General features: G+C 55.6%; 43 protein-coding genes, 1 tRNA gene and 1 pseudogene (1 of these 45 running past the window's edge). 27 read left to right on the top strand and 18 right to left on the bottom strand.

The genetic code is table 11. From position 1 onward, the window contains the following. Window positions 1-828, bottom strand: partial view of an SDR family oxidoreductase gene (locus IQ254_RS03155; RefSeq protein WP_193964275.1) — the 5' portion only. Its footprint begins 63 nt before the window's first position; 828 of the gene's 891 nt are visible here — the first part of the coding sequence; it begins with the start codon at window positions 826-828; its stop codon lies beyond the left edge, outside the window. A gap of 80 nt (window positions 829-908) precedes the next feature. Then, entirely contained in the window at window positions 909-1,658 is a 750-nt protein-coding gene (locus tag IQ254_RS03150) for an SDR family NAD(P)-dependent oxidoreductase (protein ID WP_193964272.1), read from the bottom strand. A 139-nt stretch (window positions 1,659-1,797) separates the two neighbouring features. Here IQ254_RS03150 and IQ254_RS03145 point away from each other — a divergent pair, with 139 nt between their 5' ends. Beyond that, entirely contained in the window at window positions 1,798-2,430 is a 633-nt protein-coding gene (locus tag IQ254_RS03145) for a TetR/AcrR family transcriptional regulator (protein ID WP_193964270.1), read from the top strand. Between the two features lie 300 nt (window positions 2,431-2,730). Here IQ254_RS03145 and IQ254_RS03140 read toward each other — a convergent pair whose 3' ends face one another. Further along, window positions 2,731-3,741 (bottom strand): NADP-dependent oxidoreductase, encoded by a 1,011-nt coding sequence (locus IQ254_RS03140; RefSeq protein ID WP_193964268.1) that lies wholly within the window; start codon window positions 3,739-3,741, stop codon window positions 2,731-2,733. Between the two features lie 440 nt (window positions 3,742-4,181). Here IQ254_RS03140 and IQ254_RS03135 point away from each other — a divergent pair, with 440 nt between their 5' ends. After that, window positions 4,182-5,234: an aromatic ring-hydroxylating dioxygenase subunit alpha gene (locus IQ254_RS03135; RefSeq protein ID WP_313887354.1), complete on the top strand. Its 1,053-nt coding sequence runs from the start codon at window positions 4,182-4,184 to the stop codon at window positions 5,232-5,234. Here IQ254_RS03135 and IQ254_RS33430 read toward each other — a convergent pair. After that, window positions 5,231-5,557 (bottom strand): annotated as a pseudogene (locus tag IQ254_RS33430) (septal ring lytic transglycosylase RlpA family protein); the annotation flags it as partial. The gene IQ254_RS03135 and the pseudogene IQ254_RS33430 sit on opposite strands and share 4 nt — an antisense overlap. A 1,720-nt stretch (window positions 5,558-7,277) precedes the next feature. On the opposite strand from IQ254_RS33430, the gene IQ254_RS03125 reads away from it, so the two are divergent. From IQ254_RS03125 to IQ254_RS03050, 16 genes are all read left to right on the top strand, one after another. Continuing rightward, window positions 7,278-7,484, top strand: a complete 207-nt coding sequence (locus IQ254_RS03125; protein ID WP_193964264.1) for a hypothetical protein — start codon at window positions 7,278-7,280, stop codon at window positions 7,482-7,484. Window positions 7,485-7,655: 171 nt separating this feature from the next. Beyond that, the gene (locus IQ254_RS03120) at window positions 7,656-10,205 is read left to right on the top strand and encodes a bifunctional diguanylate cyclase/phosphodiesterase (RefSeq protein ID WP_193964262.1); all 2,550 of its coding nucleotides are present in this window, start codon (window positions 7,656-7,658) and stop codon (window positions 10,203-10,205) included. 354 nt (window positions 10,206-10,559) lie between these two features. Next, window positions 10,560-11,951 (top strand): NAD-dependent succinate-semialdehyde dehydrogenase, encoded by a 1,392-nt coding sequence (locus IQ254_RS03115; protein WP_193964260.1) that lies wholly within the window; start codon window positions 10,560-10,562, stop codon window positions 11,949-11,951. A gap of 85 nt (window positions 11,952-12,036) precedes the next feature. Further along, window positions 12,037-13,674 (top strand): acetolactate synthase large subunit, encoded by a 1,638-nt coding sequence (locus tag IQ254_RS03110; protein WP_193964258.1) that lies wholly within the window; start codon window positions 12,037-12,039, stop codon window positions 13,672-13,674. Window positions 13,675-13,908: 234 nt separating this feature from the next. Next, window positions 13,909-14,721 carry a carbon-nitrogen hydrolase family protein gene (locus tag IQ254_RS03105; protein WP_193964256.1) on the top strand — a complete coding sequence of 271 codons (813 nt, stop codon included), beginning with the start codon at window positions 13,909-13,911 and terminating at the stop codon, window positions 14,719-14,721. A gap of 115 nt (window positions 14,722-14,836) precedes the next feature. After that, window positions 14,837-16,285, top strand: a complete 1,449-nt coding sequence (locus IQ254_RS03100; protein ID WP_193964254.1) for a cation:proton antiporter — start codon at window positions 14,837-14,839, stop codon at window positions 16,283-16,285. A gap of 45 nt (window positions 16,286-16,330) precedes the next feature. After that, window positions 16,331-16,403 (top strand) — tRNA-Thr (locus IQ254_RS03095). A 173-nt stretch (window positions 16,404-16,576) separates the two neighbouring features. Next, window positions 16,577-17,752 carry a site-specific integrase gene (locus IQ254_RS03090; RefSeq protein ID WP_193964252.1) on the top strand — a complete coding sequence of 392 codons (1,176 nt, stop codon included), beginning with the start codon at window positions 16,577-16,579 and terminating at the stop codon, window positions 17,750-17,752. Window positions 17,753-18,138: 386 nt separating this feature from the next. Beyond that, window positions 18,139-21,495 carry a MobF family relaxase gene (gene mobF, locus IQ254_RS03085; protein WP_193964250.1) on the top strand — a complete coding sequence of 1,119 codons (3,357 nt, stop codon included), beginning with the start codon at window positions 18,139-18,141 and terminating at the stop codon, window positions 21,493-21,495. Window positions 21,496-21,557: 62 nt separating this feature from the next. Next, complete coding sequence (locus IQ254_RS03080; protein WP_193964242.1) at window positions 21,558-22,445, top strand: alpha/beta fold hydrolase; 888 nt, start codon at window positions 21,558-21,560, stop codon at window positions 22,443-22,445. Between the two features lie 122 nt (window positions 22,446-22,567). Continuing rightward, on the top strand, window positions 22,568-24,427 hold the full coding sequence (locus tag IQ254_RS03075; protein WP_193964240.1) for an ABC transporter ATP-binding protein: 1,860 nt from the start codon (window positions 22,568-22,570) through the stop codon (window positions 24,425-24,427). A 185-nt stretch (window positions 24,428-24,612) separates the two neighbouring features. Continuing rightward, window positions 24,613-25,554 (top strand): AraC family transcriptional regulator, encoded by a 942-nt coding sequence (locus IQ254_RS03070; RefSeq protein WP_193964238.1) that lies wholly within the window; start codon window positions 24,613-24,615, stop codon window positions 25,552-25,554. 256 nt (window positions 25,555-25,810) lie between these two features. After that, a complete protein-coding gene (locus tag IQ254_RS03065) occupies window positions 25,811-28,297 on the top strand; it encodes a TonB-dependent siderophore receptor (RefSeq protein ID WP_228040046.1) in 2,487 nt (828 codons plus the stop codon). Window positions 28,298-28,498: 201 nt separating this feature from the next. After that, entirely contained in the window at window positions 28,499-29,329 is an 831-nt protein-coding gene (locus IQ254_RS03060) for an iron-siderophore ABC transporter substrate-binding protein (protein ID WP_313887353.1), read from the top strand. A gap of 2 nt (window positions 29,330-29,331) precedes the next feature. Next, complete coding sequence (locus IQ254_RS03055; protein ID WP_193964236.1) at window positions 29,332-29,703, top strand: DUF1636 domain-containing protein; 372 nt, start codon at window positions 29,332-29,334, stop codon at window positions 29,701-29,703. Window positions 29,704-29,873: 170 nt separating this feature from the next. Then, window positions 29,874-30,083, top strand: a complete 210-nt coding sequence (locus IQ254_RS03050; RefSeq protein WP_193964235.1) for a hypothetical protein — start codon at window positions 29,874-29,876, stop codon at window positions 30,081-30,083. Window positions 30,084-30,202: 119 nt separating this feature from the next. On the opposite strand, the gene IQ254_RS03045 is transcribed toward IQ254_RS03050, so the two are convergent. The 3 genes from IQ254_RS03045 to IQ254_RS03035 all read right to left on the bottom strand — a co-directional run bounded on the left by IQ254_RS03045 (window position 30,203) and on the right by IQ254_RS03035 (window position 33,243). Continuing rightward, on the bottom strand, window positions 30,203-31,087 hold the full coding sequence (locus tag IQ254_RS03045) for a hypothetical protein (RefSeq protein ID WP_193964233.1): 885 nt from the start codon (window positions 31,085-31,087) through the stop codon (window positions 30,203-30,205). Between the two features lie 241 nt (window positions 31,088-31,328). Continuing rightward, window positions 31,329-31,949: an SLATT domain-containing protein gene (locus IQ254_RS03040; protein ID WP_193964231.1), complete on the bottom strand. Its 621-nt coding sequence runs from the start codon at window positions 31,947-31,949 to the stop codon at window positions 31,329-31,331. Between the two features lie 4 nt (window positions 31,950-31,953). Then, complete coding sequence (locus IQ254_RS03035) at window positions 31,954-33,243, bottom strand: nucleotidyltransferase (protein ID WP_193964229.1); 1,290 nt, start codon at window positions 33,241-33,243, stop codon at window positions 31,954-31,956. Window positions 33,244-33,727: 484 nt separating this feature from the next. Here IQ254_RS03035 and IQ254_RS03030 point away from each other — a divergent pair, with 484 nt between their 5' ends. The 6 genes from IQ254_RS03030 (at window position 33,728) to IQ254_RS03010 (ending at window position 40,542) form a co-directional block, all read left to right on the top strand. Further along, entirely contained in the window at window positions 33,728-34,009 is a 282-nt protein-coding gene (locus IQ254_RS03030; RefSeq protein WP_193964227.1) for a hypothetical protein, read from the top strand. A 19-nt stretch (window positions 34,010-34,028) separates the two neighbouring features. Beyond that, the gene (locus tag IQ254_RS31975) at window positions 34,029-34,151 is read left to right on the top strand and encodes a hypothetical protein (protein WP_255526950.1); all 123 of its coding nucleotides are present in this window, start codon (window positions 34,029-34,031) and stop codon (window positions 34,149-34,151) included. A 276-nt stretch (window positions 34,152-34,427) separates the two neighbouring features. Further along, the gene (locus tag IQ254_RS03025; protein ID WP_193964225.1) at window positions 34,428-36,296 is read left to right on the top strand and encodes an ABC transporter ATP-binding protein; all 1,869 of its coding nucleotides are present in this window, start codon (window positions 34,428-34,430) and stop codon (window positions 36,294-36,296) included. 24 nt (window positions 36,297-36,320) lie between these two features. Next, window positions 36,321-36,749 carry an EamA family transporter gene (locus IQ254_RS03020; RefSeq protein WP_193964223.1) on the top strand — a complete coding sequence of 143 codons (429 nt, stop codon included), beginning with the start codon at window positions 36,321-36,323 and terminating at the stop codon, window positions 36,747-36,749. Between the two features lie 108 nt (window positions 36,750-36,857). After that, entirely contained in the window at window positions 36,858-37,862 is a 1,005-nt protein-coding gene (locus IQ254_RS03015; RefSeq protein ID WP_193964221.1) for an AraC family transcriptional regulator, read from the top strand. Between the two features lie 142 nt (window positions 37,863-38,004). Then, on the top strand, window positions 38,005-40,542 hold the full coding sequence (locus IQ254_RS03010; protein ID WP_228040044.1) for a TonB-dependent receptor: 2,538 nt from the start codon (window positions 38,005-38,007) through the stop codon (window positions 40,540-40,542). 46 nt (window positions 40,543-40,588) lie between these two features. Here the strand turns inward: IQ254_RS03010 and IQ254_RS03005 are convergent, their stop codons facing one another. Further along, window positions 40,589-41,548, bottom strand: a complete 960-nt coding sequence (locus tag IQ254_RS03005; RefSeq protein ID WP_228040042.1) for an ABC transporter substrate-binding protein — start codon at window positions 41,546-41,548, stop codon at window positions 40,589-40,591. 170 nt (window positions 41,549-41,718) lie between these two features. Between IQ254_RS03005 and IQ254_RS03000 the strand changes: the two genes are divergently transcribed. The 3 genes from IQ254_RS03000 to IQ254_RS02990 all read left to right on the top strand — a co-directional run bounded on the left by IQ254_RS03000 (window position 41,719) and on the right by IQ254_RS02990 (window position 46,471). Continuing rightward, on the top strand, window positions 41,719-42,726 hold the full coding sequence (locus IQ254_RS03000; RefSeq protein WP_193964217.1) for an AraC family transcriptional regulator: 1,008 nt from the start codon (window positions 41,719-41,721) through the stop codon (window positions 42,724-42,726). A gap of 111 nt (window positions 42,727-42,837) precedes the next feature. Then, a complete protein-coding gene (locus tag IQ254_RS02995) occupies window positions 42,838-45,387 on the top strand; it encodes a TonB-dependent receptor (RefSeq protein WP_193964215.1) in 2,550 nt (849 codons plus the stop codon). 121 nt (window positions 45,388-45,508) lie between these two features. Further along, on the top strand, window positions 45,509-46,471 hold the full coding sequence (locus IQ254_RS02990) for an iron-siderophore ABC transporter substrate-binding protein (protein WP_193964213.1): 963 nt from the start codon (window positions 45,509-45,511) through the stop codon (window positions 46,469-46,471). A gap of 58 nt (window positions 46,472-46,529) precedes the next feature. Here the strand turns inward: IQ254_RS02990 and IQ254_RS02985 are convergent, their stop codons facing one another. The 10 genes from IQ254_RS02985 to IQ254_RS02940 all read right to left on the bottom strand — a co-directional run bounded on the left by IQ254_RS02985 (window position 46,530) and on the right by IQ254_RS02940 (window position 57,650). Then, a complete protein-coding gene (locus IQ254_RS02985) occupies window positions 46,530-47,804 on the bottom strand; it encodes an MFS transporter (protein WP_193964211.1) in 1,275 nt (424 codons plus the stop codon). A 45-nt stretch (window positions 47,805-47,849) separates the two neighbouring features. After that, window positions 47,850-48,233: a DUF1636 family protein gene (locus IQ254_RS02980; protein WP_193964209.1), complete on the bottom strand. Its 384-nt coding sequence runs from the start codon at window positions 48,231-48,233 to the stop codon at window positions 47,850-47,852. A 19-nt stretch (window positions 48,234-48,252) separates the two neighbouring features. Then, entirely contained in the window at window positions 48,253-49,221 is a 969-nt protein-coding gene (locus tag IQ254_RS02975) for an ABC transporter substrate-binding protein (protein WP_228040041.1), read from the bottom strand. A gap of 120 nt (window positions 49,222-49,341) precedes the next feature. Next, the gene (locus IQ254_RS02970) at window positions 49,342-50,322 is read right to left on the bottom strand and encodes an ABC transporter substrate-binding protein (RefSeq protein ID WP_228040039.1); all 981 of its coding nucleotides are present in this window, start codon (window positions 50,320-50,322) and stop codon (window positions 49,342-49,344) included. Between the two features lie 35 nt (window positions 50,323-50,357). Continuing rightward, entirely contained in the window at window positions 50,358-52,865 is a 2,508-nt protein-coding gene (locus IQ254_RS02965; protein WP_193964207.1) for a TonB-dependent siderophore receptor, read from the bottom strand. 230 nt (window positions 52,866-53,095) lie between these two features. Continuing rightward, on the bottom strand, window positions 53,096-54,082 hold the full coding sequence (locus IQ254_RS33020) for an AraC family transcriptional regulator (protein ID WP_193964205.1): 987 nt from the start codon (window positions 54,080-54,082) through the stop codon (window positions 53,096-53,098). A 38-nt stretch (window positions 54,083-54,120) separates the two neighbouring features. Next, window positions 54,121-54,933 carry an ABC transporter ATP-binding protein gene (locus tag IQ254_RS02955; RefSeq protein WP_193964203.1) on the bottom strand — a complete coding sequence of 271 codons (813 nt, stop codon included), beginning with the start codon at window positions 54,931-54,933 and terminating at the stop codon, window positions 54,121-54,123. Window positions 54,934-54,979: 46 nt separating this feature from the next. Next, entirely contained in the window at window positions 54,980-56,029 is a 1,050-nt protein-coding gene (locus tag IQ254_RS02950) for an iron ABC transporter permease (RefSeq protein ID WP_193964202.1), read from the bottom strand. 155 nt (window positions 56,030-56,184) lie between these two features. Beyond that, on the bottom strand, window positions 56,185-57,213 hold the full coding sequence (locus IQ254_RS02945) for an iron ABC transporter permease (RefSeq protein WP_193964200.1): 1,029 nt from the start codon (window positions 57,211-57,213) through the stop codon (window positions 56,185-56,187). A gap of 32 nt (window positions 57,214-57,245) precedes the next feature. Continuing rightward, window positions 57,246-57,650, bottom strand: coding sequence for a biopolymer transporter ExbD (locus IQ254_RS02940; RefSeq protein ID WP_193964198.1), 405 nt, complete (start codon window positions 57,648-57,650; stop codon window positions 57,246-57,248). Between the last annotated feature and the right edge of the window lie 21 nt (window positions 57,651-57,671).

The following is a 57,671-nucleotide window of genomic DNA, read 5'->3' as shown; positions in this document are numbered from 1 at the left end:
CCATCCCAGCCGTTGCTGCGTCAGTGCGCTTGACGCCGGAGCGTCCATGCTGACAGGGAATCCGAGCCAGCCGAAATGACTTGCAGCCTCTTCGGGTGACAAGGCCACGACCGGTATCTTCAAACCCCGACCGATTGCCTCTGCAATCTCTCGAACCGGCACACCCTCTTCTGCGATCGCGTGATACCTCGCCCCGGCAGATCCCTGCTCAAGCGCCAGCCTATAAAGAGGTGCCACATCGAGCCGGTGCACCGCAGACCAGCGGTTGAGCCCGGTGCCGACATAGGCCGAGATTCCTTTCTCGCGAGCGATCTCAATCATATAGGTGGCGAGACCTTGTTTATCCCGGTTATGGGCTTGCGACATTCGCACCACCGACGCACGCACGCCGCGCGCCACCATCGAGATCGCCATCTGCTCTGACACCCTGGGAGTTTCGCCTAAGCCGGAAGGCGGCACATCGTCCTCTGTAGTGAGGCGATCAGGGGTGAGGGGTAGCCCGGAGGTAACGATCAAAGGCCGATCAGAACCTTCAAGCACCTCACCAATGACCTCGATGGCACGCCGGTCTACCTCAGCGTTCTCCGCAAACTTCGAGAAGTCGTGGTTAAAAGCGGCGTGAATGACGCCATCCGACATAGCTGCTCCATGGCGCAGGCTCTCCAGGTCTTTGAGATCTCCCCGGTGCGCCTCAGCGCCAGCCGCGATCAGGGACTTGGCTCCCTGATCGGATCGGGCGAGACCCAGCACCTGATGTCCGGCATTGAGCAATTCTGGGACGATGGCGGAGCCGACAAAGCCGGTAGCGCCGGTGATAAAAACACGCATGATGGTTTCTCCTGATGACTTTTTGTCAAAGTGGGTTAATAAGTATTTTGCTGAACGGAGCGGTGTTGCTAGAAGCTAGATCACCAAGCGACTGGGCCGTCCTCACCCGAAAATGTACCGGTTGAACCGTTCTCATTGAGGAGTGCGAGCTGCACGGCGCGGCGTGCGCCCTGCTCGACGGTGCGCGCGCCCGAGAAGTTGTTGAGCGCCGTCGCGGTGTGACCAGGATCGGCGATGTTCACCTTGATGTTTGTCTCTTCTAGGGCGAAGGCAAAGGCCAGCGTGACGGCGTGCGCCGCCGCTTTTGACGTGGAGTAGGTGCCAAACATTTTGCGATGTGGGTTCTCCGGCTCGGAATTCCACGTCAGCGATCCGCCTTGGCTCCCCATATTGACGATGCGGGCCGCAGGAGCCTCGCGCAGGAGCGGCAGCATCGCCTGGGTCACCGCAATCACGCCGAACACGTTCGTGGCCCACACGGCTTGCACATTCTCAAGCGGAGCGGAGATCAGCGAATCAGTCTTGATGTTGTCTGCGAATGTGCTGCCCGGCTTGCCAGCATGTGAGATGCCCGCGTTGTTCACGAGCACGTCAAGATGACCAAACTCGCTGCGGATACGCTCTGCTGCGGCAGCAATAGAGGACTGATCTGTGACGTCAAGCTGAAGGGCGTGGGCATTCGCGCCGATGCTCTTTGCGACTGTCGTCCCATGCTCAAGATTGCGCGACCCGACGAGCACCGTGAGGCCCTGTGCTGCGAGATCCTTTGCAATCTGAAGACCGATCCCTTTGTTGGCCCCGGTAATGAGAGCGATACGTTTGTTCTGCATAGTGGTTTCCTGTGAAAGTAGAGTTTGTAATCGTTGCTGAAACCACTTACTAAGGGTAAAGTGGAGTCATGTTCCGTCTTTCTGTATTATGTGGAACGATGTTCCGTTTGTCAGGTGAAAAGTAAAGTGGAGATCAAAAATGAGTCAGGAAGCGATCGCTCAAGGCGATAACGCTGGACGCGAGGCTTCAAATTCCCGGCCTTTGCGTGCAGACGCGCAGCGTAGCGAGGACGCACTGCTGGAGGCAGCCTTGGCGGTGTTCGCGACTTCTGGGGTAGACGCGCCGGTGCGAGAGATTGCAGAGAAGGCTGGCGTTGGCATCGGCACCCTGTATCGCCGCTTTCCGCAACGCTCTGACCTCATAGTGGCCGTTTTTCGTCAGCAAGTGGATGCCTGCGCAGACGCCGCCCCCATTTTGGCGGCTGAGTACGAGCCGTCTGAGGCGCTGGCTCGATGGATGCAGCGCTATGCGGATTTCATCGTGACTAAACGCGGGCTGGCAAAATCCCTGCATTCTGGAGACCCGGCGTTCAGCACTTTGCCCGACTACTTCAACCAACGGCTTCAGCCCGCGCTTCGAGGACTGCTCGAAACAGCGGCTGAAGCGGGCGAGGTGCGCACCGATATCGAGCCATACGACTTGTTGCGAGCGATCGCAAATCTGTGCATGTCGGCCAAAGACGACCGCACCGACTATGCGCGGCGCATGATTTCGCTGCTCGTTGACGGGTTGCGCTACGGCGCGAGCCCACAGGTGAACACGCCTTCCTAGAACGAGCCAGTTGTCTCGGAGCGGGACGGCACCGAGCAACGGGACAGATCGGCTGCAAGCCGCGTTTTGAATCATCCCCTTTCTCTAGTATTTTTCTTGGCGTAAAGGATTTAGTCCGTCACAGCCTCATCAACCGGGGGCTTCAGCTGCACCCAGTTCTAGCGCGTCAGCGAGCTTTTTCTCGGCCTTGATCATCCAAGCCATAGCCAGATCCCGCCAGCATTAGCCGCATTGATTGATGTTCTGCAAGTTTGATTTCAACGCTGTCTATTTACAGGCTTGAGCCGCCAATTATCGCGCTCACGTGGCCGTGAGTACGATCTTGCCTTGAATGTGTCCACGAGCAGCGCGTTCGTGCGCCTCACGGGCCTCCGCCAGCAGAAATGTACTGTCGATGGCGACGCAAACCGTACCCACATCCAGCAATCGGCCCAGCTCTGCCAGCTGCGAACCGTTCGAGCGCACTTGGGTTATCGAGACCGTGACGCCCAGCTTGGCGGCCTCCTCAGCGTCGGAGAAGCCTGGGAACACCGGGAACAAGGTGCCGCCACGCTTTAGCGTGCGCAAGAAACGACCGGTGGTAGAACCGCCGATGGTATCGAGGACAAGATCTACGTCATGCACAGTGTCCTCGGGAAGGCGCTTAGTGTAGTCGATGAATTCGTCGGCACCAAGCTCGCGGAGGAACCGCTCATGCGCACCCGATGCCACCGCGATCACGTGCGCACCTTTCCATTTCGCCAACTGCACCGCAAAATGCCCCACGCCGCCCGCAGCACCATTGACGAGCACCGTCTTGCCGCCGAGGGGCACGGGGCGATGTAGATCCGGTTGAAGCGGGTTCGGTTCGTCATGCCCCAACTCGATCAGAAACTGCCACGCAGTGAGCCCCGACATCGGTGCGCCCGCAGCATGCAAGTGATCGATGCCGGGCGGCTTGTGCGCCAGATCCGAGGCAGGCGCAGCGACGTACTCGGCATAAGCATCGCTCTTTCCGTAACTCGGAAAGCGGATCAGGCCGAAGACTTCATCGCCGACGGAGAGGCCACGCACGTTCTCGGCGATCGCCTCGACAATGCCCGACAAGTCCGACCCCGGAATGACCGGCAGCGGCACCGGCGGTCTCATCTCGGCGGGAAGCTGTTTATACCCGTCGCGCAGGTACCAGTCTGGGGGATTGACGCCGACCGCGTGAACGCGGACGAGCACTTCACCCGGCTTCAGCTCGGGCATTGGCGCATCTTCGTAATGCAGCACCTTTGGATCACCGAACTCGTGCAGCCGGATCGCCTTCATCGTATTTGTCGGCATCGCTTTCTCCTATGGGGCTTGCTGTATCATGGCGAGCAGCACGGATGGAGGCATCGGCACCGGCCTCCGTAATCATATGCCAGCAACACATAGGGCTGATCCCAAAATGGAAGTTTTTGCACAAACACTCAAAAAGGTGCAGTCCCCTTTTAACTCTCACTCTCCAACCGCTTTAGTGGTGCAGAAAAGAAGACTTTGTGAACACCTAAAATAGACTCTCATCGTCCCCACGCTCCGTGTGGAGACGAGTCCTTGGCGCTCCAGCGCCCTAGGGTAGAGGACGCTGGAGCGTCTGGAGATAGGCCTCGACGCTCCACCGTCGGGGCGATAACAAAGGCACCCTCTATAACTATAGGAACTGGCCCACAGGTGATCCGCTGGGCCAACTGGCCTCTGCTAAAGTATTGATTGCTCAATATATTGTGACATCTTAGAAATCCGTGGTTGCCGTTAACGACATCTACCTGCTGCGCAACATTTGGTACCACGCTATGCCCAGCCACGAGCTGAAGGCGGGCAAAATGGTGGCCAAAACCCTGCTCAACGAGCCGATTCTCTTTGGCCGTACCCGTCAGGGCAAAGCCTTTGCCCTGCGCGATATTTGCCCCCATCGGGCGGTGCCCCTCAGCTGTGGCCGCTTTGACGGGACCGAGGTCGAGTGCTGCTACCATGGCTGGCGCTTCGACGAAAACGGCAAGTGCACCGAGATTCCGTCACTCATGCCCGACCAGCAGATGGACCTGAGCCGCTTCGACGTCAATAGCTACGAGGTCAAGGAGGTGCAGGGCAATGTATGGGTTTATGTGAGCGATCGCGCCAACCCCCAGCCCCCCAGCTTCGACGTGCCCCGGGTGCCTGGCTTTGGCGACGAGGTACAACCCCAAATTACCTACACCATGCGGTTTCCCTGCTACATCGACCACGCCGTGGTCGGGCTCATGGACCCAGCCCACTCGCCCTTTGTGCATCGCTCCTGGTGGTGGCGGGGGGCTACCCTCCACGACGAGATTAAATGGTTTGATCCTTCCCCATACGGCTTTACCATGCGCAAGCATCACATGGGCGAGTCCATGGGCTACGGCTACTGGTTGATTGGGGGTATACCCGACAACGAAATTATCTTCTACCTGCCCGGCGTGCGCACCGAAGAAACCACAACGGCCAAGCACCGGGTGGTGAACTTAACCACGGTAACGCCCCTCACCGATGACCAAACCGACGTCACCTTTGAGCTGTACTGGGATCTGCCCTGGGGCGGGCTGCTCAAACCCATTATGCCGACGTTGATTCGCTCATTTCTGGGGCAAGATCGCGATGTCGTGATCAAGCAGCAAGCAGGACTCAAGCACGAGACCGTGCTGCGGTTGATCAAAGACTCAGACACCCTGGCCCGCTGGTACTATCAGCTCAAAAAAGAGTACCAGCGAGCCCAGGACGAAGCACGAGAATTTGTCACCCCAGTCAAAACCCAGCTGCTGAAGTGGCGAGCCTAGGGCAGTGCCGCCACCACGTTAGCCCGCCAGGCCTGGGGCACCCCCGGCGCTAAAATCGTCGCCTGATAGGGAATTACCCCGGTCTGAGTGCTACCCAGGCACTGGGCCGCAGCGTAGGAGAGATCGAGCGATCGCTCCCCGATGTAAGGGCCGCGATCGTTGATGCGCACAACCACGCTCTTGCCGTTGAGTTGGTTGCTCACCTTGAGGTGGGTGCCGAAGGGCAAGGTCTTGTGGGCTGCTGTCAGCTCATTTTGGTTGAAGGTTTCGCCTGTAGCGGTTTGCCGACCGTGGAAGTAGGGGCCATACCACGAGGCTATGCCGCTAAAGGTTTGGTGGGTTTCGCCCAGCCCCTGGGAGAGCATCTGGACTTTGCTGGGGTCGAGGGGGTTGCCGTCAAAGGCCAACCGCAGGTTATTCACCCATAGGGTGGCGGTCTGATGACTGCGGGCCGCAGCCGCTGCGGCTGACTGCCCAGCCTGTCCAGGGGATAGATCCGGCAATACAAACACGGTTTTGTCGTGTAAATGGCCAGCCACCTGGGTTGTGCTCAGACTGGGGGTCAGGTCATTGGGCTTAGCCTTGAGCAGCGGTACCGCCTGACGAATCTGGCTCGCCACTTGATCCGCAGCCTGACGCGAGGGCACCTGGCCAATGGTGATCTGGTTGACTTGAATGGCATACCCTTCTGATGGGCTCTCAGAAATATGCAGGTGGCTACCGCACAGGCCTTGGGCAGGTTGAATATCGGCTACCCCGTTGGGTACGGGAGCCGAGGCGGTTTGAGCGACGACGGCTACAACAGCCGTGTCATTCCAGCGGTGCCAGTCTACGGCTGCGATCGCAGGCCAGCGCAGCTGAGACTCAAACTCAAGGGGCTCTGACGCCAAAGCCCAGTTGGGCAGAGACGGCCCCTCTCGGGGGGGCGAGGCTACCGAGTCCTGAGCAGAACTATGCAGCGCTGGTTGAGCGTCAGCGCCTGATTGGTCAGGCAGCGTGAGTTGAGGGACGAAAACAGGATGAGGTAGAAAAGCAGCCCAAAAAAGACCAAGTAACGTCATTTACGCGTGTGCTGAAAGCGACACCCACTGTGCCAGCCGATTTTTCCTGGAGGTAAAACCGGGCTACAAGCTATGGCTGTGGGCAATGGAGAGCCGCTCCCCCAACAGCGGTGCTTATTCAGCAGTTGGGGCTAAAAACGCAGTTCTCCCGAAGAATCCGCAAATTGCGAATAGCCTCTCAGATTAACATCAAAAATTTGTATATGCAATCACAATCTTCAAGGGTTCTTTATAGTATGCCCACAGAGACTCAACTTTTTATAGTAAGCGGAAAAGACGTTGGGCCTTGCCCTATCAAGCAGTCTCAGTTGCTGCGTCCGACTGGTGCCTTCCAGTGCTTGAGTTACCCATGCACTGCAATCACCAGAATAGACAGCGACATCAGCTGAATGATCATTACCCACCACCATACCCACCGCCGTAAAGCAACGCCGCCTGCAATGGTGGCTTAACGTTTGCGGGCGGCAAGAGAATAGTCTTGCCGCCCGCAAGGTGAATAGGATAAATCCCAGGCTAGCCGTAGGCACCAACCCCTTGTTTGTAGCGATGCTGCTGCAAAAGTAGCAGCCCCATCTGGATGACACCAACAGAGGGGTCAGACGGGGCTGGAGACGCAGTTAGGAGGTATCTTGCGTTCAAGCATATCCGGGGAATTGGGAACTGGGGTGTTCCCTTAATAAGTTTTTAATGACTTGGGGGCGATCGCGGCGGCGTCCCCATAGATATCTCGCAACTATCTCGCAACCCCATAGATATCTCACAACCACGACCGGTCGCTGCCGATTTGAAGCCAGAGCGAAGGGGAGACCCCTGGGCTTTATGGCCGCATAAAGCTTCAGTGAAAGCCCAGAGTGCCAGGTATCGAATGAAACCTCAATTGTGAAGGATCATACTATGCCTCCAGTACTGTAAGCACTGCGCTGATGCGCCTGCTCGCTGGAGATTTAGGAGTTCTGTTACCTTCTCGGGTTTAGTTCTAGCTATGAAAGCAACGCTGATTCGACTCTTTATCTGGCCCAGTAGTGTGGCGATACTCGTGGGTATGAGCGTGTTAAGTTTGCTACTACTGCATTGGCCCGGTCTCGATGGCGATCGCCAGGTCAAAGGGCAGCGCGACGAGTTTCCTGGACAGCGGCGTGGGGGTGGCACCCACTGGGCCAATGGTCCACAAAATGACACTATGGTTTAGGTTTGAGGCACTAGCCAGTCTAATGATGCGGCGAGGCGGTCGAAGGTCATCGGGCCTCTGGGTACTCTGGGTACTTCCGGATAGCGGCGATAGCGTTTTGTAGATCTCTGTATTCAGGGATACGAGCTAATCCTTGTCGTTGCCACTTCTACCGCTGTCGATCTAATACCTATGGTGCATTCTCGGGCATTGCTCTGCGGACAACGAATCCAGCAGTGGATCTGCCGTTCTGCTAAGCCGATAAATTTTGGTAGTCGAGCGGTGTTAGTCGCCAGTCTGCTGGCGTTAACGATTGTGTCTGCTGGCAAGCGATTCAGGCTGTTTGAGCCCTTAGAAACCTCAAGCTTTGATCTGCTGACCCAGCTGTTAATTCAGCCAGCACCTGACCCCCGACTGCTGGTGGTTGAAGTGACCGAGGCCGATCTAGAAGCCTACGGTTGGCCGCTGAGTGATCAAATCGTGGCAGATATTATTGCGGCAGTACAGCGCTACGAACCGGCTGTGGTAGGGCTCGATTTGTACCGCAATACCCCCCAGGATGAGCCTGGCAAGGCGGCTCTGGCCGAAACGTTTGCAGCGTCGCCAAATGTCATCGGTATTTTTAATGTCGGTAAGCAAAAAGATAGGATTGAGGTACCCGCCCCCGCGGCCTGGCCCGCGGCCCAGGTCGGCTTTAACGATTTGGCCATCGACCCGGATGGGGTACTACGCCGTAATTTGCTATACGTTGCGGTACCCAACCATCCTTTCTACTCATTTCCGCTGCGGGTAGCGCTGGCCTATCACTCTGATTTGGCCCTCGAGGTAGATCTTGCCAACGATCGGTTGCGCATTGGCGAGACTAGCCTCCCGGCATTAAACACTGGGGATGGCGGCTATGCCAAGATCGATGACCGGGGGTATCAGGTGCTCTTGAAGTACCGAACTCCCTCGGCCCCAGCACCTACGTTGACTATTACCCAAGTCCTGGCCGGGGCCATACCGCCTGAATGGGTGCGGGGCAAAATTGTGCTGATTGGCTCCACGGCCTCTAGCCTCAAAGATGAATTCTTTACCCCGTTTAGCCAAGATCAGGCATCCGAGTTCTTGATGGCCGGGGTAGAGGTGCATGCCCAGAGCATTAGCCAACTGCTAGATGCGATCGCAGGCAAACCCGCCCTCTATCGATTTTTACCCCAGTGGGGTGAGTTTCTCTGGCTGTTCTCTTGGGCTCTGTTAGCCGCCGTGATCGGATGGCGAGTGCGGCGGCCCCCGACGCTGCTGCTATGGAGCGGAATGATGGTGGTCAGCATTTGGGCCTGTAGCAGTTTGGCCTTAGGCGCGCTGGTCTGGGTGCCGACAGTCGAGCCAGTCACCGGTGTTTTGCTGGCCTTGGGGCTGGTGGTTACTCAAAAAGCACTGTATCGCAGCAGCTACGATCAGCTCACGCTGCTGCCAGGGCGCGATATTTTTTTGCTCCAGGTGCAGCGGGCACTCCATCATCGGCCTGCTGGGCCGGTAACGGTGGTGTTTTTAGATATCGATCGCTTTAAGCTGATTAACCAGTCCTTCGGTCATGGCATGGGCGATCGCGTGCTGCAAACCATTGGCGAGCGGCTGCGGCAGTTTTTACCCCCCTCGGCTCATCTGGCCCGGGTCGGGGGGGATGAGTTTGCCTTTTTGCTGCCGGTGCATGGGCAGCCTACTGTCGATCAATGGCTGAACCGTCTGCAAGCTCAGCTATCGGAGCCTTTTGTGGTGGCGCGGCAACGACTGGCAGTGACCAGTTCGATGGGGGTAGCTATGGCCCACGGCGACTATCCGCCTACGCCCGAAGATCTGCTGCGCGATGCGCACACGGCCATGTATCGCGCCAAGGCCCTAAACGAGTACCGCTACGAGGTTTTTGCTAGCACCATGCACGAAGAAGCCGTGCAGCGGCTAGAGCTAGAAAGCCACCTGTTAAGTGCCTTTGAAAACAACGAATTTTTGCTCCATTACCAGCCGATTGTGAGCTTAAAAACTGGCTTGATCTCAGGATTTGAAGCGCTGGTGCGCTGGTATCGCCCGGGGGAAGGCTTTGTGTCACCGGGACAGTTTATCCAGGTGACCGAAGAAACTGGATTGATCGTGCATTTAGGGCAATGGATTTTCCGTACCGCCTGCGCCCAGTTGAGGGTTTGGCAGCAGCAGTTTCCCGAGCATCGGTTGACTATGAGCATCAACCTATCGCGCCGTCAGTTTCATCAGACTGATTTAGTCGACCAGTTTGGAGCGGCCCTCCAGGAACTCGATCTCGGCGGCAATCTCATTCAGCTCGAAATTACTGAGAGCATGATCATGCACGACGTGGATGGCGCCATTGACATCATGCATCGCCTTAAGCAGCTGGGGCTGAAGCTGGCCATTGACGACTTTGGCACTGGCTACTCTTCTCTCAGCTACCTGCATCGCTTTCCCACCGATACCCTCAAGATCGATCAGTCCTTTGTGGGCCGTATGGATCAGAGTGACGACGATCGCGAGATTGTGCAAACCATTATTGCCCTCGGTCAAAAACTCAAGATGGATTTGGTCGCCGAGGGCATTGAGTCTGAGAAACAGCTACAACGACTACGGGCGATGGGTTGTCACCGGGGGCAGGGCTACCTGTTTTCTCAACCTTTGGGACGCGATGCCGCCACGGCAATTCTGGCTAACCCTTGGCCCTGGGAGAGTTTTGATACCTCTGAAAGCGCCTGAGGAGATGCTACCAAAGCTGAAAAGTAAGGTTTTAGGTCATCGTTACATAACACTATGTTTTGTGCAGAAGTAATAGGATAAAAGAGTGGGTTTTGTGCTTCAAGGCACAGTTAAAGAAGATTCAATTTAGGGGTTAACGGCTAACGCTTCATTTGTTCCAAGGGCTATACGCTCCATCGCTAACTGGCCCAGGGTTGTCGAGATCTTGACCCAGGGCCGTTAGTTAATCGGTGATTCCCGAGAGAGTCGCTACTTAAGTCGCCTTCTCCGGGCGCAGGCTGGAGTCGTTTACAGTAATTAGGAATCTTTGAGCAAATGGCCTCTTACCCCAGTTGACCAACAGGAGGTCAAATCATGTCGATTGCTAGTATTAACCCTGCAACCGGGGCAGAAATTAAAACCTTTACCCCCCTAACCGATGCCGAGATAGACCAAAAGCTTACGGTAGCCGCCGCCACCTTTGCGACCTACCGGCATACGTCCTTCGACCAGCGGGCGACCTGGTTGCGCCAGGCCGCCCAAGTGCTTGAGGACAACAAAGCCGCCTATGCCAAAATCATGACCCTAGAAATGGGCAAGCCCCTGGCTGCAGCGGTGGCGGAGGTGGAAAAGAGTGCCCTGGTTTGCCGCTACTACGCTGACCATGGAGCCGATTTTTTGGCTGACGAACCCGCTACTACCGACGCCAGCAGAAGCTTTGTGCGATATCAGCCCCTGGGCCTAATTCTGGCGGTAATGCCGTGGAATTTTCCGTTTTGGCAGGTGTTTCGCTTTGCGGCTCCGGCCCTGATGGCGGGTAATGTAGGGCTGCTCAAGCATGCCTCCAACGTGCCCCAGTGTGCGCTGGTCATTGAAGAAATTTTTCACAAGGCGGGGCTGCCCCCTGGGGCCTTTCAGACCTTGCTGATCGGTGGTGCGCGGGCGTCGGCTTTGGTTGCTGACACGCGCATCGCCGCGGCTACCCTGACCGGCAGCGAACCCGCTGGCGCTAGCCTGGCCGCAGCCTGCGGGCAGCAAATCAAAAAAACGGTGCTAGAACTGGGCGGCAGCGATCCGTTTATCGTCATGCCCAGCGCCGATTTAGAGAGTGCGATCGCCACCGCCGCCGCCGCCCGCATGCTCAACAACGGTCAGTCCTGCATTGCCGCTAAGCGGTTTATTGTCCACGAGTCCATAGCTGAGCGCTTCGAGCAGGGGCTGACCGAACAATTCGCCACCTTGGTGGTAGGCAACCCACTGGATGAGGGCGTTACCGTTGGCCCCTTGGCCACTCCCGATATTGCCGCCGAGCTAGAGCAGCAGGTTCAGGCTTGTCTAGACCAGGGGGGTAACGCCCTGATTGGCGGCAGTGTGGCGGCACTCAAGGCTCAGTTGCCGGCTGGCCTCCAGGGGGGTAACTGGTTTCCGCCGACGATTTTGGCCGCCCTGCCCCCGGGTACCCCCGCCGACCAGGAGGAGTTCTTTGGCCCAGTGGCTCTGGTGTTTCGCGTGGCCAGCCTGGATGATGCGATCGCGCGGGCCAACGACATTCCCTTTGGTCTGGGGGCCAGCGGCTGGAGCCAAGACCCCACCGAGCAAGAACGTCTGATTGCCGAATTAGAGGCCGGAGCCGTCTTTATTAATGGCCTGGTCAAATCTGACCCCCGCCTGCCCTTTGGCGGTATCAAACGCTCGGGCTATGGAAGAGAGCTGGGGCGTCAGGGCATGCTTGAGTTTGTCAATACCAAAACCGTGTGGGTTAAGTAGCGCCCGACCTAACGCCAGGGTTAACCCCTCTTCCTAAGTTTTCCTCTCCTTTTTTACTGACCATCCACACCCCCAAATCGATCCTATGAATACCGCCGAATTGCTTGTCCAGTGCCTTGAAAACGAAGGCGTCGAATATATCTTTGGTCTGCCGGGGGAGGAAAACCTCCAGCTCCTCCAGGCCCTAAAGCGATCTTCCATTCAGTTCATTACCACCCGCCACGAGCAGGGGGCCGCTTTTATGGCCGATGTCTACGGTCGGCTGACGGGTAAGGCTGGCGTCTGCCTGTCTACCCTGGGGCCGGGGGCCACCAACCTGATGACCGGCGTCGCCGATGCCACCCTCGATCGCGCTCCATTGGTGGCGATCACAGGTCAGGTGGGCACCGATCGCATGCACATTGAGTCACACCAATACCTCGACCTGGTGGCGATGTTTGCCCCAGTCACCAAGTGGAATGCCCAGATTGTGCGGCCCAGCAACACCCCCGAAATTGTGCGCAAAGCCTTTAAGCTGGCCCAGTCTGAGAAGCCCGGTGCCGTCCATATTGACCTCCCCGAAAACATTGCCGAAATGGAGGTTGACGGCACATCCCTACGCAAAGACAGTCAGGAAAAAACCTATGCCTCTCTGCAAAGCATTCAGCAGGCAGCCGTGGCTATTTCCCAGGCTAGCAACCCAATGATCTTGGTGGGTAACGGCGCAATTCGCGCCCGGGCCAGCGAATCCCTCACTGAGTTTGCTACCCAGCTCAATATTCCGGTGACTAATACCTTTATGGGCAAGGGGGTGATTCCCTACACCCACCCTCTGGCGCTATGGACTCTGGGTCTACAGCAGCGCGACTACATTAGCTGCGCGATGGAGCAGGCCGATCTGATCATCGCCGTAGGCTACGACCTGATCGAGTATTCACCCAAGCGCTGGAACCCCGACGGCAAGCTGCCCATCTTGCACATCAACCTCACCCAGGCCGAAATTGACAGCAGCTATATTCCTAAAGTAGAGGTCATTGGCGACATCTCTGACTCGCTGGAAGAAATTCTTAAGCGAGCCAAACGCCAAGGCTACCCCGAATCGGCCATTACCAAAGTGCGAGACGACATTCGGGCCGACTATGAGCAATATGCCGACGACTACGGCTTCCCCATTAAGCCCCAAAAGCTGATCTACGACCTGCGCCAGGTTCTAGACGCTGAAGACATTGTGATTTCTGATGTCGGGGCCCACAAAATGTGGATGGCGCGCAATTACCATTGCCTGCGCCCAAACACCTGTCTGATTTCTAACGGATTTGCGGCCATGGGCATTGCCCTACCGGGGGCGCTAGCCGCCAAACTCGTCAGCCCCAACCGCAAGGTGGTCGCCGTCACTGGCGACGGTGGCTTTATGATGAATTGCCAGGAGTTGGAAACTGCGCTGCGGGTGGGTACGCCCTTTGTCACCATCATCTTTAACGACGGTGGCTACGGGCTGATCGAGTGGAAGCAGATGAGCTACTACGGTGAGTCAACCTACATCCACTTCAGCAACCCAGATTTTGTCAAGCTGGCTGAGGCAATGGGCCTCAAAGGCTACCGCATTGAGTCAACCGAAGACTTTATCCCCACCCTAAAAACCGCCCTGGAAGACAACGTGCCAGCGGTGATCGACTGCCCGGTTGACTATCGCGAAAACCTGCTGTTTAGCCAAAAAACCGGCGATCTGTCCTGCCTCATGTAAGCCGAAGCTGATGATTACCCCAAGGGTGATGGGCATGCCTAGATGGTATTTGCCCATCACCCCAACCCTGGCACCCGACCTAACCGTTGCCAACCCTGGCGCTAGAGGTTTTAGCGGCAATCCCTAGCTGATTTTAAGGAATGACGCGGTAAACCGTTCCCCTGAGCGAATAAAATTGAGGTTCGTGGAACGCCGTTGTTCCAGGTTCCTTTAATCTCCCAGTCAGGATAAGTTATGAGAGCGTATCGGGCCGCCGCCGTACAGATGACCAGTGTGCCAGATCTGACCAAAAATTTGGCCCATGCCGAAGAATTGATCGATTTAGCGGTGCGTCAGGGGGCAGAGCTGGTGAGTCTGCCAGAAAACTTCTCGTTTTTGGGAGATGAGGAGGCTAAAATCGCCCAGGCTGATGCGATTAGCCTAGCCAGCGAAGCTTTTCTCAAGACCATGGCTCAGCGCTATCAGGTTACCCTCATCGGTGGGGGCTATCCGGTGCCAGCCAAAGAAGGCAAGGTGTTTAACACGGCTCTGCTGGTCTCCCCTGAAGGGCAAGAACTGCTGCGCTATGAAAAGGTGCACCTGTTCGACGTTAATCTGCCCGACGGGAATACCTACCGAGAGTCAAACACAGTGATCTCGGGGCACCTGCTGCCCGACGTGTTTCCCTCCAAACAGTTTGGTATTTTGGGCTTGTCAGTCTGTTACGACGTGCGGTTCCCAGAGCTGTACCGTCATCTCTCGCAGCAGGGGGCGGAGGTGCTGATCGTGCCCGCTGCCTTCACCGAGTTCACCGGCAAAGACCATTGGCAAGTGCTGCTGCAAGCCCGCGCGATCGAAAACACTTGCTATATGATTGCCCCGGCTCAAACTGGGTTCCACAATGCTCGCCGTCAGTCCCACGGACACGCCATGATTATCGACCCCTGGGGTATGGTGCTGGCCGATGCTGGGGTGGAACCGGGTATTGCGATCGCAGAAATCGTTCCCGACCGTATCGCCCAGGTACGTCGCCAGATGCCCTCCTTAGTTCACCGCGTTTTTTCCTAAACTAAAAATTTTTCCTGCCAGAATAATTGGCGTAACGATCCCTGTGAACTCTACGGGGAGATAATCTCATGTACATTAAGTGGGACGAGTTATAGCGGCCCGCATGGCGAATTGGATGAGTGCCCTCATCGGCAGCGACCTGATTGCTGGGATTCAAAACAGTTATGAATTGCTCCAGCCCTTAGCCAACCCTTGGCTAGCAGAGATTTCGGAGGCAGAGGTAGAACCCCTGGTATTGGCCAGTGTGCTGCTCAGCCTAATTGTGGTTTATCTAGCGGCCAAACTGGGGGGTGAGTTGTGTGCTCGGGTCAATCTACCTGCTGTGCTGGGTGAGTTAGTGGGGGGCGTCATTGTCGGCGTATCGGCCCTGCATTTAATTGTGTTTCCAGAAGGCGGCGGTGAGGTTCAGTCGCTACTGATGAACTTTGTCGGTATGACGACCGGGCAAGCACCCGAAGGTCTGCTGCGAGTGTTTCAGGGCGAAAGCGAGGTCATCTCTGTAATGGCTGAGCTAGGGGTCATTATCCTCCTATTTGAAATTGGTTTAGAGTCTGACCTCAAAGAGTTGATTCGGGTTGGCCCGCAGGCCGCCATGGTTGCCATCGTTGGGGTCGTAGCTCCCTTTGCGGTTGGTACTGCCGGGCTGATTGCGCTGTTTGGCATTGACACCATTCCCGCTGTGTTCGCCGGGGCTGCGCTGACCGCTACTAGCATTGGCATTACCGCCAAGGTGCTGGCCGAAATGCAGAAGCTGAGCTCTAAAGAAGGCCAGATTATTATCGGTGCCGCTGTGCTTGACGACGTGCTCGGCATCATCGTGCTGGCCGTAGTAGCAAGTCTGGCTAAAACTGGCGAAATCGAAATTCTCAACGTAGCCTACCTGATTGCTGGGGCTGCGACGTTTTTGGTAGGGTCGATTCTCGTTGGTCGGCTGCTGAGCCCCTACTTTGTTATGGTCGTCGACCAGATGAAGACGCGGGGTCAAGTTATTATTAGCTCCCTAATTTTTGCCTTCGTGTTGGCCTATATTGCTGCGGCAATTCAGCTAGAGGCCATTCTGGGAGCCTTTGCGGCTGGCCTGATTTTGGCTGAGACCTCTAAGCACAAAGAACTTGAGGAGCAAATTAGCCCCATTGCCGATATGCTGGTGCCGATTTTCTTCATCACGGTGGGAGCCCGTACAGACCTCAGTGTGCTCAACCCCCTAGAGCCAGCGAATCGGGCTGGTTTGATTATTGCCTCTTTTTTAGTGGTAGTAGCTGTTATCGGTAAGGTAATTGCGGGCTTTGTTATTTTTGGCCAACCTGGTGTTAACCGCTTAGCTGTTGGAGTCGGCATGATTCCACGGGGAGAAGTGGGGTTAGTCTTCGCCGGGGTAGGAGCTGCCAGTGGGGTGTTGACCGAGTCGCTCGATGCCGCCATTATTGTCATGGTTATTTTCACGACATTTATGGCTCCGCCCTTACTACGCATGGTGTTTAAGACCGATGATGAGGTTGTAGCAATGCCCTCTGCCGACCTAGAGGTTGCGGAAGAAGTGGAGTCGTCGCCAGAAGCGTCTTAACCGTCTAAAGCTGCTCAGGAACATTGCTATACTGAGTATGCTTTTGCTGGTGTAGCTCAGTTGGTAGAGCAGCTGATTTGTAATCAGCCGGTCGCAAGTTCGAGTCTTGTCACCAGCTTTTCTTGAAACCCCCTGAAATTCCTTGATTTCAGGGGGTTTTGCTTTCCGGGGTAAATGCTGCAATCGCCTGGCACACTCGAAACATTAAAAAGATTGGGCGGTTTTAGCCCTATTTGGGTATCGTTTGGGTATCATCTGGGTATCAATACATTTGAACTCCAGGTGGCTATTATGCTCAGCAGCGACAAGACTCCGAGTGGCAAAAACCCCAAGGGCAATGTATCTATCGAGAGTTTTCGAGGGCGGCTAAGGCTGCGCTTCCGATTTAATGGCCAGCGATACTCCATGTCTTTGGGTATCCCTGATACCCAGGTCAATTGGCGCGTAGCAGAGCGCCGGGCCAGGCAAATCGAAGACGATATGCGATTGCAGCTGGCTCACGGCGGCAATTACTTTGACCCCAGCCTCGACAAGTACAAGCCTGAGTCGGTGTTGTCGGTATCTGAACCTGATATTCAGCCCGAGATGCAGCCAAAATTGGCAGAGCTTTGGCAGCAGTATGTGGAGGCTCGCAAAACTGGCAAATCGCCTTCGACCATTAGGATGTATGGCTGGGTAGCCAACCACCTGGATAGATGTCCCCACAAATACTTGGGAGACCATCAAGCGGTGTTCGATTGGGTCACCACCCACGTACCCGCCGATTCAGCCAAACGAGTGATGATGCACTTGGGATCGTGCTGCCGTTGGGCCAAGCGGTCAGACCTGATTGGCTCAAACCCCTTTGACGGTATGGCCGCAGATGTCAAAGTCAAAAAGTCTGGTACTGAGGAGGATGAGATTAACCCCTTCACTCGTGAGGAGAGGGATCGCATCATTGCTGCGTTCAAAGCGAATCGCTACTACAGCTACTACGCACCGTTGATGGAGTTTTTGTTTTTTACCGGGTGCCGACCGTCAGAGGCGATCGCACTCCAGTGGAAGCACATCGGATCCAAAGTCATTACCTTTAAGCAGGCCGTTGTTTACGATGGCAGAAGGCTAGTTCTTAAGGAAGGGCTCAAAACCCAAAAGATGAGGAGGTTTCCTGTCAACGCTCAGTTAACCGAACTCCTAAATTCGCTGAAGCCAACTTCAGCCGATGCAGAAGCGTTTGTATTTCCCAGTCGAGAGACTAAATTCATCGATTGGCACAACTTCACAAATCGGGCTTGGGCCAAGGTCATGGCATCTCTACCTGATATTGAGTACCGCAATCCCTATCAGACCCGCCACACCTTTTGCAGTTTGTGTCGAGAGGCCAATATCCCCAGTATCCAAATTGCCAAATGGGTAGGGAACTCAGCCCAGATGATTGACCGAGTTTACGCAAAACCGACTGATCACATCCAGGTACCTGAGCTGTGAGCTTCGGCCATAGCACTAACAAATCCTCAGAATTACTACCACTTAGGCCAAAGGCCATGGTCATACGTGCCAGCTATCAGCTTGAGATCACTAGCAAGTAAACGGGAAAAATCGTTCTATTTCGTGACACTTGAGGCTGATGCTGAAACTTGCCCAAATTGCACGTGACATTTTGTATTTAAGCTGAGCATAGGCTGAATTCCCCAGCTAAGATTGGGGGTATCAGATTGCTGCGCCCCTATCGGGGGCTTCGCGGAGAGGCCACACAGTACGCCAAGGTTTTGGCAAAAACTGGGCAACGGCTCTCCCTAAAGGGTTTCTACCGCTTTTGAAGACGCTTCAGGTTTCCCTTCAGTGGAGCGTCGTATTTTTAACCCAGTTTATCCATGCTTTCTACGAGCAACCTCTCTGCTGCTCAGGCGGAGACGTACTACACGAAAGAGGACTATTACTCGGCTGAAGAAAAGGCTCACCCGACGAAATGGGTGGGAAAGGGGGCTGCGTCCTTGGGGCTAGCTGGAGTTGTTAATCAGCAAGAGTTCAGCCAGATGCTTTTTGGGCAGGCTCCGGATGGGCGATCGCTAACAGGGAAAGTGGTTGATCCAGAAAAGCGCCGGGCGGCGACAGATTTTACTTTCAGCGCCCCCAAGAGTGTCAGCATTGCTGCTCTGGTGCAGCAAGACGAGCGGGTAGTGGAGGCGCATCATCAAGCGGTGGCGAAAGCTTTATCGGTGTTGGAAGAGCGCTACGCCCAAACGAGAATTTCAACTGAGGCGGGGCGAACAAAGGTGACGACGGGCAATATTGCGGCGGCGGTGTTCCCCCATTCCACCAGCCGGGAAGCGGAACCGCAACTGCACAGTCATTGTGTGGTGATAAATGCGACGCAGTTGGACGATGGGCGGTGGTTTAGTTTGAGCAATGAGGCCGCGATCGCTAACCAAAAGCTCCTGGGCCAGATCTACCAGAATGAACTGGCCATAGCGCTGAAGCAGCAGGGGTACCAGATTGAGCCAAAGGCCCACGGGCAGTTTGAACTGGCCGGATATTCTCCCGATCTGCTCAAGGCATTCTCAACCCGACGACAGCAGATTCTGAATCTGATCGAGGAATGGGGGGCGACGGGGTCTGAGAATAATCGGGCCATGCGTGAGACGGCGACGCTGGTGTCGAGGAAGCGGAAGCCTAAGGAAGTGGATGAGGGGCTGTTGCAGCGGGGATGGAATGCCCTGATTCAGCTCAAGGGATTGGAGCTGCCGGAGTTGCCCGAAGGCGTTGGCCCCTTAGCTGAATCATCTTCATCAGCCCCATCAATCATTGACACCGCGATCCAGCACTGCGGGGAGCGGGAGTCGGTGTTTCGGAGGACGACGCTGGAGCGGTTTGTCTTTGAGAATGCGCTAGGGGTGCAGGGGTTTGATGCGATTGAGGGGGCGATCGCATCAAACCCTGAACTCATCAAAGTCGCCAACGGCAAGTTCACTACCCAGACAGCACTCAATCTTGAACTCAATACGATCCGTCTGGTGCAGCAGGGACGGGGGCAGGTGGGCGCGATTGTCCCCAGCGGTACCCAGTTGGATAATCTAAAGAGCCACTCGCTGAATCCAGAGCAGCAAAAAGCGGTGGAGATGGCAGCTACTACACCGGATACCGTGATGGCGTGGCAGGGGGTGGCGGGAGCAGGCAAGACCTATGCCCTGAGTGTTTTAAAAGAACTAGCCCAGGAACAGGGATATGCTATCCGAGGGTTGGCCCCCAGTGCTGAAGCCGCCCATGTGCTGGGAGAGTCGCTGGGGATTGAAACCACCACGGTCGCTGGTCTTTTGGTGTCTCAGCCACTAGATGAACCACTCCAGCGAACCCTCTGGATTGTGGATGAGGCGGGGTTGCTGAGCATGAAGGATGCTCATGCTCTGTTGCGGCGGGCAGCATTGGAGCAAGCCAGGGTCTTACTGGTCGGTGATACCCGACAGCTTTCAGCCGTGGAGGCGGGCAATCCCTTCAAGAGTTTGCAGGCAGGCGGGATGGCGACCGCCTATCTGGAGACCCATCGGCGGCAGCAGACTGGGGTGCTGCGATCGGCTGTGGAACTGGTGGCTCAGGGGCAGGTGAGCGAAGGCATTGAGATCCTGGCCCAGGCCGGATGTGTAAGGGAGGGGGATCAAACTCAGGAACAAATTCGGCAGGTGGCAGCAGATTATTTGGCGCTGGCAACAGAGGAGCGGGAGGCCACGCTGGTGCTGGCAGGAACGAACATTGAGCGATTGGCTCTGACTCAGGCGATACGAGGGGGGTTACAGGATGAAGGGGCTTTGGGTGCGGATGGGTTTGTGATGCAGAGTCTACGCCGCAAGGATTTGACTACGGCCCAGGCCAGTTATCTCAAGGCTTATGCGCCAGGGAATGTGCTGGTGCCGATTCAGGATTATCGGAAGCAGGGGTTGATTAGAGGGGAGCAGTACCGAGTGATCGCTGTGAATCCCGAGGCTCAGCAGGTGGTGCTGGAGACGCCAAGTGGATCAGTACTTTCGGTCGATCCAGAAGCGTGCCCACGCAAAACCGTTTACACAACTCAATCGATTTCGGTGGCGGTGGGCGATCGCCTCAAACGGACACGCAACAACCCCAAAGCTGGAATTCGCAATGGGCAGGGGTTTGTGGTGACGGAGCTTGAGGCCGATGGGACGGCGGTGATTCGGGATGGGGCGGGGCAAACCTCCACCATTAACCTCAGCGGGAATCAGTATATCGACTACGCCTGGGTGAGCACCACCTACAGCAGCCAGGGCAAGACGGCAGAGCAGGTACTGGCGCTGTTGGGGGAGACGACGAATCGAGAAGCCTTTTATGTGGCGATTTCTAGAGCCAAGCGGGCGGTGACCCTGTACACCACCAGCCAGGCCAACTTGGTGCGACTGGCCCAGGTGTCGCGGGCCAAGGAGAACGTAAGTGACTACGTGCCCTTAACTCAACAGGTGATGACCTATGGACAACATGACCAACGGGAACAGCAGGAACAACGAAAACCAGAACCTATCCCCAACTTTGACCCCAGAGCAGTGGGAGAGCGTATTGGCCAGCGTGTTGCGGAGCAGCTTAGAGCCGCTGCGGGCCGAGATTTGCGTGAATACGCAGCGGGTGCTCCACCTCGAAGACCACGTCCAGTCCTTGGAGAAGGATTTGGCGATGTGGCCGCAGCACTGGAACTAAAGTTTGGGGCGCTTGGTCGCGCAATTGCAGCGTATCGTCAGCGACGAGACCTTCTCCAATGCGCAGGCGACCTTGCAGGAGCAATTGAGGCTGTTAATTGCAGCCTTGAGCAGTTGGAACGGGCAGCTCAAGACCGAGTTGGCCTTGCAGCAGTAGTTGATCGCATCGCTAGAGCAGTTGGAAGGCCGGTTAGACGAAAGCAGCAAAAGTTAGATACACCGGAACCGCCAAAGGTGAATTCGAAGGAGCAGCTTTTGGCGCGTTGGGAGACATACTCAGCGGGGTTGCCGTCAGCGAGTTTGGAGTTGCGGGTGGCGCAGCGGGCGTTGCGGGATGGGTGCTCGGTTAAGGAGGTGACGCTGATGCTGGTGGCGGGGAGTGAGACGGTGAGGCTGATCTATGACAAGCAAGGTAGGAAAGAGGCGATCGCCTTTGCCCAGCATATGGTGACCCTAGCCAGCCAACAACAGGCTCAGACCAAGCCAGGTTTTAGCCATGGGCGATCGCTACAGATAGAACTTGGCGACTAAGCTGTTGGTAACCGCAGAGCAGTCTAGTCTGCGGTGAATATCGCTGACCAGTGGTGCAAAACATGCAAATCGATGGAGCCGGTTGGACGACCTGGCAAGACTTTAAGGCTGACCAGCGGGAGCTAGTGTTACCCACCGGTACCGCCGCCCACATTCCAGTGACAATTCGCTATATCGACCGGGGTGAAGCTCGGCTGGGTACCGTGCTGCTCATGCACGGCATTCCCACCTGGGGATATCTGTACCATGCGGTGATTCCGCCTCTGGTACAGGCGGGCTATCGGGTATTGGCTCCCGATTTTTTGGGCCACGGCTGGTCGGACCGGCGCGATCGCTTTGACCGCTCCTTTCAAGACCAGGCTCGGATGATCACGGCTTTGCTGGCGGCCTTAAACCTTCAGCGGGTGGATGTGGTGGGCCACGATACTGGCGGTGCAGTGGCGTTGATTTTGGCCATTGAGCACTCTGCCGTGGTGAATCGTCTGGTGATCACCAACTCCGTCTGCTACGACCGCTTTGACGATGACATGCTCGATTTTGGCCATCCGCTGCGGTGGAAGCCGCGCCCGGTTAGCGATCTGGTGGCGGCGCTAGAGGAAAGTTTGGCGGCGGGGCTGTCGAACCCTGAGCGCCTGACTGCCGAGTTTCGGGCGGGCATGATTGCGCCCTGGGCTAGTGAGGAAGGGAAGCTGAGCCTGCTGCGCAACGCCTCGGCCCTGAATGCCAACCAGACCATGGCCCTGGTCGATCGCCACGGCGATATTGCGGCCCCCACCCTGGTGCTCTGGGGGATGGACGACCCCTGGCAAAAAGCTGAAGACGGCAGGCAGCTGGCCAGCGAAATACCGGGCGCACAATTTCAGGCGATTGAGGGAGCTTCTCATTGGATACAGCAGGATGCGCCAGAGCAGTTTTCTCAAGCATTGCTGGAGTTTCTTGCCCGTATGTAGCGATCCTGTCCTTAGTTCTTTGATGGTTAACCGATTCCCGTTAGGAGTCAAAACACTCCGTTGAGGAATCCTTTTGTAGCGGGCAAGTCGGTAGGCTAGATTCTTTGGGGGGTAGGTTCGCTATGGGGGCGGCGACACTGGGGTATCGAGCGATGTTGGCGACTTATCTGAAACCCCAGCGGGGGCGGTTTTGGGGATTGGCGATCGCCCTGCTGGGAGGCATCGGCCTACAGCTGCTGAATCCGCAGATTTTGCGCTACTTCATCGATACGGCGATCGCAGGGGGGGAGCAGCAATTACTGCTGTGGGCGGCTGGGGCGTTTATGGCGATCGCGCTGTTACAGCAAGGGTTGGCGATCGCCACCACCTACTTCAGCGAAACCATTGCATGGCGCGCCACCAACACCCTGCGCCTGGACCTGGCCCGCCATTCCCTGGGCCTGGATCTGGCCTTTCACAAAGCCCACACCCCCGGCGAACTGGTGGAGCGGGTCGATGGTGATGTCGATGCCCTGTCGCGGTTTTTCTCGCAGTTTGTGTTGCAGGTGGTGGGCAATGGCCTGCTGGTACTGGGCGTTCTAACAATTCTGTGGTTCGAAGACTGGCGGGCCGGGCTGAGCCTCAGCCTATTTGCCCTGGTGGCCTTTGGGGTGCTGGGCAGCCTGCAAACCCTGGCTGTTGGCCCCTGGGGCACCTACCGCCAGATCAGCGCCGAATTTTACGGCTTTGTGGCCGAGCACCTCAGCGGTCTCGAAGACATCCGTGCTAACGGGGCCGTCGGCTATGTGATGAATCGCTTATACAAAATTATGCGGCAGTGGCTGGCGGCCTTTCACCAGGCCCGCTTGACTAGCACGCTGCTGTGGAGCAGCACCGTGGGGCTGTTTACGGTGGGGAATGCGATCGCCCTGGCTGTTGGGGCCTACCTCTGGGGCCAAGCCGCCATCACCATCGGCACCGTCTACCTGCTGTTTTACTACGCCACCCTGCTGCAAGACCCCATTGAGCGCATCCGCGAAGAGCTGGAGGAGCTCCAACAGGCCCAAGCCAGCATTCAGCGAATTCAGAATTTGTTGAGCTATCAGACTCAGATCAGCCGTGGCGGTAGGGCAATTCTTCCCTCCGGGGCGCTGTCAGTGGAGTTCGATGACGTGTGGTTTGGTTATGAAGATGGGGGCGAGTGGAAGCGTGGACGAGTAGACGAAACTAGTCCTGATGAGATTAAAAAAACTCACCTACACACCTACCCGCCTACCCATCCACCCGCCTACACCCTGCAATCCCTCACGCTCTACCTCCCCGCCGGGCAAACCCTGGGTCTGCTGGGCCGCACGGGCAGCGGCAAAAGTACCCTAGCGCGGTTGCTGCTGCGTCTGCACGACGTTCAACGCGGGCAAATCTGTTTGGGCGGAGTTGATATCAGTCAGGTATCTAGGACAGAACTGCCGCACCATGTGGGGTTTGTGACGCAGGATGTGCAGTTGTTTCAGACCTCGGTGCGCAACAATTTGACGTTTTTTAATAGGCACATCGGCGATCGCACCATTCTGCAAACTCTGGAGGAGCTGGGCCTGATGCCCTGGCTGGAGGCGCTGCCTGCGGGGCTGGATACGGAACTGGGAGCTGACAGCGGCGGGCTGTCGGCGGGGCAGGCGCAGCTGCTGGCCTTTGCGCGGGTGTTTCTCAAAGATCCGGGACTGGTGGTGCTCGATGAAGCGTCGTCGCGGCTCGACCCACTGACCGAGCAGCTGATTGAGCGGGCGGTGGATCGGCTGCTGGAAAACCGCACGGGCTTTATCATCGCCCACCGGCTCAAGACCTTGGAGCGAGCCGACCAGATTTTGATTTTAGAGCAGGGGCAGGCGGTGGAGTACGGCGATCGCACCTCCCTGACCCAAAATCCCAGCTCTCGCTTTGCCCAGTTGCTGAAGCTGGGGAATGTCGCAGAATCTGAAATTTCTAACCCTCCGCAACAGCGGTAGGTCATCGATCTCGAATAACTATTGAGAACTGATGCCAACTAGCGATAAGATTTCAGCATCCTCTCTCACATCTGATGCTTTGGATGTAGGTTGCCGGGGTTGCTCAAAAGGCTGTCTGCAAGAGATTGTCGGCTGGCGTTTGGGCAACTCCGTTTTATCGCTATACCGTTGTTCTAACCGCCGTCATGCCCATTACCTTGTCCCAAGCTGACTACGCGAACTGGCTCAACGAGGCCACCTGCACCCCCACAACAGAGGGCGAAGTAACGACTTATCCAGCCACCTTGGGGCGAGGGCAACAGCGCTATGTGGCACTCCGCGAGGGGATCGATCTCGGTATCGAAGACCTTTGGCTCAACGACGATTTAGAGATTCAGCATTGCGATCGCACCCATCCTCTAGAGTTCACCTTTGAGCAGGTACAGAGCGGCGGCAAAAGCAGCCAGCGCTACGATTTCTTTGGCAGCGGGTTGGCCCCGGCTGAGGTCTGGCGGGTGCCCGGTCAGCGGCGCATCGTGAGCGTCAACGTGCATATCGACCCCAGCGTCTTTCACCAGTGGATCGGGAAATCTGGCGACGATCTCCCAGACCTGCTGCGCCCTGCGGATCAACACTATCTGGAGCGCTCGGGCATCCCAACCGCCGCGATGCAGATGGCGGTGCAGGCAATACTGCGCTGTCCGTTTCAAGGCCTGACTCAGCGGCTCTACCTGGAGAGCAAAGTGTGGGAGCTGATGGCGCTGTTGATTGAAGACCTGCAAACAACGCCCGGCAACGTTGGCCCACCAGCCCTCAAACCCGACGATGTAGAGCGCATCCACTACGCCAGCAAGCTGCTGCGCCGCCAGATCACCCAGCCCCCCACGCTGATTGAGCTGGCGCGGGCCGTGGGCATCAATGACCACAAGCTCAAGGTGGGCTTTCGCCAGGTGTTTGGCACCACGGTGTTTGGCTACCTGCACGAGCACCGCATGGAGCGATCGCGCCAGCTGCTCGAATCGGGCGATCTCAGCGTCACTGCCGCCGCCGAGGCCGTGGGCTTTGCCAGCCGGGGCCACTTTGCCGCCGCCTTTCGCCGCAAGTATGGCGTGAATCCGGGGGTGTATGCGCGGGAGAAAAGGGCGTAGAGGGTGGATGGGTAGGTGGGTAGGCGGGTGGTTGAGATTTCCCTATCTCATCAATACTAGTTTCGTCCACTCTCCTACCCGCCCACTCTCCAACTTGCTCCAAAAACTCCGGAATGTGATCGCAAAAACTCCGCCTAGGGATCATCCCTCGCTTTAGCGGCTCCCAACGACCTGTATCTTATTGAGAAGTATTCCTGATTGCCTCGAAGCGATTTGCAGCTAGGGCCTTGTTCTCAACGATTAAACAGGTGGTGTGATGGGAGTTCGATTGCAGCGGTTGGTGTGGTTGGCGGGATGGCTGGCGCTGGTGCCCATGGCGGCTCAGGCCGAAACAGCGTTGCCGCTGGTGGAGGCGGTGCAGCCCAGCAGCCATGCGGCGGATCTCAATCTGGCCCAGGCGGCAACGCAGATTACCGGCGTGCGGGTAGAACCCGACGGTCAAGGAATTCGCCTAGTACTGGATGCCGACGGGGCGCTGGGGAACCCCACCACCTCGGTAGTCGGCAATGCGCTGGTGGCCGAGATTCCCAATGCGGTGCTGGCCCTGCCGGAGGGGGAGAGTTTTGAGCAGTTTGGCCCCGCTGAGGGCATTGCCTTAGTCAGTGTCACCAGCCTGGAGGATAACCGGGTGCGGGTTTCAATCACCGGCAGCGATGGGCCGCCAGCGGTGAATGTGAGCACCGGGGCGGCAGGGCTGATACTGGGCATTCTGCCTGGCCTAGGCTTGGCGACCGGGGAGGAGGAAGTCATCCGCATTGGGGTGACGGGGGCTGGCGATGAGGGCTACGCGCCGCGCGACTCTAGCACGGCCACCCGCACCGAAACGCCCCTGCGCGATATTCCCCAGTCCATTCAGGTGATACCTCAGGCGGTGATTGAAGACCGCGATGCGCGGGAGTTGGGCAATGCCTTGGAAACCGCAGCTTCGGTGGCGTCAAACGGCGGGCGGGGGCTGAGCGTCTTTGGCCCAGGCTTTCTCATTCGCGGCTTTGAGACCCGAGGGGGCATTTTTCGCGATGGGGTCGAGGCGTTTTCGCTGGGGGCGCTGAGCACCAACGACATCGAGCGAGTGGAAGTGCTGCGGGGGCCAGCCTCGGTGCTGTTTGGCCAGGGTGAGCCGGGCGGCATTATTAACCTGGTGCCCAAGCGCCCGCTGAGCGAACCGCTCTATGACGTTTCTGCGGGAGTCGATAGCTTTAGCAGCTACGACGGAGCGGTTGACCTATCGGGGCCAATTACCAGTGACAGCACCCTCCGCTACCGGCTGAACCTGTCCTACGAAAACTTCAATAGCTTTCGCAATTTGGTAGATGGTAACCGTCTGCTGATTTCGCCGATCATCACCTGGGATATTGGCCCCAGCACGTCGCTGGATGTGTACGGGCAGTATACGAGCGATCGCGAAACCATCGACGAAGGTTTGGTGGTGGGTGCCAATGGCATTATTGATCTGCCGCGCGATCGCTTTTTGGGCGAAGATTTTGGCGAATTTTCCCAAACCCAGTTCAACCTGGGCTATCGCCTCAACCACGAGATGAACGAAAATCTCGCCCTGCGCCATACCCTTCAATACCAGCAATATTCGCCCCGCCGATATGCCCCGCTGTTTGACTCACTGGATGAAACAACAGGCGAGCTGGGGCGATTAGCCTACTTTGCGGGTGGCACCTACCAGCGCTTTTTTACTAATGCCGAGGTGGTGGGTCGATTCAGCACGGGCTCACTCAACCATGAGGTGCTGTTTGGCGTTGAATATCGCAATACGCTGGAGCAGCCCGAGTTTCAATTTAGCAATTCCTACAACTCCATCAATATTTTTGACCCGGTCTACACCGGCACTCCCTACGCCATTGAGCCTGAGTTTTTTCGGGATGACACGATTAGAACCCTGGGCATTTACCTGCAAGATCAGGTTGAAATTTTGCCCAACCTCAAGCTGCTAGCCGGAATTCGGTATGACGCCGCTGACCAGTTCCGCACTACCCAAGATATTGGTCAACCCCGCGAAGAATTTAGCCAGTCAGACAGCGCCTTTTCGCCTCGAATTGGCATTGTCTATCAACCGATTGAGCCGGTGTCGCTCTATGCGTCGTACACCACCTCATTTCAGCCTTCCTTTGGGGCGAGCCGCAACACCGACGACTCCACCTTTGACCCCGAACGGGGGCGACAGTTTGAAGTGGGGGTCAAAGGTGACCTTACCGAGAACCTGAGCTTTACGGCGGCCCTATTCGACATTCGCCGTCAGAATGTGCAAACTACTGACCCTAATGATCCGCTGTTTACGGTGCAGACCGGCGAAGTGGCGAGCCGAGGTTTTGAACTGGGCCTAGGCGGCGAAATTTTGCCGGGGTGGAACCTCACTGCCAACTACACCGCGCTGGATGCATTTGTCAGCCGAGACAACACTATTCCGGTGGGCAATAGTTTGGCCAACGTGCCTGACAACCAGTTCAGTCTGTGGAGCACCTACGAAATTCAGGAGGGCAATTTAGAGGGTCTCGGCTTTGGCTTGGGGCTTAACTATGTCAGCTTACGAGCGGGCAATTCTGATAACAGCTTTACTCTGCCTAGCTATTTTCGCACCGACGCGGCGTTGTTTTACCGACGCAATAACTGGCGGGCACAGCTCAATGTTGAAAACCTTTTCAATACTCGCTACTTCACCTCGTCGGATCAGTTTTTGGGGGTAACTCCCGGAGCGCCGCTGACGGTGTCCGCCCGAGTGGGGGTCGAGTTTTAGGAGAGTAGACCGTTAATGGCAAGCTGCATGGATGAGGTGAGACAGTTGAGTTTACGAGTTCTACACCAATGGGGAATTAACTTTTGCTTGGCGCTGGTGACCTTAGGGTTAGTGGTTGCCTGCCAGAGGGGAGAATCAACCATCGGCCAACAGACTGCGGTGGATTGCACTGAGGTTGAACATGCAGCTGGAACGACCTGTGTGCCCAAGACCTATGAGCGGTTGGTGACACTGGATGGGGTGACGTTTGAGTATGCGATCGCATCTGGTCTCTCACCCATTGCTACAGCCGTAGGCGGCTTGATGGAGCACATGGCTGAGCAAGTGGCCCAGGTCGAGAACGTAGGGCAAACGGGAGAACCTAATCTAGAGGAGGTGCTGGCACTCAAGCCCGATCTAATTGTGGGGCTTGATAATAATCAGGCGGCCTATGCCCAGGCTACTCAAATTGCGCCGACGCTCATGTTTAGCTTTGAGCACAGTGGTCAGTGGAAAACGCTGTTTCAGCAGATGGCGGCGGCTCTGGGGCAAGCGGATGCGGCGCAGCAGACAATGGCCGATTACGATGCCAGAACGGCAGACTTTAAAGTTCAAATGGGCAATCGCCCAAACGACCTTGAGGTATCGGTGGTGCGAATTTATCCTGACACCATTAATCTATACCTGCGCGATTCGTTTGTGGGCACCGTGTTGCAAGATGCGGGGCTGGCCCGCCCGACAGCTCAGGATATTGGAGCAGATGAGGCAACGGCCCTTTTCGACAACCCTATTCAAACCAGCATTAGCCGAGAGCTGCTTGGGCAGGCCGATGGCGATGTCATTTTTCTCTGGACCGGCGAGAACACCCCCGAAGCGACGGCAACGGCCCAGCAAAAACTAGAGACGTTGCGACAAGACCCGCTCTGGCAACAGCTCAAAGCGGTGCAGGCTGGGCGTGTCTATGCTGTACCCAGCTATTGGATTGGCAGCGGCCCGATCGCCGCCAATGCCATTCTGGATGACCTGTTCAAATATCTTGTGGAGCCATCGTAGGCATGCCTGACCAGTTGATTGTTTGCAAAAGCTGCGGTTTTTCGGCAGATGAAGAGAAGCGCGATGGGGAGACGGGCGGGGAGCACTTGCTGAAGCACCTGGAGGCGCTACATTCGCAGTGGGCTCGCAAGGGTGAGCTGGCGATCGCGACTACTGGGTGCCTATGCATTTGCGAAAAGGCCTGCGCGATCGCCTACGTAGGCACAGGCAAACCCACCTATCTCTTTGCCGACCTTGATCCCGCCACCTGCGCCGCCGATCTGCTCACTGCTGCTGAGCTATATCTCGACAGCAAAGACGGCATGGTGCCCTGCTTCAAGTTGCCTGATAAGCTTCAGTCTCACAGAACAGCGCGAATTCCGCCCGCGCCTTAGAAGTGGTAGGCGGTTAGTAGGTTGTATTGTTGGGTTTCCTTTGTCAACCTAACCTACAAGAGATCTGCGATCGCACTCAATGTATAGCGGATGAGGGATGAAGCAATCGCTGTTGCTGCTTACGCTAATAGTTAAGCGCTCATGGGAGCCGACGTAAAAGAAGTGGTTTTATGACTGAGAATCAACATAACGATCCCGACAACGCCCAATCCACTGATGCGGAAACCTTCGACGCCCGTGACCTAGTCAATAAGGGCGGCTACGACAAAGACCCCCGAGAAATTATTGCGAATCCTGCTGTCACCCCTCAGATGCCCTACGAGCGCCGCGACCAAGACGGCGTAGGTATGGGTCAAGTCGATGACAAAGACTCTGAATAGTTTCATTGCGGTCTTTAGAACTAATGGCGATAAACGCTAGGTAATAGATTGGCACCGACCAATCCAATTTTTTGCCCACCATCAACCCAACCTATAAGAGATCTGCGATCGCACTAATTTCATAGATCGTTGTGCCCCCAATCGTTTTGAAGTGCAGCAGCGCGGTGTTTCCATCCAAAATTCAGTTTATCGCGATTCCGTTGGTATATTTTTTCCTCAATCGCTGGTGCTCCAAGTATTACAATTTGATAGTTGGAGAAGAGAAGCAGAACTCGATGTTCTGGAACAGTTTTAAACCTAGCAAGCTCATTCTCAAGATCAAGCATTAACCGGGAAGCGAACTTCCAATTCGCGCACTGTTCAGCTTGATCGTACAAAATTGTTACTGAAAAGATTGCAAGAACACCGCGAAGTAGAACGTCTTTACCCTGACCATCTGCTAGAGGTACTATAAGAAACGTGCAAAGTAAGACGAGGATGATTATGAACCAAAGAGTTTTCTGAGCTTTCTCTGCACATGCTGCATATAGAGTAGCGTTGAAAAACGCGTTTTCTTGAATCATCCAACGTAATTGCGAAGTTCCGTCACCACTGTTTGGTAGTGTGTATTCACCTGATGCACTTACTGACCTTACTTTTTGGGCACAATTTTTGTGAATTTTCACTGGAACTTTTGAGAATAGATATGACGCATCAAACTGGTCACTATTCATAGAATAAGCTTTTGCGAGCATTGCAATCCTGTGAAGTGAATGACCTAAAAAGTTATGCCGATTTGCAAGCAGGCGTAGCACAAATGCAGTTACACCTGAAATAAGGCTAATGACCGTCATCACATAGACAACATAACCTGTAGTTATAAGTGAAATTATAGTAGCTGTGAAGAAAATAATGTGGGCATCAAAGCGCCAACGCTCAAAAGTTTGAACTGTACCAAATAATTCAAATGCAATTGTCTCAACTAATCGCGACGATTCATCAGCAGTTGTTGATTCGCTCTTCATTGTTGTGTGTTCCACCATTTCTTCCGACGTATAGCTCAGCCTTTATCCCCTACTTACGAACATTTTTTATGAAACTTACCTGCTTTTGGCGCTAGGTTGTACAGTCTGCCAATTATAAGTGATTGACGGCAAAAGGAAAATAGCTCCTGGGTTTTGAACGCGGCAGTAGCGCATGGATAGATAGGAAAATTTGTGTGTTTAGGGCAGGTTGTCGAGTAAGAAGACTATCAGGGAAATTGGGTTAAGCTGGCGCTCCGCACATCCGAAAATAGCTAAATGGTATTGCTTTAGAAATGAATGCCCACCATGCTAAAGCAACTACTAGAAACAAAACTGTAGCTAAAAAACTAAGAGGAACTTTGTCTCTAAATAATCCGAAGTGCTTTTGCTCATCCACCCAATCAATCTGATATTGCCAGAAAAATTTATAGTGCGTATACCAGTCGCTGAACAAAATTTGTTTGCTTATACTTAGCTGATAGTATTTAGCCTCAACCTCCGTTAACTGCTTCAAGATCTCATTCAAAGCTTCATCGTCAGCTTCTTTAGCGTAGTAGTACAGTTTTTTAAGATCATTGAAAAGCTGAATAAGTTCTATACCTACCTTTTCATATCTATCTTTTTGTGAGTCATACAAAGAGATGTATAAGCCAATGATGCCAAGAATCAAGAGTGATGCAGATAGAGTTTTGCTTGAAAGACCATCAAAAGCAAGAGAATAAATGCCGACGGTTATGGAGAAAAATCTTATTAATCCTGGAGCTTTAACAACGATATCAAATGTTGCCATGTGCTTTTTAGCTCCGAAGCCAACATTATAGGCTGTCTCTGCAATTAACTTCAGAACGTTATCCTTACTCATAAACCTACTCAATTGGTACGTCAATTCTATCTTTTGCTATTACAACATTGTCTTTGACGGCGTAGCACTCAACTATGTGTTCACCCCTAAAATTTGTATGTTCTTTGTTTCTTTCAAATCCTAAGTCAGGAAAAATTTGCCCTCTGACAATATCTCTCCTCCTTGCTTCATCACCACGATTAAGAACTTTCCAGTAAATAGAGTATTTCCCATTAATATCATGCTCCTTTACATAGAAGCTGAGATCTTTGGTTCTGGCGAGGCGAAAATTTTTCCTGAGAAAATCAGATAGTTTATGCTCTCTGAAACCATCTTGAGATACATCACAATCGATTGTTATATTATGGCGAATATCAATCGAAAACAAATCTTCTATAAATTGCTCTGTATTTCTCCAGGTAGGCTGAGCAAAAGAACTGGCGTCAATATTGGTTATAGGTCTACTTGGGAAAGGTCTACCGTAAATCTTTTTCCACTTGCCATAAGCGATATCTTTCTCGCTGGCTTCTATTGCTTTTATGCATAGTTCGTACGCTTTTTTAGCTTTTCGCTGAAATTTTTTCTTTACTCTAACTCTCTGGTTGCTTCCAAGAGCTGCATAATAATCTTGATTTGGTTGATTCATTAAGTATTCAAAAAAGTCTCGACTCATTACATCATAAAAACCATAACCCTTGTCGTCATAATAAGCTGTTGACTTCAAAAAGTTATAAGCTAATGTATCAATTAGCAATCCTCCCATGCCAATGCCATGCTTGTTTTTCCAAGCTCTAGCCATTTTGCAAAGTCTTCTAAGATTCCCATTTGTCTGACTATCTGAACTTGATATTGCCTTAATTTCTTCGCGTGGCTTTGTTGTTTTCCAGATTCCACCATCGTAACTATCAGGATACTTAAAGCTCTCGTCATCCTGCTCAAACACTGGCTGAACTTCAATATAAAAGTTCGTGTATTGAACGCATACTACAAGGCGATCTATGAAAACCTTAGTTTTAGGATATCTACCCTTGATAGCGTCTTTGGCATCGCATAGAAGCTGATATTGCTTTCCGTCTTTATATTCGCTCCATAATCCTTTCGGCATAATGTAGAGCATGTCTAAGTCCGAAATTCCATTGATTGCGGTATATCGACCAATCGAGCCTACTTTCAGTGAGTTTGCTGTCTTTGAATCCGTTCCTCGAAACTTTTTGTTCAAGGAGGCCGTTACTTCTCCGTATCTATCACTTATTGTATTAGCGTTACCTATTGATAATTTGCCGATAAAATCTTCAAAGACTGTTGATATGGTCAATTTATGAGCCTCTTTTTTTAAGCTTATTCAGTTATTTCAAAAATTAGTATAATCCATCAATGCTAGTCCTATTCTGTTGTTAATTGTGCTTTTTACTTGCCTTTAATCCTTAAAGATAAAACGTTTATCTCCTGCAAGAGGGTAAGTTGCTCGACTAATAGTCTTATCTAGCAAGTCTCTGCTACGCCACCTGCGGTAACTTCAATCGGTAAGCTAGACGCTGCTCCACGGTTGACGGGGAGCTTTTGTACCACTATCCTCTTACATTAAGCCGTTCAGCAGAGCGGTGGCCACACAGAACTCGAAAACTTTAGCGCTGCCTGAAGGTGCTAGTAACACCAACAGACAGCTAACCCCGCAAATCTAACGCGCAGATTGCGAGGCTAGGTTCATCGTACCCTAGCCCCCTCAGTTTGCACTTCAACTGCGGGTGGCTAGGGTTTTCGCGTTCTGTCTTCCTCAACCACAACTGGAGACAGAACCCATGTTTGAATATCTCGAACCCGATACCAGCGGCGCATCTAATCTTCCGCCGTCTTCGCGCAGCACCCCGCCAGCTCGCCCAGAGCGAGTGCGCCACATGCTCTACGGCAGCCTTGCAGGCATTGATCGCACCATCAAAATCCTCCACGCCCACGGCTACGCCGACCCCAACGACTGGAGCGACCCCATCCCCGTACCGCCCGCCAGCGACACCGTCGGCGCAACCTCCCCAGCGGGAACTGTGTGGATGGCAATTGCCACCAAAACCGTGCTGATTGAGTAACGCGCCCCACCCGCTCCCAATGGCATACCCTTTGCCATTGGGAGCGGCCAACATCAAGCTCACTAACCCCGCAGCTTGGCATATCGAGCAGCCCGTTGAACAAACTAAGCCCGCCGTAAAGCAAAGTGGCACAGCTGTTTAGCTTGCAGGTGCCTATGTAAAACGAAGTGGCACAGCTGTTTAGCTTACAGAGGCCGCTGTTTAGCAAAGTGGCACAACTGTGTAATGCTTTTAAAGGGCAAATTGCCAATTGCAGGCCGCATTATGCCAAATTGACCCAGCAGTTTAGCCCCCAGAACCGCTCTCTACAGAAACTCCGTTGAGTAGCCAAAAATATCCGGCATAGGCTCCTGGGAAAAGCGATGGAGTGGGAGAGTGATGGCTCGACACCCGATTGCTCCATTACCCCGTCACCCCCATGCCCCCCATCACCCACCTGCTCTGGCAGCTAATCCGCTACGCCCAGCGGCTCTACTGGGTTGATACATTGCTGTGGCTGTTCATTCTAGGCTTGCCAGCGGTGCCGGGGCTGATCATTCGCGAATTTTTTGACACCCTCACCGGGGAGTCTCGCTTTGATGCGTTGCCCTGGGTGTGGATTGGACTGCTGCTGGCGGTGGGGCTGGCGCGGGTGGTGGCAATTTTTGTAGGGCGCATCACCAAGACCCAGCACCGCTTTTTGATCAGCGGTCTGGTGCGCCACAACCTACTGCACGAACTGCTCAAACGCCCTGGGGCCGAACTCGCCACAGGTGGAGCCAATGGCCAAAATGCCTCCCCCGGCGAAATTCTTAGCTACTTTCGCGACGATGCGGCCCAGATTGAGGATGTGGTGGTGGGCACCAACGAGATCTTTGCGGCTGGGGTGTTTGCGGTGGGTTCTGTGGCACTGCTGATCAGCGTCAACCCGACGATGACGCTGCTGGTGTTTTTGCCGCTGTGCGCGATCGCCCTCCTTGCCCACCAGGCCGAGCACCGCCTCAAACGCTACCGCCGCGCCAGCCGCCAGGCCACCCAGCGCGTCACTGGGCTAATTGGCGAACTGTTTACCGCCGTACAAGCGGTCAAAGTGGCCGGAGCCGAAGCCCAAATGCTAGAGGAATTGCGGGAACGGTGCGATCGCCGCCGCGACCTGATGGTGCGTGACCAGGTGTTCAGCGCTATCCTCAACTCCGGCTTTGAGAATATCGTCAGCATCGGCACCGGGCTAATTTTGCTGGTTGCCTCCCAGAGCCTCGGTGTCCAGGGCGACCTCACCGTGGGCGACTTTGCTCTGTTTGTCTATTACCTATCCTTCGTCACCTACTTTCTCGCCTTCCTCGGCGGCTTTATCGCCACCATTAAGCAGAGCGAAGTTTCCTTTGAGCGCATGGCGGGGTTGGTTGGTGGTGGAGCTAGAAAACTTGACGAACAAAGTTTTGAGTTCTCAGTTTTGAATTCTCAGTTAAAGGATTCCACTCAAAACTCAAAACTTAAAATTCAAAATTCTCACCCCCTCACCCACCCTCACCCCCTCTACCTCAAACCCATCCTTGGCCTAGAACCGCCGCTGCCTTCGAGGGTAGATGCGATCGCCAACGACCGGCCCATGGCCTCCGTTCCCCTCCACGAGCTGCGGGTCGAGGGGTTGACCTACCGCTATCCCGGCGGTGGCGGCATCAGTGACATCAGTTTTACCCTCACCCAAGGCAGTTTGACAGTGATCACCGGACGGGTGGGTGCAGGTAAAACTACTCTGCTGCGGGTGCTGTTGGGCCTGCTGCCCAGTCAGACCGGTGCGCTCTATTGGAATGGTCAGCCAATTCTCGACCCGTCGAATTTTTTGGTGCCGCCTCGGGCCGCCTATACGTCGCAAATTCCCCAACTCTTCAGCGCCTCGTTGCGAGAAAATCTGCTGCTGGGGCAAGCCGTTGGCCAACAACAGCTTGATCGGGCGATCGCCACCGCCGTCTTTGATCGCGATCTCGCGGCCATGCCCGAGGGGCTAGAAACCCTCATTGGCACTCGCGGCTTTCGACTCTCTGGTGGGCAAAAGCAACGGGCTGCCGCCGCCCGTATGCTGCTACGTCAGCCCGCCTTGATGGTGTTCGATGACCTCTCCAGCGCCCTCGATGTCGAGACCGAACAGCGCCTGTGGGAGCAATTGTTTACCCCATCCACCCATCCACCCATCTACCCATCCACTCTTTCCCCTACCTGCCTTGCCGTCTCCCACCGTCCCTCAGTGCTCGATCGCGCCGATCAAATTCTGTTTTTAGAGAATGGGCGCATTGAGTCTGTAACGTAGCTGTAATTTTGAGGTTTAACCACGATGGCCGCCGAAAAAGCTTGGTGGATTTTTGCCCTACTTTCTGCCTTCTTTGCCGCATTGACCACTATCTTTTCAAAAATTGGCGTTGAAAACATCAACTCCAATTTGGCCACGGCTATTCGCACGGTGGTGATTTTGGCGATCGCCTGGGGAATTGTTTGGGCCAATGGACAAGCGCAAGGGCTGTTGACCATCTCACCCAAGACGATGCTATTTCTGGTGTTGTCGGGAGTGGCTACCGGGTTGTCGTGGCTTTGTTATTTCAGAGCCTTACAGCTAGGCAATGCCTCTTTAGTCGCGCCTGTAGATAAGTCGGGATTAACTTTGGTGCTGTTGCTGTCTGTTGTGTTTTTGGGCGAGCCGTTAACGCTCCAGGTTGTAGTGGGCACGGCGTTGGTGTTAGCTGGAACCTTGGTTTTAGTCCTGTGATGAGAATCTGTGCGGGTTGGCCACTTTAGTTGAGAGCAGGTCGCATTAAAGCTAAGCTGAGAACTGAGCGCACTGGTGGTGTGTGGTTGTTGGCGTTCAACTCTGTCCATGACTTTGATGCTTTCGGAAGCCAATTATCGTGAGCTGTGCCAGTCCTCACAGGCCTTGGGAGTCAGCCTTCATAGCCCTGTCAGTCAGCGAGAGACCCGGCATGAGGTGCCGTCGCTGTTGGGGCGGGGCAGCACTCGGTGCTGTGAATTGTCGCCAGGGGTCTGGCTCGATCTGATTGATAAGGAGTTCACGCAGCCCTGGGCGCTCAGTGTGGCAGAACACGGGCATTTGGTGCAAATCACGGTGTTGCTGTCGGGGGCCATTGACTTTGACGGTGTCTATCCGACTTTGGATGCTGGCCAAAGTTATGTTTCTGGCAGTGGCCGCTCACGGGGGTATGTGGCGCGGTATGGGCGATCGCCCCAGCTAAAGGGCATTAATATTCACCTCGACCCCAAGGTGATGCAACCGTTTCTCGCAGAGCATGGCACCCATCTACGCCCTACCTTGCTGAAAACGGATGAGTGGAAATCAGCTTGGTTTCCCGATGTCACCCCAGCGATGCGGACTGTGGCGCAGCAAATGCTGCAATGCCCCTTCCACGGGGTAACGCGCCGATTTTTTCTCCAGGCTAAGGTGTTTGAGCTGCTGGCGCTTCAGCTCGACGGCATGATGGCTGACCAGGGAGCACCACCGCTGCCCACCACGCTCAAGCCTGTGACTGTCGAGCGCATCTACGAAGCGCGGGCAAGGCTAGTGGCTCGGCTCGAAAATCCGCCGTCTATTTCAGAACTGGCGCAGCAGGTGGGGGTGAGCGATCGCACTCTCCGTCGAGGCTTTCGCGAACTGTTTAGTATCTCAGTAATTGGCTATCTCACTCAGCAGCGCCTCAACCAGGCCGAACACCTGCTCCGGCAGGGCAACTACACCGTTGCTGAGGTCGCCAACAGCGTGGGCTTTACCCACCTGGGCCACTTCGCCGCCGCCTTTCGCAAGCAGTTTGGCGTGAGCCCAAGAGAGTGGGTAGGTGGGCGGGCCGGAGCGTCGCATCCAACCGCCTAGGACTTCCCTCACCCAAAAGTCCGTTTTTGGATCGCTGAGGCCGTTTTTGGATAGACGGGGCTATACGCAACTGCCTACACTAATTGCTCTTGAGCAATCAAGAAAGATTCGCAACAAGAGTTGCAGTGTGGGAGGACGTGACATGACAGTGCGATCGGTGCGGTTTGGGTTGATGATGGCCCTAGCTGGGGGGCTAGTTGGTTCGGCGGCGATGCCGCTGGGGGCTCAGGCGATGCTTGCTGAGCCGTTGCTTACCCCTGAAGCCGTGCCGTTGGGCCAGGCAGCATCGCCAGTGCAGGTGACGGGGGTGCGGCTAGAGCCAGGGGCGGCTGGGGTAGAGATTATTTTGGAGACGGCGGGCGGTGCGATCGCAGCTCCCAGCCTGCAAACCACAGGCAATGCGCTGATTGTTGATATTTCCAATGCGGTGCTGGCCCTGCCCGAGGGGCAAGAGTTTCAGCAGATCAGCCCCACCGCCGATATTGCCTTTGTCAGTGTTATCCAGATAGGTGACGATCAGGTGCGAGTGGCGATTACGGGGGTAGATGCGCCGCCAACCGCTGAGGTACAGCCTGCTTCGCAGGGGCTACGGCTGACGGTGCTGCCCGGCATTGCTGGCACCACGGCCCAAACAGAAGCGCTTCAGATTGTGGTGTCGGCGACGCGCACCGAAGAGGCCGTGACAGACATTCCGCGATCGGTCACGGTGATTGAGCGCGAGCAGATTGAGCAGCAGACTCAGGTGTCACGCGGGCTGGGGGATATTTTGGGCCAACTGGTGCCTGGCTTGGCCCCAACGACCGGCAGCGCCAGCCAGTTTGGCCAGGGGTTGCGAGGGCGCAACGTTTTGGTGCTGATTGACGGTGTGCCCCAGACCACCAACCGCAGTGCTTTTCGAGATTTGCAGACCATTGACCCCAGCGCCATCGATCGCATTGAGGTGATTCAGGGGCCAACGGCGATCTATGGCGACGGCGCAACCGGCGGGGTGATCAACATCATTACCCGTGGCCCCGCCGCCGAGAGGGTGGTGCGACGCACTCGCCTGGGCCTGACCACCGACTTCGACAACGTCTCCGATAGTTTTGGGGCCACGGTCGAGCAGTATGTGGGCGGTCGGGTTGAGGATATGGACTACGCCTTCACGGTGTCCTACGACTACGCTGGGGGGTTCTTTGACGCGCTGGGCGATCGCATTCCTTCTGACCCCAATGGCCAGGGAGGACTATCTGACACGGGCAGCCTCAATATTTTGGGCAAAATCGGCGTAGACTTCGCTGAAAACCAGCGCCTTCAGCTCACCCTCAACCACTATGAAGCGATCCAAACTACCGACTTCACGGTTGACCCAATCATTGCGGCGATCGCAGGCCGACAGCGATCGCGCGCCATTGCCGGGCTTGACCTCGATACCCCCCAAACCAGCAACAACACGCTGCTCAGCCTCGATTACAGTCACAGCAACGTGCTCAACGGCGATCTCCAGGGGCAGCTTTACTACCGCGATTATCTGACACGGTTTTTCCCCTTCGATGGCCGCACCTTTGCCAGCCTTGGCAATGCCATTTTTCAGTCTGAAGTTAACTCGGTAGAGTGGGGCGGGCGGCTACAGTTTGATACGCCCCTGGCCGAAGACGACACCCTGCACCTGCTGTGGGGGGCCGACTACAACAACGAGCGCACCGCTCAGCCGGTGAATATTTTTGACCCTGCCCCCTTTGATGCCAGCGGCGGTCTGGTCTACCGCACCACGGGCCAGCGCACCTGGGTGCCACCCCTCAACCAAGATAGCCTGAGGCTGTTTGCCCAGCTCAACTGGCAGGCCAGTGATCGCATCACCCTGTTGGGCGGCATTCGCCACGAGCGGGTCGGCCTCACGGTCGATGACTTCACCACCCTGGCGGGCAATGCCGTGCAGGGGGGCGACTTAGCCTACGATGCCACGCTGTTTAACCTGGGCGGAGTGGTCGATCTGACCGACAACATTGGGGTGTTTGCCAACTTTGCCCAGGGGTTCTCACTGGCCGATGTGGGTCTGGTGCTGCGCAATGCCCCAGCGGGCTTTTCGGTGGCGACACTGCGACCCGAGGCCCAGCGCGTCAACCACTATGAAGTCGGCGTGCGCGGCAATTGGGAGGGCATTCAGGCATCGCTGGCAGGGTTCTACAACTCCTCTGAGTTAGGCACCACCTTCACGGCCCCTGGCGAAATTTTGCGCGCCCCAGAACGGATCTATGGAGTAGAAGCCACTGTAGATGCTCAGCTGAGCGAAAGCTGGCTGCTGGGCGGCACGGTGAGCTGGTCAGAGGGGAGCATTGACCGCACCAATACCGGCACCTACACCCCCCTCGACGGCTTTCGCATTGCGCCGCTGAAGCTCACGGCCTATGTGGAAAACCAAACTACCCCCGGCTGGCGTAACCGATTGCAGGCGCTCTATTCGGGCGATCGCGATGTGTTTGCCAACGACGCCGTCTTTGGCCAGCGCGCCGTTAGCAGCTACTTCACCGTGGACTATATCAGCCAGCTGAATGTCGGCCCCGGCACCCTCGAAATTGGGATTGCCAACCTGCTCAATACCGACTATTTCCCAGTGGTGTCTCAGCTCCAGCCCAGCGAGTTGAGCAATGCGGCGGCGCGGGGCCGGTTCTTGCGACTCGGGTATTCGTTTGAGTGGTAAGTGTTGAGCGTGGTGGACTCTCTCAGAGTCCACCACGCTAGGGCTTCTAAGGCTGCAAGTACTGCTCCAAATCATCCAGCAGCAGATGGGCGGCCTGAATGCCTCCGGCGGTAGTCCATACCGCGTCGCTGACGGCGTGGGCATTACCGGTCTGAACCACCGCTAGCTGCTGCCACAGAGGGTGACTCAGCCAGGGATTAGTCACGGTGCTGGGCGCTTGGCCGTCGTTTTCTCCGGTGTAGGTGAAGTAGAACAGCGCATCGGCCTCCATCTGCGGGATTTGCTCAAAGGAGACCTCTTGGGCAAATCCTTCCTCGCCTTGGCTGGGGGGCCGTTGCAGCCCTACCTCCTGCACAATTTGGCCGGGGAAAGAGTCGCTTAGATAGACGCGAGCCGCCCCCGGTAGAAACCTTACTAGGGAAACCTGAATGTCTTGCTCGGTGAACTGCTGGCGCAGTTGAGCGACCCGCGCGTCCCAATCGGCCAAAAGTTTCTCAGCTTCAGCGTCGCGGTTGAGGGCTTGACCATAGAGGCGCAGGTTGTCTTGCCACGATTCACCGATGGTTTCTGAGAAGACCGTGGGGGCGATCACGCTCAACTGCCCATAAATCTGCCCCTGCCGCACCTGGCTACCCAAGATCAAATCGGGCTGCAAGGCGACAATTTGCTCTAGGCTGGGCTGCAATTCATCGCCGACCACGGGCACCTCGGCCATAGCGTCGGCCAGGTAGTCGTAGTAGGGCTCCCCCGACCACGACTTGACGGCACCCACCGGAGTGAGCCCCAGGGCCAGCACCATATCGGTGGCCTCATTCGTCAACACCACCACCCGCTGCGGCTGGCTGGGGACAGCGGTATTCCCCATGGCGTGCGCCACGGTGCGTCGATAATTTTCCTGCGGTGACAAGACGGGGGGCGGACTGGGTTGGAGAGACGAAGACTGGCCAGCACAACTGGCTATCAGCCAGCCCATCACAAAAATTTGGCAAGTAAGTCGGATCTTCATGTCATCTACTGTTGCAGGACAGGCACTCGCCAGGGAAAGCGCCAACTTAGGATCAACCGGTTCCTAAAAGACAGTTGCCTTGGGAGATTGGCGGCTCGGTCTTCGCTCAAATGGCAATCAGTCTCATTTAGGCTGGTAAATTATTATCAGCCATTTCTGTCGTCACCTCAATGCCTATCACCCTGTCGCAACACGATTTTTGGTCACTTATCAAGCAACCTGCCAACGTTGACTCCGACAACGACTGGGCCGGTGGCGAGGCGGGCGAACAGACCTGGGCCTATCCCCAGCAGTTTGGACAGGGCTATTTTCGCGAAATTCAGCTGAGGCCAGGGCTGCACCTGGAAATTAGCGATGTACAGCACCATACGCCCGTGGTTGTGGACTGCGGCGATCGCCCCCACCCGGTAGAAATCCACTTTGATATCCGCGACGATAGCCCCAAAAGTGCGAGCACCGCAGGCCAGCACTGGCTTTACAGCAGCGGTTTGGCCCCTGCCAAGCAGATCTGCCACGATCCTCATCCCCGCAGTCTCTCCCTCAGCGTGCACCTTGAGCCAGCCCTAATTCACGCCTTGCTGGGAGAAACGGCGATCGCCACAATACCTGGCCTTGGCCCTTTGCTGAGACCCGTCGATCAGCCCTACGCCAGCCAGGGCTGTCGCACCTCCCCAGCGATGACGATGGTTTTGCAGCAGATCCTCACCTGTTCCTTTGCAGGGCCAATGCGACAACTCTTTTTAGAAGGCAAGGCGCTAGAGCTGATCGCCCTCACCATCCAGGCTGTGACTCCGCCCCAGCCATCGGCCAGCCAACGGCTCAAGCCCGACGATATCGATCGCATTCACCAGGTCAAAGACATTCTCCTGCAAGATTTAGCCCATCCCCCTTCGCTCATTGGCCTGGCGCGCCAGGTGGGCCTCAACGACTGCACCCTCAAGCGCGGCTTTCGGGCGGTCTTTAACACCACCGTATTTGGCTATCTGCAAGCCCAGCGCCTTGACCAGGCCCGGCTTTTGCTGCTCGACGGGCAGCTCAATGTGCAGCAGGCCGCCAGTGCCGTCGGCTACCACAGCCGCAGCCACTTCACCGCCAACTTTCGCCAACGGTTTGGGGTTAGCCCGAGGGAGTTGCTGGCCCAAAACTATTCCCTAGCGGGTACATCTTATTCCCGCTAGGGCGCATCGACACTTTCGGTGGCGCACCCAAACTCTGTATGTTGTTGAGAAAGATTCTTGTTTAGCTGGCGACAGTTTATTCTGTCGCCGCGCAATCGTGGTGGGAGTGAAATGCAGATACAGCGTGTTCTTTGGACGGCAGGTTTGGTGGTAATAGCGGTGGCCCCAGCGGTGATGGCGGCACCCTTGACGGAGGCTACCTCAGTAAGCGACGAGTTGGCAGAAACCAGCGCGACAACCCAAATCGCCCAAGACAGCCCGGTGGAAATTACTGCGATTCAGGTTGTAGAAACAGATGCCGGGCCACAGTTGGTGATTGAAACAGCGTCAGGGGAGGTGCTCACCCCGACCTCCTCAACGGCGGGCAATGCCCTGATCGTTGATTTGCCCAATGCGGTGCTGGCGCTGCCCGATGGGGCCGAGTATGAGGCGTTTAGCCCCGCTGAAGGCATCGCCTATATCAGTGCCACGGCGCTGGATGAACGCACGGTGCGTATAGCCATCACCGGCACCGATGCGGCCCCCGAGGGGGAAGTGAGTCGCCAGGTTAACGGGGTGAGCATTGGCCTGACCCCTGGCATCGCTGGAGCGGCTGAGGCGGCTCCCCTGCGGGTAGTCGTGTCAGCCACTCGCAGCGAGGAGGAGGCAACGACAGTTCCCCGCTCTGTGACTGTCATTACCCAGCAGGAGATTCAGCAGCAAACCTCGGTCAGTCGAGATCTGAGCGATATTTTAGGGGCGTTGGTGCCGGGTTTTGCGCCGTCCTCCGAGCGGGCGTTTACGGCAGCCTCGCTGCGGGGACGAAACGCCGTCATTTTGATTGATGGGGTGCCGCAGAATGTCAACGTGCGCGACTTTGACCGGGAGCTGCGTACCCTCGACCCCAGCATCATTGAGCGCATTGAAGTGGTGCGCGGCCCCAGCGCTATCTATGGAGGTGGGGCGACCGGCGGCATCATCAACATCATTACGCGGCAGCCCGATGAGGCCGACTTTAGTGCCACCTCAGAGGTGAGCGTCAATTCTGCCCTGGGGAGCTTGCAGGGCGAGAGTTTTGGCTACTTTGTTCAGCAAACGGTTTCGGCCCGCGATGGCAATGCCGATATTTTGGCTTCGTTGTCGCGGGCTGATACGGGGGCCTCGTTTGATGGGCAGGGCGATCGCATTCCCACTATTCAAGGCACCGATGAGAGTGAGAATGTGTCTCTCTTTACCCGGCTGGGCTATAACCCTGACGAAAACCAGCGGCTTCAGTTTTCGCTCAACTACTACCGCGAAAGCCGCAACAGCGACGTGATTGCCGACCCCAGCGTTGACGATGAGCCCGGCGAGCAGAAGGCGCGGGCCTTACGGGTGGGGCAGCTGAGCTTTCCCGAAGGGGGTGGCCCCCAGGCCGATCGCAACGTGATTCTAAACCTCAGCTATCGCCACGACGATATTTTGAACGGTAGCCTCGACAGCCAGCTTTACTTCCGCGACAACTCAAGCCGCAGCGACCCCCGCGATCGCCGCCCCCGACCCTTTGGCATTTTTCAAGGAGAGCTAGAGTCCCAAAACTGGGGCGGACGGCTCGCCCTCGATACGCCCCTGGCAGACAGCCTAAACCTGGTTTGGGGGGCTGACTACAACCACGAGACCACTGCCAATATCTATAATCTCTTTGACCCGGTTAGCTTCGACGACAGCAATGGTCGAGTCAACCGACTGATCGAGCGCCGTCCCCTGGTGCCGCCCTACACCCTCGGCAGTCTGGGGCTGTTTTCTCAGCTCCAGTGGCAGACCACCGACTGGTTGCAGCTGTCGGGGGGCGTACGCCACGAGCGCATTGGCTTCTCAGTGGGCGACTACACCACCTTTTTTGGTGACCCGATCGCGGGGGGCGATCGCAGCTTTAGCGACACTGCCTTTAACGCTGGCGCAGTGGCCGATATCACCCCCGAAATCAGCCTATTTGCCAACTTCGCCCAGGGCTTTTCGGTGCCCGACTTTGGCGCGGTACTGGGCTTTGCCGACCCTGACTTTGCGGTGAATTCAGATGTGCAAGCCAACCAGCCCCAGAAAGTCAGCGAGTATGAAGTCGGCATTCGCGGCAACTGGAACCAAGTTCAGGCCTCAATTTCAGGGTTCTATAACACCTCTGAGTTAGGCTCCACCTTTGTGTTTGATGACGCCACGGGCCTCTACGAACTGGTGCGAGCACCCGAGCGCGTCTACGGTCTAGAGGCCACCCTGGATGTGCAGCCCAGCCCCACCTGGAGCTTGGGCACCACCCTCAGCCTGATCGGCGGTGAAGCCGATGTAGACGACACTGGAGAGTTCGTCGCCATCAGCAGCACCCGCATTCAGCCCCTCAAGCTCACCGCTTACATCGAAAATGAAACCCTGCCGGGCTGGCGCAATCGCCTCCAGCTTCTATACGCGGGCAGTCGCAGCGCTGCCTTTGACGCTGAAATTGACCCCAGCCCGATCAACAGCTATGCCGTGGTGGATTTGATCAGCAGCGTCGATGTTGGCCCCGGCACCTTAGACATTGGCATTGCCAACCTGTTCGATGCGTTTTACTTCCCCGCCTATGCCCAGCGTAGCAGCGGGTTTTCTGAAACCTTCAATAGCGCTGCGTCTGGGCGACGGGTGACCGTGGGGTATCGAGTGACGTTCTAGGAGTAGATGGGTAGGGGGTAGGAGGGTAGGAGGGTAGGGGGTGGATGGGTAAGTAATTGATGATTGGAAGTTTAGAGATGAATAGTCAATGACCCTACTCGTTCACCCTCCCACACGACCTATGAATCTAAAAACTTGGCTACTTCACGGCCTTCTCGTGGTGCTGGTGGCTGTAGGGACGATCGCCTGTCAGACCGCCCCTACAGCCAACTCTACGCCCGCTGACTGCCGCATGGTGCAGCATACCCTGGGGGAAACCTGTGTGCCCATGCAGCCCAGTCGGGTGGTGGCTCTGGATCACACGGCTGCGGGTAATTTGCTGTCGCTAGGGGTGATGCCAGTTGGGGTAGCTAGCAACCTGCTGCCCCAGCTAGCCGAGAGACTGCCGGATGTACCGCGCCTGGGCCAGAGCAATCAGATCAATCTGGAGGCATTGGTGGCTTTACAGCCTGATTTGATTATTGGGGCCGCCTCAGATCTAGAGGGCACCTACGACAAGCTGTCGGCGATCGCCCCTACCGTTGCCTTTGACATGCAGACCACCGCCGACTGGCAGCGACCCTTTCGCTTTCACGCTCAGGTACTGGGGCTAGAGAGCCGGGCAGAGGCGGTGCTCAACCAGTACCAGCAGCGAGTAAAGGCGCTGAGAAACCAAGTGGGCAGCCCGCCTGTACAAGTCTCTCTGGTGCGGGTAATGGCGCAGTCGGGCCAGATCGGCCTGTATCTAAAAAACTGTTTCGGCGGATCTATTTTGGCCGATATCGGCTTTGCCCGGCCCCCCTCCCAGGATAGCGGCACCCTCGAGCAACCGCTGTTTACCAAACTGATTAGCCGCGAAGCCTTGCCTGAGGCCGATGGCGACGTGATTTTGCTCTTCTCCTTTGGAGCTACGCCTGAAATTGCCGCTGCTGCCGAAGCCGAGCTGGAGCGCCTCAAAACCGATCCCCTTTGGCAGTCGCTGCGGGCCGTGCAGCAAAAACAGGTCTATGGGGTGGGGCACTATTGGGGGGCAGGCAACAGCCCCCTGGCGGCGGAGTGGGTATTGGATGATATAGAGCAGTATCTACTGCAAGCTTCTCCCTAACGGTAAGACAACAGAAACCCGGCCAATCAAGACTAATCGCGCAACAGGGGGCGTTTACCTACCCCGATTTGCGGTGGGGACTGATTGCCCGCAGGTTGGGCAGCCCAAAGCCCCCTAGACCCACCAGCACCATGACCAGGGAGCAGCCAACATAGAGCACGGCCATACCTGCGCCAGGGCCGTTACCAAATAGCCCCCCTAGTGGGGCCAAAGAGCCACCGGAGGTTATGGCCGGTTCTAGCCAACGGTCGGCCAATGGCCCGGCGATCAGCGATGCCCCGGCACTCACCCCCTGCAACACCAGCGCATTGGCGGCAAACACCCGGCCCTGATTCTCAGGGGCAATTTTCTCCATCCAGATGGCTGTTTCGGAACTGCCCAGCAGGGGAAAGTTGAGCGAGGAGCAAAACTGGGCAGGCACCCACACGACCGGCGATCGTCCCAAGCCAAATACGGTTTTGCTCAGGCCTGCGCCGATGAACCCCGTCAACATACCCTGCACCCGATGTTTTGGCCCACCCCAGGCGCTGATCATGATCGCCCCAGTCACGCCGCCAATGCCCGCTGCTGTTGCGGTACTAGCCAGCACCTGGGCGCTGCCATTCGAGCGGGCCAAAATCATCGGGTCATAGATAGCACCGCCCAGGTCGTGGAAAAACCAAAACAGGGTACTAATCAGCAGTAAGGCCCGCAAACTGGGCTGTCGCCAAACTTCGCGAAAACCAAAGGTGAGCTTGTCCAGCAGTGTTTCAATTTCGAGGGTGGTTGGGGGCGTAGGCTGGGGAATGGGTCGGAAAAGTAGGATTGCGATCGCCACCCCAAAGCTCACCAAATCAATCCCGATAATGCCCAGTAGTCCGATCAGCGGGTAGAGCACCCCGGCCAGGGCGGGGCCAAAAATAGCCGCCCCGTAGTGTACTGCCGAGTTCATGCTGTTGGCCCGCGTTAGTTGAGCGGGCGGCACCAGGCTAGAAATCGAGGTTTGATAGGCCAAACTTTGAATTTGCCCAAAGCCGCCATTGAGCGTGGTGGCCAGGTATAGATGCCAAATTTGTAGCTGGTCTATTGAGTAGAGCAGGCCAATGCCAATGGTGGAGAGGGCGGCGATCGCATCCCCCAGCATCATCAGGTGTTTACGGTTGAAGCGATCGACAATCAGCCCCGAGACTAGGGTAATCGGGATGCGAGGAAGTTGAGAAAAGAACCCCATCAATGCTAGAGCGGTGGCTGACCCGGTTGCTTCCCAAGCCCAGAGGATGAGGGAAAACTCGGTCATGTAGGTGCCGATGGTCGAGACAAGCTGGCCAAACCAGATGACTGTAAAAGTACGCACGAACTTAATACTTTAGACTTAGAATGCTTCGTCTGAATCAATAAGTTATGAAGGCGGAATTCGAGCGATAAATTCGGTTTTTAAGACCTCTGGAAACTGTTTCCAGGGAATGTTGCCCTTCTTGCTGTCGAGATAGCATGTGCTCAGTTGCAGAACGGCTTCAGCAATTTCGCCATGGTTGCCGTCTTTGACTAAAATTTTTGCCAGGGCGTAGGTTGGCTTGTCGCTTCCGATCAATGCAATGGAGCAAGGATGATCACAGGTCCACAGGCAATCTACGCCACGCACTTCTAGCTCTGATTGGCGCGACCAGGTTTGGTGTAGGGCTTGAATGCGATCGCACAAAACTGCGCCATCTGTTGGCCGCTCTGGCGGTCTTTGCTCTGACTGATGACAGGAGTGACAGATAAAAAGGGTAGATTTTGCCATAGTAGTCACAATTTAGACCTTATGAGTTAGAGAGCAGAGGCAGCAGCATCTCAGGCAGCTTTTCTAGAATCAGCTGATCCGTAATTGGGCCTCGGGTAATGCTGCCCCAGAGCTGATAGTCAACAAAGAAAATGCGATTGATTTTGGCGGCGGGTACTTCTCTAAACACTGGGGTTTGGTTCCATTTCTCTTTCAGCTTTGCTTCTGGGTTGTAAAGCTCTGAAGCATTCCAACCAATAACGATGGCAATATCAGAATCTAGGGTTGGCAAAATTTCTGGCGACGTTTGCAGCCACCGCATTTCTCCAGTTGCTATAGGCTCAGGAAACACAAGCTGAAAGCCAATTTCTTCGAGTAAGTAGCCCACAGTGCTATCTGCTGCGATCGCCACGTCGGTCATTTCGCTATTGACAGACAAAATCAGAATCTTTGGAAAAGTTTCGACCAAAGGCGCTAGAGATTGACGAGCAGCTGCTAATTGTCGCAAATACTCAGCATTCACTTCCTCGGCAGCCTCTTCTCGCCCCAGAGCTTTGGCAATGCCATCGATATCGTTGCGCCAGTGTTGAGCCCCACTTTTTTCATCGGTAAACAGCATGGTGGGGGCAATTTGTGACAGCAGGCGATAGTTATCGCGGGCTAGCCAGTCTTCGCTCAAAATCAGATCGGGCTTGAGCAGGGTGAGTTTTTCAAGGGAGGGATTTTTGCGATCACCCAGGTTCACGGGTTGAGTGGTGATGCGATCGCCCAGGTAGGGAATTTGCTCAGCCGGATTGTCAAATTTCTCCACACCGAGAGCTACAGTTTCGGCGTAGGCGGCGGGCTGTGCTCCTAATGCCAATACAATATCTAGAATGTGCGGGCTGAGAACTGCTATCTTTTCAGGCTGTCCACAAATTTCAGTTTCCCCTAGCTCATGCTCTACCGTGCGACAGCCCTCCACTGAGTCAGAGACTGCTTGCGGCAATGGAGTCGGAGTTGGCGACATACAGGCTGTCACCCAAATACAAGTCAGTATGCCCAAGAGCAAAAATTTACAGGAGCGAAAGGGCTTCTTCATCAACATTGAAACAGCTAGAACAGGAGCAGATCTAACGGAATACGCCGATCAAGTTGGCGACATATCTTCCACCAAATACTTAAATAAGTCGTCGATTACCGCATCAGCGGCTAGGGGATTGCCGCCTCTCCACGTCGGGTAGTTGACTGGGTAAACCCGATCGTTTTGAACGGCCCTTAGCTTTTGCCATAGCGGGTTTTGTTTGAGTTCGGTGATTGTCTGTGCTGCTTCAGGGCCATCGGTGGCAACAAACAGAACATCGCCATCAATATCCATCAACCGTTCCTCAGACAATTTCACAATACCGCCATCAACCGATACAGCTTGGGCCGACGGTCGGCGCAGGCCCGCGTCAGCCAAAATGCTGCCATTGAAGGAATTTTTTAAGTCCAGGTCAATCGTGCCACAACAGGTATGAACGAAGGAGATTTCTAAGTTTTGCTGGCTCTTTTCTAGGGCGGTCTTTAATGACTGAATGCGTTGATGGTAGCGACTCCAAACCTGCTGGGCTGCATCCGTTTTTCCCAATACGTTAGCGACAAAGTCGAAGTGCCCTCGCCAAGAGGGATACCCTTTCCAATCATCGGCTACTGTGGGAGCAATTTGCGATAGCTGGCTATATATAGCTTCGGCAGAATATTTGATGCCGATGATGAGGTCGGGTTTTAGAGACACAATTTTTTCAAGGCTCGGCTGTTCTTCTTTACCCAAGATTTGAATGGAGTTCAGATGCTTCGTTAGGTAAGGTGGTGGCTCGTCGAAATAGACGATGGTGGCGATTGGCTCAACTCCTAGGGCGATCGCATCCCCAAAGCTAGGCACGCTCAGGGTAATCACCCGCTGCGGCTGATTGGGCACGCAGGTTTCTCCCAGGGCATGGCGAACCATGTGGCAAGTTGACGCCTCAGGCGCTGATGACACATTCGCAGACGGGGGGCTGCCCGAACCAGTACAGCTCTGGATCAGGGCTACCATCAAAACTCCGCCTAAAAACAGTTGAATGCGTCGCCACCAGGATTTATAGCTCATAAGTTTTGTATTTTCACGTCACTCATTCAACAGCCTCAAAATGACCAGGAAACCGTGCCCCTGACAGTAAACGGTGCGCCGTAAAAAACGCGCAGTGGGCTTTCTGCGGCTTCAAAGTAGGTGATATCAAACAGGTTTTCGAGATTCAACCCAACCCGAAAATTCTCTCGTGTGTAGAACACAGAGGCATCGGTGCGGGTGTAGCCAGGTACTTGGAAGGAGTTATCGAGATCACCCTGGCGATCGCCCACATAAAACAGCCCCAGCCCAAAGCCCAACCCCTGGAGCGATCCCTCCTGAATTTCATAGGTTGTCCACAGGCTAGCGGCATGTTCTGGTACGTTATTGAGGCGATTGCCTACGGCTAAGGTGTTGTCGGCGGTGATTTGGGCATCGGTGTAGGCGTAGCCCGCCACAATGTTCCACCCCGGCAAAATTTCACCCGTGGCCGTGAGTTCAAGACCGCGACTTCTTTGTTCACCCGTCTGTACTGAGAAATTGGGGTTGATCGGGTCTTCAGTTAACACATTAGTCCGCGTAATTTGATAGAGCGCCAGGGTGGTTGAGAGTCGGTTGTCAAGCCAGTCTGATTTGATGCCAACTTCGTACTGGTTGCCTCGTTCGGGTTCAAAAAGAGTATTGTCAAAGGCTGTGCCTACACTCTGCAAAAACGAGCGGCTGTAGCTAGCATAAAGAGCGTGCTCATCACTGGGTTGATACACTAACCCTAGGCGCGGGCTAAATGCCGTATCGTCCTGAAAGGCTTCTGTTCCATCGGCAAAAAGCGATTGTTGACTCACCAGATCAAATCGTCCCCCCAGCAACAGTTTTAGCTGAGGCAACAGGTCAATTTGATCTTGAACATAAACCCCCACCGAGTTAGTAATGAAGGGTTCTCTCGGGTAGTCAGCAACGAACTGCCGCTGAGCCACACCATACACCGGATTAAAGATGTCAATGGGGTCAAGGCTAAATTGTTGACTGCTGCTGGCATAGATATCGCGGTTAACATCAAACCCCAGCAAGAGCTGGTGAGAAATGCTGCCCGTTTGCACCGTACCCGTCAGGCTGGTGTCAAAGGAGTAGTTATCTTGAGATTGATCACTGGTGCTGAAAATGCCCCGTTCTAGAGTGCGCTGATCAGCAAGCAGATCCGTAGGGAAGAGTGAATTTTGGGGAGTCTGCTGAAAGCTAGCTCGAAACGAATTTTGCAGCTGCCAGTCGGGGTTAATCTGGTGGTCAAGGGTATACCCAAGCCGCAGCACGTAGCGATTGTTTTTATCTAGCTCATCATCGGGTTCACCAATAAAGCGATTGCGAGGTAGCTGACCATTAATATTGGGCAGCACTGTGCCCACTGCGGGCAGTCCGCGATCGTTAGGCTGTTCGGAAATGGTGTACTCCCCCTCAAAATTGATCTGGGTATTGGGGCCAACCTGCCAACTGATGGTGGGAGCAATGACGTAATTACGGCGCTCAAAAAAGTCGATGAAGGTTCCTGCGCTAGACGCACCTGCGGTGAGCCGGTAGAGCAAGGTTTCAGACTGATTGAGCGGGCCGGTAAAATCTATGGAGCCGCCGTAGGTGTCGAAGTTGCCGATGGTTCCTTCCACGATGTAATGGGGGGTCGCCAATGGCTTTTTGGTGACAATGTTGACGGTGCCGCCGGGAGCACCCTGGCTAAACAAAGCCCCTGCCGGGCCTCTCAACACCTCAATGCGCTCAACATTGGGAATCGCAATGCGGGAGGTGATGTTGGTGTCATCGCGCAGCCCGTTGCGCAGGATATTTCTACCCGAAAAACCGCGAATGGTGTAGCCCTCAAAGGCCGACTGAGACGAGTTGTCGGGGCTAATGCCAACAACTGTGCGGAGGGCCTCGTTGACGCTTTGCACCTGCCGATCTTGCAGAAGCTCCTGGGGCACTACCTGCACAGAAAACGGTAGATCCCGCAGAGGCGTATCAGTTCTGCTACCGACGGCGGCGTTGGGGACGCGATAAGCCTGCTGCCCCTGGCCAGTCACCCCAATTTGAATGGCGTCTTCAGCACCATCAAGCTGGGCCAGACCGGGCACCACGCTCAAGACCAAGTTCCCTGCGGCTGTGTCAACCTGGGCGGTGGGCGGCCCGTCGGTGCCGGTGATGGCGACCCGCACAGTGCCATCGGGCAGGCTCGTAACCTGTACCAGGGCAATGCCCTCAGCGGGGGCAAACTGCTCTGCGGCAGCTTGATTGGCCAACTCCAGCACCGCATTGGGGATGTCGGTAATTAGCGCGTTACCCTCTATCCGCGAAGGGTCTGTATTGAGAGGGTGATCGCTGACTAGCTCAATCCTTAAGCCCTCTGGGGCATCCGTGATTTGCACGTCGGTAATCACCGCTGCGGCATCGGCTTGCCCCTGGGCCATCCACTCCTCTACAGTGAGTGCCGCTGGGACTGGCTCAGATTCCTGAAGTGGCGACTCTGCCCCAGCTACAGGGGCGGTTACGCCAGCTAATAACCCCATCACAAACAGTCCAAAGCCCAACTTTGAAGTCATCATTCCCTACACCACAACTAGTCGCCAGTTAACCGACGCTGACAAACGAGAAATATTCTCAATTAGCTCAGCTTCAGACTATTGGGTTTAGAAAGAGCTTTTCTCTGCGTCCCGGACTTTTTTCTCTTTGATCGGGACTTTTTGAGGCAGCGGGAAGATTGAGGTTAGAAAGGGCCAAGCTTAAAGCCATTTCTTCAGCCTTGAATCTAAACCCTACATCCTAAACCCAACCCTCAAGCGCCCCGACAGTTTGCTAACTGATAGGCCTTAGGTGTTATCCCAAATTTGCGTCGAAAGGCACCGCTAAAGGCAGTAGGACTGGCGTAGCCCACGATCGCCGCAACAGCCGCAACCGATCGCTGTTGCACCAAAAGCTGACAGGCTTTTTCCATTCGCTGCTGGGTGAGATAGCCAAAAACAGTGGTGTTAAAAGCCTGGCGGAAACCTTCTTTGAGCTTGCGATCGTTGAGGCCCACCTGCCGCGCTAAATCAATCAGGGAAGGGGGTGTTTGCAGATTACTTCGCAAGATCTGTCGCGCCTGGTAAATGCGTTCTAGATCACCTTGGTGGAGAACAGTTTGCGCGGTAGTGCCGTCGCCTATTGTTTCTAGAAACAGGGCGATTAGTTCTAGAGATTTAGCCTCTAGGTAAAGAGTTTGGGTCAGCCCCTGGTAAGGACATTGCAGGATTTGCCAGAGGGCAGCCTGCATCTCTGGAGTAATCGCAATAGAGTCAGCGATGGGAATTTTGCACTCTCCCGCCAGCAGGTTTTGCAGCGTTTTTGGTAATCTGGAGCTGTGACCTTCGATTAACGCCGCCAGCAGGGGCGGATCGAGGTGAATATCCACAGCTAGATAGTCTTGATCAGCAAATTCTCGCCATCGGCTGTCTTGACATTCTGGGCTGAGCAAGTGAGCATGGCGATCGCTAAACACAGGCCCGTCGTTGTATTGACTCTGGGTTGTGAGGCTAAACACAAACTCGAAACAGTTGCTTTGTTCTGCTGAACAGACTTGCACTAGATCTTTGTGTAAACGGTAGCGGTGTAGGGTTAACTCAATACCACTGGGCAGATCAATATCGCGCTTGTAGCCGCTACCTAACCAGTCGGGATAGGTTAGCGTTTGGTTTTGTAGATTTACCAAAAGTTCTGGCTGAGTGCTCTGCACATGCGATCGAAGCAACTGGCGCAGTTCACCATCCTGAAAGGTGATCGTCACGGGTCGGTGGCCCTCCTACTGGCTGTAATTTAATAAAACTAATTCTCGATAGTTTGGCTGATGGGCAGGCACAGCGGCGTGTTCGATACGGGGTCGGTGATGATGCGGCTCTTGAGGGCAAACACCTGCTTGACCATCGTCTCGGTCACAACTGCGGCGGGTTTTCCCTGGGCGATCACCTGTCCATTGCGCAGGGCAATTAAGTGATGACTGTAGCGGCAGGCCATGTTCAGGTCGTGGAGCACCATCACAATGGTGCGTTTCCCCTGGCGGTTGAGCTGGTAGAGCAAGTCCAGCACTTCGATTTGGTGGGCTAGATCCAGATAGGTGGTCGGCTCATCCAGCAAGAGGGTTTCAGTATCTTGGGCCAACGCCATAGCGATCCAGGCCCGCTGGCGCTGGCCCCCGGAGAGGGTATCGAGGGGGCGGTTGGCAAACTCGTGCAGGTGAGTGGTGGCGATTGCATCTTCCACCTTCAGTTCATCGTCCTTCGACCATTGCTGGAGCCAAGTTTGGTGAGGGTAGCGGCCCTGGGCCACCAGTTCGCGCACAGTTAATCCTTCTGGCGCAGCAGGGCTTTGGGGCAAAATGCCCAGGCGCTTAGCCAGGTCTTTGGTGGGCAGGTAGGCGATCGCATCGCCATCCAAATACACCGTGCCGCCCTGGGGCTTGAGCAGTCGCGCCATGCCCCGCAGTAGAGTTGACTTACCGCAGCCGTTTGGCCCTACCAATGTGGTGATCTCCCCCTGGGGAATGGCAAGATCGAGCCCCTGAATAATCACGTTGCCGTCGTAGGCCAGGGTGAGCTTGCGGGTGGTGAGGGCGATTTGGGTGGCGGTGTTGGTGAGCATGGGGAGGGGAGAGTTATTAATGTTGAGTTTTGAGTTTTTAATTGAGTTACTGGTTGCGGGTGCGATACAGCAGCCACAAAAAGTAGGGTGCGCCGATGACTGCTGTAATCACGCCGCAGGGCAGCTCGATGGGGGCGAAGGCGAGGCGACCCACGATGTCAGCGAGTTCGACAATGCAGGCTCCGGTGAGCGCTGCGGCAGGAATCAGTCCGGCGTGGGAGGGGCCGATGAGTTTGCGGGCCAGGTGGGGAGCCATCAGGCCGACAAAACCAATGGTGCCTGCGGTGGCGACGGATGCTCCGGCAAGGGCTACGGTGCAGAGCAGCAGTAGGCAACGAGTCCATTCCACCCGGCTGCCGAGACCCTGGGCCAGGTTATCGCCCAGGTTGAGGGTGTCGAGATCGCGGGCCAGCACCATTGTCAGCGGCAGAAAAACCACCAACCAGGGCAGCAGTGGCCACAGGTGTTCCCAACTGCGCCCGTAGACGCTGCCGGTCAGCCATACCAGTGCCTGGCTGACTGTATTAATTTCGCCAAAGGTGATCATCAGGTTGGTGAGAGCACCGGTCAGAGCCGTCAGGCCGATGCCCACCAAAATCAGGCGAATGGGCGAGCTGCCGCCGTTCCAGGCTAGGAGGTAGATGGCGATCGCTGCCCCCAGCCCGCCCAAAAATGCCGCGATCGGCAGCCACCCCACCGCCACCTGCGGGAACAAGACAATCAACGCCACCGCTACTAAACTGGCTCCTGAATTGATGCCGATAATTTCCGGAGCCGCTAGAGGGTTGCGGGTAATGCCCTGCAAAATCGTCCCCGCTGTCGCCAGCCCCATGCCCACCAGCAGCGCCACCAGGGCGCGGGGCAGCCGCAACGTATTCACCACAAAGGCATGGTCGGAGCTAGATGGAAAACCCAGAATAGTTTTGACCACCTCCAGCGGCGGCATCGGATATTCGCCCTGGCTGACGTTGAAGATTAGGGAAAGTAGGGCGATCGCCATCAGCGCCACCAGCACCGCAGGCACCCGGCGATCGACCCGAAACGAGAGCGGGAATCGTTGAGGGTGAATGGAGAGCCAGGGTTTGGTGAGGGACATGGGGGTGGAAGGGTAGGAGAGTAGGAGGGTGGATAGGTGAGGGAACTGTAGGGTTCATCCGCGAAGCGATGCACCGCTTTGCAACGCCGAAGTATCTACCGATTGATGACCTTGACCTTCGTAGGGTGGGGCACCGCCCACCATCAACCTGCGCCCTAACGCTTGATCTTCGACCTGGCCAAATAGATAAAAAACGGTGCTCCCACCAGCGCCGTCATAATGCCTACCGGCAGTTCCTGAGGGCGAATCACCAGGCGGGCGGCAGTATCGGCTACCGATAGCAAAACGCCTCCCGTGATCATGGCGTAGGGCAAAATCCAGCGATAGTCTACGCCGACCGCAAAGCGCACCACGTGGGGCACCACCAACCCTACAAAGCCGATGGGGCCAGCTAGGGCTACGGAGCTGCCCGCCAAAAGCACTACCGCGATCGCAGATCCCACCTTCACCCAAGCGGTCTGCAACCCCAACCCCTGGGCCACATCTTCCCCCAGGCTCATCAGCGTCAGCTGTCGTCCCAGCGCCAGGGATGCTGCTAGCCCCACGGCGATGTAGGGCAGCACCGGCAGCATCGAGGCCATATCCTGCCCCGCCAGCGACCCCGCCAGCCAAAAGCGAATTTCGTCCAACGTGCGCTGACTGAGGATGAGAATGCCATAGGTAAGCGAACTCAGCAGATACCAAATGGCGGCTCCAGCAATCACCAGCTTGAGCGGGGTTAGCCCGCTGCGGCCCAGAGAACCGAGCCAGTAGACGGTGATGGCGGCGATCGCCGCCCCCGCAAAGGCAAACCCCACATAGTTACCGCCGCTACCTCGAAAAAATATCGCCAGCACCATCGCCAGCGCTGCACCCATATCAATGCCCAAAATGTCAGGGGCAGCCAGCGGGTTGCGGCTCAACCCTTGGGTAATGGCTCCGGCCACCGCCAGCGCCGCCCCCACCACCACCGCCAACATCGCCCTCGGCAGCCGCACTGTGCGAATGATCAAATGCTCTGTCGAGCCATCAAACTGAAAGACGGCCTGCCACACCGTCCCCGGCGCAATATCCGCCGCGCCCAGCAAAATGCTGCCCAACAGGCAGCCCAGCAAGATGAGGCAGCCTGCCCCCAGTCCCAGCGTTAGCAGGGCAGGCGATTTGGAGAGGTCTAGGGGTCGGGATTGCACCGTTTTTGCATTCATATCCATTCATCGGAAAAACGTTAAACCGATCTCTACTCGCCCTGCTCCGTCGCAATTCCCAAGGTCGCGCCCTCAATCTCGCGCAGTTCATCCATCACTGCGATTACCCGGCCATGGTTCACGGCCTCATCAGCGTTGATCACAATCACCGATTCTTGAGTGGTGCCCATCAAATCGCGCACGCCCGTTTGCAGGTTTTCGAGGGCGATCGCCTCACGGTTGAGGGCAATATCCCCCGACGCTTCCACCGTCACCGCAATCTGCGTGCGCTCCTGCACCTCAGCACTGGCGGCCTTGGGCAAATTCACCGGCAGCGCTTCAGAGCGGGTCAAATAGAGGCTAGATATAATAAAAAACGTCAAGATCGCAAAGATGACATCGATCATCGGCACGATATTCAGTTCAAACTCGTCGTCGGGCTCTTCGGGGAAAAACATAGGGAGGATGGGGGGGATGAG

Origin of the sequence: Nodosilinea sp. LEGE 07088 (assembly GCF_015207395.1) — a bacterium.
In the GTDB taxonomy this organism is placed as follows: domain Bacteria; phylum Cyanobacteriota; class Cyanobacteriia; order Phormidesmidales; family Phormidesmidaceae; genus Nodosilinea.
The sequence above is the reverse complement of the archived record's forward strand: the minus strand, read 5'-3'. Positions and strand labels throughout refer to the sequence as shown.

Excerpts from the sequence above, each read along its gene's own strand:
- IQ254_RS03150 (WP_193964272.1), bottom strand. The coding sequence starts at position 1,658 with ATGCAGAACAAACGTATCGCTCTCATTACCGGGGCCAACAAAGGGATC.
- IQ254_RS03145 (WP_193964270.1), top strand. The coding sequence starts at position 1,798 with ATGAGTCAGGAAGCGATCGCTCAAGGCGATAACGCTGGACGCGAGGCT.
- IQ254_RS03140 (WP_193964268.1), bottom strand. The coding sequence starts at position 3,741 with ATGCCGACAAATACGATGAAGGCGATCCGGCTGCACGAGTTCGGTGAT.
- IQ254_RS03125 (WP_193964264.1), top strand. The coding sequence starts at position 7,278 with ATGAAAGCAACGCTGATTCGACTCTTTATCTGGCCCAGTAGTGTGGCG.
- IQ254_RS03120 (WP_193964262.1), top strand. The coding sequence starts at position 7,656 with ATGGTGCATTCTCGGGCATTGCTCTGCGGACAACGAATCCAGCAGTGG.
- IQ254_RS03115 (WP_193964260.1), top strand. The coding sequence starts at position 10,560 with ATGTCGATTGCTAGTATTAACCCTGCAACCGGGGCAGAAATTAAAACC.
- IQ254_RS03110 (WP_193964258.1), top strand. The coding sequence starts at position 12,037 with ATGAATACCGCCGAATTGCTTGTCCAGTGCCTTGAAAACGAAGGCGTC.
- IQ254_RS03105 (WP_193964256.1), top strand. The coding sequence starts at position 13,909 with ATGAGAGCGTATCGGGCCGCCGCCGTACAGATGACCAGTGTGCCAGAT.
- IQ254_RS03100 (WP_193964254.1), top strand. The coding sequence starts at position 14,837 with ATGAGTGCCCTCATCGGCAGCGACCTGATTGCTGGGATTCAAAACAGT.
- IQ254_RS03090 (WP_193964252.1), top strand. The coding sequence starts at position 16,577 with ATGCTCAGCAGCGACAAGACTCCGAGTGGCAAAAACCCCAAGGGCAAT.
- mobF (WP_193964250.1), top strand. The coding sequence starts at position 18,139 with ATGCTTTCTACGAGCAACCTCTCTGCTGCTCAGGCGGAGACGTACTAC.
- IQ254_RS03080 (WP_193964242.1), top strand. The coding sequence starts at position 21,558 with ATGCAAATCGATGGAGCCGGTTGGACGACCTGGCAAGACTTTAAGGCT.
- IQ254_RS03075 (WP_193964240.1), top strand. The coding sequence starts at position 22,568 with ATGGGGGCGGCGACACTGGGGTATCGAGCGATGTTGGCGACTTATCTG.
- IQ254_RS03070 (WP_193964238.1), top strand. The coding sequence starts at position 24,613 with ATGCCCATTACCTTGTCCCAAGCTGACTACGCGAACTGGCTCAACGAG.
- IQ254_RS03065 (WP_228040046.1), top strand. The coding sequence starts at position 25,811 with ATGGGAGTTCGATTGCAGCGGTTGGTGTGGTTGGCGGGATGGCTGGCG.
- IQ254_RS03055 (WP_193964236.1), top strand. The coding sequence starts at position 29,332 with ATGCCTGACCAGTTGATTGTTTGCAAAAGCTGCGGTTTTTCGGCAGAT.
- IQ254_RS03050 (WP_193964235.1), top strand. The coding sequence starts at position 29,874 with ATGACTGAGAATCAACATAACGATCCCGACAACGCCCAATCCACTGAT.
- IQ254_RS03045 (WP_193964233.1), bottom strand. The coding sequence starts at position 31,087 with ATGAAGAGCGAATCAACAACTGCTGATGAATCGTCGCGATTAGTTGAG.
- IQ254_RS03040 (WP_193964231.1), bottom strand. The coding sequence starts at position 31,949 with ATGAGTAAGGATAACGTTCTGAAGTTAATTGCAGAGACAGCCTATAAT.
- IQ254_RS03030 (WP_193964227.1), top strand. The coding sequence starts at position 33,728 with ATGTTTGAATATCTCGAACCCGATACCAGCGGCGCATCTAATCTTCCG.
- IQ254_RS31975 (WP_255526950.1), top strand. The coding sequence starts at position 34,029 with ATGGCATACCCTTTGCCATTGGGAGCGGCCAACATCAAGCTCACTAAC.
- IQ254_RS03025 (WP_193964225.1), top strand. The coding sequence starts at position 34,428 with ATGCCCCCCATCACCCACCTGCTCTGGCAGCTAATCCGCTACGCCCAG.
- IQ254_RS03020 (WP_193964223.1), top strand. The coding sequence starts at position 36,321 with ATGGCCGCCGAAAAAGCTTGGTGGATTTTTGCCCTACTTTCTGCCTTC.
- IQ254_RS03015 (WP_193964221.1), top strand. The coding sequence starts at position 36,858 with ATGACTTTGATGCTTTCGGAAGCCAATTATCGTGAGCTGTGCCAGTCC.
- IQ254_RS03010 (WP_228040044.1), top strand. The coding sequence starts at position 38,005 with ATGACAGTGCGATCGGTGCGGTTTGGGTTGATGATGGCCCTAGCTGGG.
- IQ254_RS03005 (WP_228040042.1), bottom strand. The coding sequence starts at position 41,548 with ATGAAGATCCGACTTACTTGCCAAATTTTTGTGATGGGCTGGCTGATA.
- IQ254_RS03000 (WP_193964217.1), top strand. The coding sequence starts at position 41,719 with ATGCCTATCACCCTGTCGCAACACGATTTTTGGTCACTTATCAAGCAA.
- IQ254_RS02995 (WP_193964215.1), top strand. The coding sequence starts at position 42,838 with ATGCAGATACAGCGTGTTCTTTGGACGGCAGGTTTGGTGGTAATAGCG.
- IQ254_RS02990 (WP_193964213.1), top strand. The coding sequence starts at position 45,509 with ATGAATCTAAAAACTTGGCTACTTCACGGCCTTCTCGTGGTGCTGGTG.
- IQ254_RS02980 (WP_193964209.1), bottom strand. The coding sequence starts at position 48,233 with ATGGCAAAATCTACCCTTTTTATCTGTCACTCCTGTCATCAGTCAGAG.
- IQ254_RS02975 (WP_228040041.1), bottom strand. The coding sequence starts at position 49,221 with ATGTCGCCAACTCCGACTCCATTGCCGCAAGCAGTCTCTGACTCAGTG.
- IQ254_RS02970 (WP_228040039.1), bottom strand. The coding sequence starts at position 50,322 with ATGAGCTATAAATCCTGGTGGCGACGCATTCAACTGTTTTTAGGCGGA.
- IQ254_RS02965 (WP_193964207.1), bottom strand. The coding sequence starts at position 52,865 with ATGATGACTTCAAAGTTGGGCTTTGGACTGTTTGTGATGGGGTTATTA.
- IQ254_RS02955 (WP_193964203.1), bottom strand. The coding sequence starts at position 54,933 with ATGCTCACCAACACCGCCACCCAAATCGCCCTCACCACCCGCAAGCTC.
- IQ254_RS02950 (WP_193964202.1), bottom strand. The coding sequence starts at position 56,029 with ATGTCCCTCACCAAACCCTGGCTCTCCATTCACCCTCAACGATTCCCG.
- IQ254_RS02945 (WP_193964200.1), bottom strand. The coding sequence starts at position 57,213 with ATGAATGCAAAAACGGTGCAATCCCGACCCCTAGACCTCTCCAAATCG.
- IQ254_RS02940 (WP_193964198.1), bottom strand. The coding sequence starts at position 57,650 with ATGTTTTTCCCCGAAGAGCCCGACGACGAGTTTGAACTGAATATCGTG.